Source organism: Arhodomonas aquaeolei DSM 8974, assembly GCF_000374645.1.
Classification (GTDB): domain Bacteria; phylum Pseudomonadota; class Gammaproteobacteria; order Nitrococcales; family Nitrococcaceae; genus Arhodomonas; species Arhodomonas aquaeolei.
On sequence record NZ_KB894800.1, the window covers coordinates 1 to 44,013 of the forward strand.

Below are 44,013 nucleotides of genomic sequence, written 5' to 3' on the forward strand. Positions count from 1 at the left end.
CGGGAGCACCTGTGCGGGAGCGCTTCGTCGCGGCCTAACCTTGTCTGTGCAGGCTCTGAGTGCCTCAGGCCTTGGATACCGTTCGGGCTGTATGCGACAAAGATAAAATGGGGAGCAGGGGGCGAATCTACGTCGCAGGCTCTGTCCTGCAGGCCGAAGGTTGGCTACAGCCTCCCTGCTCCCCTCTCTCCCAGGCGTCCCCGGGACCGACACTAAGGGCTACAAACCCTTACCGTCGAAAACACAAGGTTGGCTGCTCCTGGCAGCCAACATCCCGTCCTGCGGCGCTGGCAGCGCCGACTGCCTTGATAGATCAGGGAGGCGCGGGGCGCCCGCCCGATGCGATTCCCCACCGGGACAACGACCCCACCGGCGCATGCCGGGTTACCATCTGTTAAATGGTCAACGGAGCACATCCGAAGGTCTACGCCTTGCGTCTGTCAGACGATACAGCTGCCCTGATTCGCAGGGTCGTCCGGGAAGAAGCCGAACCCAATGCCCGTGTGTTCCTGTTTGGATCACGATTGCGGGACGATCGTCGCGGTGGGGACATCGATCTGCTCGTGGAAAGCGACACCCCGGTCGAGAACCCGGCTTGGCTCGCGGCCGGGATTTCCGGCCGGCTAACCCGGCTCACCGGAGGGCGCGAGGTCGACGTCGTGTTCAGCGCCCCCAATCTGCAGCGCAGCACCATTCATGCCCGGGCGTCGAAGGAAGGGCGACAGCTATGACGACCCGGCCGGACAATATCGAACGCGTTCAATTCCTCGCCAGGGTCGTCCAGCGGGAAAGCCACCACCTTGCAACGACTGACCGCCGCGTGTTCGACAGACCCTTCTCCACGGAGCGGGCACGCGATCTCGACAACGACATCGACGAGGCCTAACGCGTGGAGGCGTTCGTCAGCCGTTTTGCGCACCTGCAGGACACGCTCGGCGACAAACTGCTCCCCGCCTATCTCGCCGCCCTGGGGGAGCGCAAAGGGGCACTCCTGGATAACCTCGACCGCGCCGAGCGACTTGAGCTGGTCCCATCGGCGGACGAATAGTTCCGCCTTCGCAAGCTCCGCAACCAGATGGTGGACGAATACATCGAGGACACCGCCGTACTCGCCAGCGTCCTCCAGACCGGCCACGAATTCGTCTCCACGCTGACGAACACCGCTACCCGCCTGCTCCAGGCACTGGCCGACCGCGGCTGGCTCAGCGATGGGCCTCCTTGACGCTGGGCACGGCGCTGTTGAACCGGATCCCCATGCCCGAGGCACGGACATAGCAGACCACCGCCGGAATCCGGCGGGGCATGGGCCGCTCCGCGACGGCGGAGTAGAGCTGCACCTCCACCTTCAGCCCGGGCCAGAGCATGATCCGCCCGGGGCGCAGGCCGATGCCGGCACGATTCACGTCCCGCGTGCGGTACTCGCCCAGCCGCCTCCCGCGCAGATAGACCGCGACCCGCAGATCGGCCTCCACCCGCCCCAATCGCCGCCGATGCCGCCCCTTCTCACGGGCCATCCGCCCATCCTCCCGATTCGCGCCACCACCCTCTCGCGTTCAGTCAGAAGATAACGAGTAACACGTTATAGGAGGTGGTCCGACCGGCGGTCAGCCGCCGAACGGTGCCAGCGGGGGCACGGGAGGTCACCGGCCTTGCGGGGCATCTTCTGTCGGCTGCCAGGAGCAGCCGACCTACTGGAGATGCCGTGCGGACAGGGGGGCAGCGGCCATAGTAACGGTAGGTCGTGCACGGCCGCCGGCCGTGTGCGACATCGCCGCCGATCCACAACGAGACGTGACATCACAAACGGGCATCTCGGCCGTTGAGGAGGAGACCACCCAGGACGACTGATTACCAATCCCAACGCGGCGGGACGCCGTCACCCGCCGCCGGCGCGCAAGCGCACGCCCCGCAAGCGGTTGAGGGCCGCCATGACCTCGGCGGTGCGGGGGCGGGCGAGGTCGCCGTCGGGGCGTGCCGTGAGCCCGGTCCAGTCCGATTCCAGCAGGCGTGCTACGGCATCCGCCGGTGCGGACAGCCATACCTCATCGGATTCAGCCAGACGGGCCAGGACCCGTGCGACCCCGCGGACCTGGCTCGGATCGACGAGCTGCTCCACCGCGCGCAGGTCGACCTCGTCCTCGCCATAAACGAGCGTATCCACGCCGCGGACCTTGACCCGGGGCTTGCCCTTGCCGGTACGCGGGTCGAGGGAGCGGGGCTGGAGCACCCGCGGGCGCGGCGCGGCGAGGTCGCGCTCGCCCTCCTCCCGGCGCTGCCCGGCGTGCGCCTCGGCGATGCGGTGGGCCTCGGCAGTGACGTCCCGCGGGAGGTAGTCATGCATCTGGATAACGGCATCGGCGTGGGCGAAGTAGTCGCCGGAGCCGCCCATTACCAGCACGGTGGCGACACCGAGGCGGTCGCGCAGCTCCCGGATGCGGTCCACGAAGGGCGTGATCGGCTCGTCGCGCTTGGCCACCAACGCCTGCATGCGCTCGTCGCGGATCATGAAGTTGGTCGCCGACGTATCCTCGTCGACGAGCAGGCTGCCGGCCCCCAGCTCCAGCGCCTCCTGCAGTGCCGCCGCCTGGCTCGTGGAGCCGGAGGCAAGCGCCGTGTCGAAGGCCTCGGTGGACTTGCCGTAGGGGAGATGGTTGATGAACGGCGAGAGGTCCAGCGCATGGACCGCACGTCCGTCCTCGGCACGGATCTTCACCGCCGAGGGCTCGGTAACCACCCGCTCGCGACCATCCCCGGGGACGTGATCGTAGACCCCGAGCTCCAGCGCCCGGAGCAGCGTGGACTTGCCGTGGAAGCCACCACCGACGATCAGGGTGATGCCGGAAGCGATAGCCAGCCCACGCACCGGCCCGGCGTGCGGGGCCTCGAGCGTGACCGCCAGCGCGTCCGGCGCCTCGAAGGCGATCGCCTCCTGCAGCGGACGATCATCCACGCCGGAGCGCCGCGGCAGCACCGCTCCATCGGCGACGAAGGCCACCAGCCCGCGCTCCGCGAGCTGCGAGCGCAGGACCACCTGATCCTCCACGGTGTCGCAGTGCCGGGCCAGCGCCTCATCGTCCCGCTGCCCCGGGCGCAGGGCCTCCACGGCCTCCGGCAGGCGCCGGCAGAGCAGCGTGGCCGCCTGGCGCCCGAGGATCGTCCGTCCCCGCGCCGGCAGGCCCAGGGTGAAGCGCACCTCCACCCCGGTGTCGGTGAACAGCACCGCGGTGCGGTCCAGCACCGTCTGTGCCCCGGCATCGATGGCCATGGCGCACTCGTCGCGGACCGCGCGGCGGAAACAGCGCGCGAGGTAATCCCGCGCGGCCCGCGCCCGCTCGCCGGTCACGCAGTCCCCGGGCAGGCCGGCCAGGTCGTAAGGCAGGATCACGCGCAGCCGCGACGGCGCGGCATACGGATCCGCCTGGACGTGATCGACGACGAGAGTGAAGGCATCGAAGGCATACTCGCCCTCGATATCGCGGTACGCCTTGTAGCCCTTGCCGTCGATGCGCTGGAGCGCGGCCTGGAGCTTCTGCATGAGGATACCTCTTCGCCGAATCTGCAAACGCCGCCCAGCTTGCCACAGCGCCGGCGACTCCAGCAGCCGAGCCAAGGGCACAAGCAGGCCCGCCTCGCTCGGCCACTCCAGGCAACCGATAGGTTGGGTAATGCCCCAGGGTGCAACCGCGTAGGTCGTGCGCCGAAGGCGTGCGACATTCCCCGTTCACCGGCGGGGACGTCGCACACGGCCACCGGCCGTGCACGACCTACCCGCGGTGGCGCCCGTAGGTCGGCCGCTCAAGGCAGCCGACATCTCTGTTCATGCAGTCGCACCGCACCGTGATTCGACCACGCCCACAACCCCTCCACATCACCCCATAATGGCGCCATGACCGCCCCGAACCGAACCATCATGCACGTCGACATGGACGCCTTCTTCGCGTCCGTAGCACTGCGCGGGCGCGGCGTGATAGATCATTCTCGGCCGGGGGGTCACACACGGCTTGGCAGCTGTGCACGCTCTACCTCGTTAAGCGGCTCGGGACCGGCCGAGTTCGGCCGTAGGTAGGCAGCTCCATGCGACCAGCATGGACATTTACGCCGTTGTAATAACAATCAGGTGCTATTGAACCGGTCCGTCTCATGCTTCATCGCCGCTTCCGCGGCTCGTGCCAGAAAACCACTTCGCGTGAGATGGTGAGCGCGGGCGTAGGCGTCAATTCGCTGGACGAGTCCGCCCGGCAGGGAGACATTCAAGCGGACCGGCTGGGTGTTCAGGCGGGAGACGTCCACATCGATGAGCATCCACACACCATCGTGGTATCGCTCATCACCCGCCAACTTCTCCAACGGCGTCGGGGCAGGCAAGGGCATATCCTCGCCCTCACAGTAGACCTCGATGGCCTCCTGGATCGCCTTCGGCAGTTCCTCCCACGTATCGGCCGCGGAGAAACAGCCAGGAAAGTCCGGAATAGTGACCCCGTGAGCCGTGCTGTCGTCCCCGGGGTGCACATAGACAGGATAGAGCATGGTCGGTTACCTCCAGTCCCAGCCGGCCTGCCGATAGATATTCCTCAGCGTACCGGCAGGCAAATCTTTACGCGGATGCGGCACCACCACGTGTCCAGAACGACAAGGATGCTTGAACTTCTGGTGATCTCCCTTACCACCAACCCGCCTCCAACCTTCCTGTTCCAGTCGCGCGATGACATCCTTGCTCTTAATTTGTGTATCTTTACACACTTTAGCTCAACGGATCCACGAAACCACTGCCCACGCCGTTCAACAGCTCCCCGCAGCCGACATGCGCGGTACAGTAGAGAAGAGTGCCGCGAAGGGTGTCGGGCAGGCGCGGCGCGCCTCCCCGACCTACGACAGAAGGCCCCCGCGACAGTAGGTCGGCTGCTCCTGGCAGCCGAGATCCCCGTTCACGCAGTCGCACCGCACCGTGATTCGACCACGCCCACACCCCCTCCACATGACCCCATAATGGCGCCATGACTGCCCCGAACCGAACCATCATGCACGTCGACATGGACGCCTTCTTCGCGTCCGTGGAGCTGCTGCGCCGCCCGGAGCTCGCCGGGCAGCCGGTGGTGGTCGGCGGCCGGGGCGACCCGAACCGCCGCGGGGTCGTCTCCACCGCGACCTACGAGGCCCGGCAGTACGGCATCCACTCCGCGATGCCGCTGCGCCGGGCGCTGGAGCTCTGCCCCCATGCCGTGTTCCTGCCGGTGGACCTCGCCGCCTACCGTACCGCCTCCACGGAGGTCTTCGCCCTGCTGCGCGAGCTCTCCGAGCACATCGAGCCCGTGGGGCTGGACGAGGCCTACCTGGACGTCAGCCACCGTCCGGAACCGCCGCGCGACCTCGGCGCCGAGCTCAAGGCCCGCATCCATTCGCGCACCCGGCTCACCGGCTCCGTCGGCCTTGCCCCGAACCGCCTCCTCGCAAAGATCGCCTCGGATCTGGAGAAACCCGACGGCCTCACCGAGCTGACCCTGGACGACGTCCCCGACCGAGTCTGGCCCCTGCCCGTGCGCACGCTTCACGGCGTCGGCCCGCGCACCGGCGAGAGGCTGGCCGACCTCGGCATAGAGACCATCGGGGACCTCGCCGCCACGCCCGTGGAACGCCTAGCAACCGCCTTCCCCGCCAACCACGCACAGGCCCTATCGGAACGCGCCCACGGCCATGACGAGCGCCCCGTCGCCCCGCGCCGTCAACGCAAGTCGATAGGCCGCGAAACCACCTTCCAGAAGGACTGCCGCTCCAGCGCCCGACTCGCCTGGCTGGCCGAGGAGATGCTTACCGGGCTCGTCCCGCGGCTGACCGAGCGCGGCCTGCGCGCACGGACAGTGACGGTGAAGATCCGCTACCGCGACTTCGTCACCCAGACCCGCTCCCTGTCACTGAACGAGGCCAGCGCCGACCCCGATACCCTCGCCGCCGCCGTGCAGGAATGCCTGCGCCAGCACACCCTCCATCGCGCGGTACGGCTGCTCGGCGTCTCCCTCTCCCAGCTCACCGACACCCCCGAGGGCCCCCAACAGCTCTCCATCATCCAGTGAGCCCGAGCCTCCTCCTCCCGCAAGCCTCCTCCGTACAGCCCCTCTCCCTTCACGGGAGAGGGGTTTGGGGAGAAGGTTTTGGGAATTCGGGGAGAGGGTCTTGCCGAGAGGACCCGTACCGCGAACCGCCCCCGCCCAAAGCCCCCACACCCGACAAACCACCCCGAACCCCCGACAATGTGCCGCTCCACGTCACACCCCGATTGCCAAACATGACAAAATGCGGCAATTGCACACGGATGTGCAGCCTGCCCATACTGCGGCCGTGTCCAAGGCATCGCGCCCGCACGCGCGGCTCTTAGGAACGGACTCAGAACCGTCGGGCGCGCACCGGAGAGGTGGCACGGAACCTGCTAAGTCATTGAGTGACTGGAGGGCAGGACCAGGGCGTGGACCGGGGCAACCCGGTTGGGCACACACGGCCACCCGGACAACTTCAGTACTGTTGAACGCAAATGGAGTTCACCCATGAAGAAGACACAGCAGGGCTTCACGCTCATCGAGCTGATGATCGTGGTCGCGATCATCGGCATCCTCGCCGCCATCGCCATCCCGGCGTATCAGGACTACACCCGGCGCGCTCAGGCCAGTGAGCTGATCTCGGTCGCTGCGCCCGTCAAGACCGCAGTTTCCGAGTTTGCCGTGGTCAACGGCTACCTTCCGAACGCGGGTAGCGTTAACTTTTCTAGCGTAAGCACAGACCTTGTGAGTGGCGTAACCTGGAACGGCGGTTCTATTTCCGTTACAGGCTCCGGTCAGCTGTCAAACCTCACTATCAGCATGGATCCCGCTCTGAATTCCGGCTCCGTGACGTGGGAGTGCAACTCCTCCGGATCGGTCGAGTACGCCCCGAGCAGCTGTCAGTAAACGACGACGCTCAACCGAAGGGTGATATGATGGGGCCAATCGAATTGGCCCCATCTTCTTTTCCGGAAAGGCAATGTCCACCACTCATCCCCGCACGCCGCAACCCATATCTGAATTTCTTTTCGCGTTAGCACTACCCGCTTCTCTTATATTTTCTTTTTATATATTAAAAGCGGGCCTATCCGGAAGCTTCCTGTTTGACGACTTCTCCAATCTGGAACCTTTAGGTAGAGCCCATGGGCTGGTGGACTCGTACCATGAGATAATGTCTTTCCTAACGGGCAACATTTCCGGCCCTACTGGCCGCCCTGTATCCCTACTTACGTTTCTGATTAATCAGTACGGTTGGCCCGGTGACGCCACCTCCTTCCTTTGGACCAACCTGATGCTCCACCTTCTCACTGGAGTTGCTGTCTTTCAATTTACACGTCTCTGCATAAAAAGCGTACGACAAAAAGCCGCCCAAGACAATGAACTCCAAAACAACCTTCTCCCCCTACTGGCGTGCTCTCTTTGGTTGGTTTTACCGCTACAAATATCGACCGTCTTTTATGTCATCCAGCGTATGACGCAACTTTCCGCTCTTTTTACACTCGCGTCGCTTTCGCTCTATATTTCCGGCCGTCACGCTATTGAAAACGACCGCCCAAAGAGAGGCATTGCCTTTCTGGTCGCCTGCCCACTTGCTGCACTCATCGGGTTTTATGCGAAAGAAAATGCGGCCATTGCGCCCATACTCATCGTTATCCTAGAAGCCACGGTTCTTTCATCAAGCGACACATCCACGAAAAACCCCTTAATTAGGCGCCTAGTCGTTTTTTCGTACGGCATCGCGCCAATGGCCATCATACTTTTTTACTTGGCCATAAGCACCGTAAAACATGGCTCCACATGGACGGCAGGATTCGGACGAGTCCTTCTTCAAGGAGAGGTCCTTCTTAACTACATGTACAAAATCATCATACCCCAAAATTCAACCTCTGGATTATTTTACGACAGCTTTATATCAACACCCCCCAGCGCCGAAAACATCATAATTTCCGCAATCGGCTGGGCCACAATTGCAGCTTTAGTCATTATCGCGCTTTGCGCACGCAAACGATTCCCACTGATAGCATTTGGTTTTCTGTTTTTCTTTGCGGGTCATCTTATAGAATCTTCCGGCCTCTCCCTGGACCTCTACTATGAGCACCGAAATTACCTACCTTCTACAGGTCTTATCATCGCCGGCCTTAGAGGCATAAACATTCTATACAACCACAAGAAAAAACTCGCGTTTGCCTTATTTGCCACCCTTTTCGCCACCAACGCGGCACAGGCACACTTACGCGCAAGTTTGTGGGGCAAGCCGCAACTTGCAGCAACCGTTTGGACTATTGAAGCGCCAAAGTCGTCATCTGCTTGGCTTCGCTTATCATTTGTTGCAAACCGCTACAACAATGTCATGACACTTCGATACGCCTTGACACAGTGGCAAAAAAACGCCCCTTCCCTTCTGGCGCCTAGGCTACTTACCCTTCGCCTTAACTGCCCAAGGTCACCGCTTGACCCAGACCGTGTAAAAGCATTAATAACAATGGCCAAACATACCCCGGAGTTCAACGGTCTCAACCAATACCTTGAACCACTTATTCGGCAGGCGGCAAGCGGTGAGTGCGAGGGATTAAGTGTCGAACAGAGTTACTACATAATTAGAGCGCTACTCGACAATCCCAAATTCGGGATATGGCAGAAAAAATATTTATGGACGCTGGCAGGTTACATTCTTGCTAGCAAAGGGATCGGCCACGAGGCCTACAATGCTTTCAAGCAAGCGAACAAGCTAGTCTATGACCCCCGAATGAGGGAAAAACAGGAGTCTGGTCTCCGCATGGCGGGATTCCCTGAATTGGCAAAAGCCCTCGCGTCGGAGAGGTTCAAAAACGACCGCCCCACCCGATTTGGGGAACTACATATTCGCACTCTCATGTCGCATATATTAGACTGGGATACAGCTAGACAATCTGGGTTCCCGGTGCCGCCCGACGATTCACATACTAAACTACAGAACCGCACAGAAAAAACCAAAGAAATACTTCTGCCGGCTGGGCCAGCCAAATGACAAAGAAATCCCAAATCAACTTATAGGACGACCAGGGCAGGCACAATGACCAAGACACCCGCCCCCCAGAACCGCGTTTCGGTTATATTGCCAGCAAAGAACGAAGCAGATTCGGTCGCTTCAGTAATAAATGCCATCCGGACACATCTTTCCGCACATGAAATCCTGGTGGTGGACGACGGCTCAAGTGACGAAACCGGTTCCATAGCAGCAAATGCTGGAGCTCGCGTACTATCACGTCCATACAGCATGGGCAACGGCGCCGCGGTAAAGCTAGGCGCACGTCATGCCGAGGGAGAAATATTCGTTTTTATGGATGCTGACGGTCAGCACGACCCCGCAGACATACAAGTTCTTCTCGACATCATGGAACGTGACGGCATGGACATGGTAATAGGAGCAAGGCGGAGTGCATCCCAAGCGAACATAGGCCGCGGCATGGCTAATGCTTTATACAATCGTCTCGCTACCTATATGACAGGTCATGCAATACCCGACCTAACCTCCGGCTTCCGCGCGGTCCGCGCGGCGCCGTTCCGCAAGTTCCTTTACTTATTGCCTAACGGATTTTCATATCCTACAACAATTACCATGGCGTTTTTCAGGGCCGGCTATACGGTAGAGTATGTTCCGATAACCGCTCGGCCACGGAGCGGCCGCAGCCACATCCGCCCCCTCCGAGACGGTTTGCGTTTCCTTCTCATCATCTTCAAAGTCGCAACGCTTTATTCACCCTTAAAGATATTCGCCCCCACAAGCGGCGGAATTTTCCTGCTAGGCATTGCGTATTATGCATATACGTATATCACTCAGGGGCGCTTTACCAACATGTCGGCACTACTTCTGACCACGGCAATCCTCGCTTTTCTCCTCGGGTTGATATCCGAGCAGATCACGCAACTGATGTACAAGGACACCAACCAAAACAGCATCAATGCTGTGGACGATGGTCACTAAGATCGGCCCAAATCGACCGATCCTCTTGATCACTCAGCCCGGCTGACCGGGAAGGTGACGTGGCTACCGCCAACGGAAAGACCACCGACCTTTTCAGGATATACAAATAAACTAAGGCGACTCAATAGCTTACAAAAATATAACTTTAACGCCCTCGACTCTGGCCAGTCATAATCTGCACAGGATCACTATGACGCTCCCTTCTAGAAAACGCCGGCAGCAAATAAAGAACCTGCTTTCGGTGGGCCGATATAAAATGGAGAAGGCCTTTCGGTACCCCGATCTAGGAGGCGAGAAAATATTCTGCATAGGACGTAACAAGACTGGCACCACTACCATGGCAAAAGCGTTACGGGAACTGGGCTATCGGCTAGCACCGCAACGTTATGCCGAGCTGCTCTCTGATGATTTCTATCTCAAGGGCGAGTTCGGCCCGATTGTCGAATTTTGCAAATACTACAATGCTTTCCAAGATGTGCCGTTCAGTTGGCCAGACACCTACCGCGTACTGGACGAGGCTTTTCCAAATGCCCGTTTTATATTGACGGTGCGTGACTCGGCAGAGCAGTGGTACTGGTCTTTGATTCGTTTCCAGAGCAAACGGTTCGGCAAGCAGGGGAGTGTGCCCACCGAGGCAGATTTGCGGGCCGCTGAATATGTCCGCCCGGGCTTTGTTTATCGAGCCAAGAGCGTTTGGGGCAATCAGGGGGAGAAGCTTTATGATCGCGACTGGCTCATAGAGACCTACCTGGCATTCAATGCCGAGGTAGAGCATCATTTCGCCGGGCGGGAGGGTAAGTTGCTCATCGTCAACGTGAGCGATTCCCAAGATTATCGACGCCTGTGCGACTTCCTTGGCCGTGAGCCGGTTCGGAGTGATTTCCCCTGGGAGAACCGGACGTGACCGAGTCACTTCGCAAGACCTGCGTGCTCCGTTTTGACGTGGACACGGATCTTTGTCTGCGGGAAGGGGGGGAGCCGCTGTGTGCGGTCGCGGAACGGCACGGTGTCGCACTGACGTTCTTCGTCAATCCGGGAAGAGCGATTGATCGTGGGCTATTGGTGCACGAGGCGATCTCACGCAGAGCAGCACATGGCGACATCGAGCGCGCACCGGCATTCGGTTCCGTGAAGAAGCTGGGACTTGGTGAAACCTTGCGTCTATTGGTGATGAATCCCCGTAACCTGCCAGCGCAGGCGGCAATGATACGCCGGATCATCGATGGCGGCCACGAGGTGGGACTGCACGGGGGGCACAATCATGCCACTTGGCAACGCAACGCCGGCGAGTGGAGCCGGGAGCGGATTGCCGCGGAAGTGGCGTGGGGCAAGGCGCGCCTGGAGGCGGCGGCGGGGCGTGCGGTCACTTCGTTCGCCTCGCCGGGGTGGGCATCACCCCCCGCCCTGGCCGATGTCCTCGTCTCGCAGGGGTTTGACGTGATGGCGGATGTCCGCGATAAGGGAGGGGCTCCAGAAAGGCTGTGGACGCCTTCCGGAGAGATTGCCTCCGTGCCCAATACCCTGGCCGGAGAGCCGGGCGGGGTGGGATATCTGGAGAGTCGCAAGGCTGCGGGTCTGACGAACGACACCATACTGGCCGAATTCGATGAACGGCTCTTGGATCGGCGGCCCTACCTGTGTCTGTACGACCATCCATTCTATGCCGGGCGCCACGCTGTCGGGCTGTTCGAGCGAATGGTCGAGCTTATCCTCGAACGAGGCCACGAGGTGGTGACCTGTGCTGAGGCCGGTCGGCGCGCCCTCGCCGGTGCGGAGTCGTCCGATCAGTCGTAGCCCAGTCGCCGGGCGGTGTCCCGGATCGAGGGCAGGATCTCTTCGACGGTGGTGGCGAGTTTCCCGGGCGGCTGGTGCTTGCCCTCGGCATTGACGACCGGCACTCGTCCGGCGAACGTTTCCAGATAGTCCGACCAGGGCAGTTGCAGGAACGCCGCGATCTGCTCGATCGTCTCCCTTGGGCGCGCATTGAGGTTTTCCAGGCGAACGCGCAGGAAGCGCTCGGTTGGCGTGCGGGATTCGAGTCCGAGAATGCCTTCCTGCATTGCGCGCCACTGGAACGCCACGACCTCGGCCAGGGGACGGTCGCGCACTTCCTGCCAGCCTGGCGGCAGCGGGAAGTTCCAGCGGGTGAACGGGTAGTCGGGGATGGCAAGCCCCTGCGGGGGCTCCCAGGTGAAGAACCGGTCGGGGTTGAGCCAGCCGCTCACCATGGAACGCATCGTGTCGGCGGGGTCGCGCACGATATGGATATAGCGGGCATCCGGGAACGCGGTTTCCAGCAGTTCCGGCCAGAGCCCGCTATGGACGCACTTGTCCACCAGCCAGGAGTGCAGGGTGGAGCGCCAGCGCAACGCGCGCGCCATCACCAGAGCACGGTAGCCGGGGCGCAGCACCCAGCGGGAGAGTATCGGGTTCTGCTGTTTCGCGACGACATCGCGGGCGTCCGCCCGTCTCCAGACATCGGCGGGCAGAGCGAGCCTGGCCAGCTGGCGGTGGATCCCGTCGATGTCGCCGGACTGGAGATCTCCTGGCGCCTGCTCGCCGGCCCAGTCGTGTCTCGATGGTTCGGTCAGCGGCTCCCACACGGGCTGTGATTCACGAGCGGTCGACACGAAACCCGGATGTCCGCGCAGGATACGATGCAGCAGGGACGTGCCCGATCGCGGCGCGCCCAGGATCATCACGGGGGCATGAAAGCGGAGATCGTCGGTCATCGGTTGCCGTCCGTCAGTCCTTGAGTCGGCGCAGCGCGTGAAAGGCTTGGCGGCCGGCCGCAAACGCCACCCGGCTTCGCCTCATCGCCGCCAAGGCCGCCTGCAGGCCACCATGCCCCCGCAAGCGAATGTCGCGACTTGCGCGTATGAAACGCTCACGATCCCCGGCGCTCAGAAACTGCAGGGCGTAGTTCAGCCGCACATAGGAAAGACGCTGATCCAGGGCGGCCTCCGGAATCCCTTCCATGTCGCGCAATTTCTCCACGAAGTACAACATTCGTTGCAGCCGTTTCTCGAGTGTCTCGCCCGAGACACGCCGAAACGAGTTTGTGTAGGAGCCCGGCACGTCTCTCCGGTAGACCGACATGGTGTCCGGCAGGTAGAGCACGCCCTTGCGTCCCAAGATCGCTTCGATGAAAAAGTCGCCGACAGGCAGGCCGGGCTCGTTGAAGAACCAGTCTGGCAGATCCTGCGCGGCGTTGGCCCGCATGAGCATTGAAGCGGTCGGCGCAAACTGGTTGTGGCGAGCGATGATGGCTTCCGGCGAAACGACGTGTTCTTCAGGGCCGTGATCGAAGCCTTTCTTCTGCTTGCCCGTGCGCATGGACAGGCGCATGGCTGGATGGACGCACAAGTCCAAACCTCGATTACGTCGCATTGCATGCACTTGTCTTTGTAGTTTTTCAGATGATATCCAGAAATCATCCCCTTCACAGAACGCGATGTACTCACCTCTCGCTATGCTCATGGGGTACTTGCCAACGTTTATTCCTTGTGAGTACTTGTTGATTTTGTGAGAGATCAGCGTTACGCCCGTTGATGGCATCGGGACGTCTCGGATAACTGATGTGGTTCCATCAGATGAGGCATCGTCATTTATTATTGTCTCGAAAGGAAAGTCCGTGACTTGCGAGAATATGTTTTCTAGCGTCTGCTGGATATAAGGAGCATGGTTGTGACACAGGACTACAACGCTGACCAGCGGGTGGCTCACATTGGGACGAATAATGATGGTCTCCGGGTCTGGGTTCATGTTGATCGTCTGTGGTGTCGCTCTTATTTTTCAAATTGCCGATCTGGCAGGCCAGAAAATATTTGTGGTGCATGAGAATATGCGCCGGAAAAGCATCCCGGATTCGTTATGATATCCATGCTTGGTGTGAAGGCGTTATTTATCTATTTCTCACGGAGACCCACGTTTTTTTCAAGCCTGCTTGATGGGTCGCCTCGAGGAAAATCATGCCGTCGAGCGCATGTCGGGATCCGAATACGAAAGGAGTTGATGCCTTGAGACCTTCCTTGTGCCGTTGTATGTCTTCCGCGAGGTCCGAGTAAAGATTCGCGAATGCCTCGATGAAGCCTGATGGATGGCCGGACTTGAAACGGTTGTATCTAGGTTCGGAAGCAACCGCACAGTCTCCGGCGGAACGATCAAGGATCAGGATTCTCCCGTCGCTGTCGCTAATTCGTAATGTCTCCGGGTCCGTTTGCACCCACTCCGCGCCGGCCTGGCTTCCAAATACACGGATGCGTAGACCGTTCCGATAACCCAGCGCTGTTTTCCCCCACCAAGCCTGCATTCGCATTTCGTTTTGATAGCGCGCAAGGCAATAAACATTGTCGATCAAGTCAGGGAATTTTCCATAGCTGGATTGATCCCCAGTCAATTCGATCGGGCGAGTTCCTGATGTAACGAAATCCATCAGATGATGGACATGTACCCCGAGGTCGAGGGAGACCGTGGGAATAACATGATCCTGCCGACGCCAATCTTGAGGATTGACTCCCCTACGAAGGTAGGCCTCTTGGGGCATCTCGATGTGGACCTGCTGAATGTCCCCCAAGCGTCCCTCGCGGATCATGTGTCGTAACTCGCGAACCATCGGGTAGCCGGAGTAATTGAATGTGACAGCAAGGTACCCTTCACTGCGGTCCACTGCGGCCTGGATGCTCCTGCATTCCTCGCTAGTTAGACACAGGGCCTTTTCGCAGATCACGGCATAACCCATTTCCAGCGCCGCGATGACGATTTCGGCATGGATCGGTGTCGGGGTGAGGACCGCGATCGCGTCCACTCGATCCCGCTCCTCGCAAAGCAGTTGCTTCCAGTTCCTGTAGGTTCGGTCAGCGGGGACTCCATATGTAATGGCTGATTGCCGGTTGAGAGCGTCCTTCCGGCTGAAGCAGCCAGCGACAAGATGATAAGTGCCGTCCAGCCGGCTGGCGGTGAAATGTGTGTACCCCACGGCGGAAGTCGTCGCTCCTCCGATGAAGGCGAGACGAAGCGGTGTGGTAGCTGTTTTAGATATGTCTGACATCGTTCAGCTTGTCTGGTCACTGAAATACATCACTGTTTCCGACCAACCTTGTGTGTAGTGGCGCAAACGCACCTGATAGGAAGGGTTCAGTGAGCGGATAAACGCATAAATTTCCCTGAAATCGCTCGCGCGGTGGTATGTAGCAATACTGAGTTGGGGAGAATGTTCGTGGATCAGTCGCTTTGCACCTCGCAACGCTTTGATCTCCCATCCTTCCAGATCCATCTTGATCCAGGTGACCGGTTCCTGAATCGCTTGATCGAGTGTGGTGACGGCGATGCTTGCCCCCCCCTCGTCGCAGACCGAAGAAGCCGGGCCGGCCTCAACGTTGAATCGTAGCGAGCCGACTTCATCAGAAATCGCCGCTTCGACAAAATGAATATTCCGCTCGTTTTTCAACCTTTCCCGGGCTGCAGCCATGTTCGTCGGCGAGGGCTCGAACAGGAAGACCTTGTGATAGTCAGGATGGCGTGCGCAGAACTCCTGTGTCGTGTCACCGTCAAATCCCCCGGCGTCGACAAACACTTGTTCCGCCGTGTCGAGGAATGGTTCGAAATACTGCTCGATGAGCCTGACCGTGTAGGCCTCCATGTATCTGGGGTCGGCTGTCAGCCGATATTGCACGATGTCAAGAAGCGTTTGCCTGGACTCTCCATCTGCCAGGGACTGGAACAGTTCTTCCCATTCGTCGCCGTGCCGCTCCATGTCCTCTCGTTGCTGTTTTATGAACCAAGGCAATGGGAGAGAGCCAGCGGAGTCGACCTTTAAAAGGTCACCAAACGACACTATGTGTCTGATCCCGGCATCGTGCAGGTTCCGACTAACATTGACCGGGCTGATGGAGGTAGAGCAGTTCGCGACCAAGGCATGCTCCGGCACGTATCGTGACGAGACAACCGGAATGCCATGCCAGTACTCTTCCCCTTGGCGGAAATCATCGATCAGACCGTGAATTGTGCATTTCCTGATGAGGTCGAGAGACTGCTCGTTCCGACCGACAACGTAACGTTCGGTCACGTGGGAAGGATTCAGGAACTTCAACGCGATCTCCGGATCGGCGGCCCTATCTGCAAGGGCTTGAGCAGCCAGTTCCATCATACATTGCATTTCAGGTTCCTTTTTTGCCCGCCTCAGTCATTGAAGCGGTAAAGTTTTCGGTCAAGCGTCAGGGAAAACAGGTGATCGAGTTCGTTTGATTCACTCGTTTTGGCAAAGAGGATGCCCATTCGACCAAATGGAGAAGGCGCCACCTTGTCGCCAGCCTCTGCAAGAGGCACGAATCTCTCGGCCTGGAATGGCACATTGAACTGCAACGCATTGAAGACCAGGGGCTCAGTGCTGGACACGGTGTGTCGCATGACATTACTGGGTTCGCCAGGATTAGCTTCAAAGCGATAAGGCAAGCCAAGGAATGGACGAACGTAATTTTCCACGTAATTAAGGCCGGTGGAAGACTCCACCAGCACGCTGTAGAGGTCGCCGGGGCAACGGCGTGTCACTTCGACAATCCATATGCCCCCATCCGACAGGATGAATTGCGTGTGAATGAGCCCATCCTTGAGTTTCAAATGCCCTGCGATCCTGGTTACCACTTCGCGGATTTCATCCAGAGAGGATGGTGGGAATTCCGGCGAGACTCGGCTGGTGTCAACCACGAAGGGATTTGCCGAACCGTGCTCTTCGACCACGGTGTCGTGAGCAATTTCCTGCGCTCGCAGGAAGGCACTGTGACTGTGAAGTTGCCCTTCAATGTATTCTTCGATCAGATAGCTGTTCGATGGGGAGAATTTCTTGGCCAGTTCCTTTGCTTCCAGGAGTTGACTTTCGTCTCCATCGCGCAAAATGGTGATTCCCCGTCCACTGTAGGCGTCGGTGGGCTTGACCATGACTGGTTCGAGCAGGCCATCTTTTTTTTCGATGACTTTTGGTGATGGCAGCCCAGTGGCTGCTGCAAAATCACGGAAAATAGCTTTGTTGGTCAGTGTCTCGGTGGTTTCAGGATCGTCGATTCCCGGATGCCCCTCATCCTCGTTCAAGGCAGCGCAAACCCGGTATGACTGATCATTGCAGCCGGGGACCACGTGCTCGATACCGATATCCCGAATCAGTGAGCGCGTCACTTCTATTTGTGAATAATCCTGACGGATATAATGTTCGACATTCTTGGCCAAGGCATCATCGGGATTGTTTCCCATTACATAAACTTCGTGACCGCGATCCACCAAGTAGTTGTAGATCGGTGTCGAGGAGAAGTTGGTGTCGAGGAGGAGGACCTTGCTCATATCTCGTCTGGATTGAACGCCTGAACCACGGTGTCTTGGTCTTCTTGTCCCAACTCAGAGTACATTGGCAAACAGATCACCCGCTCCGCGGCCTCGTGGGCATTCGGCCACTCGTTCCGATCATTGCCCGGCAGGTTGCGGTACATGGGGAACTCGGGAATCAGCGGGTAGAAGTATCGCCGTCCCCGGATGCCGTGTTCGCGCAACCGAAAATAGAGCTCGTCGCGACTCAAGGGAAAATCGTCCTCGACGAAGATCGGGAAGTAGGCGTGGTTGTGCCGGCGGGCCGTCGATGGGGTATGGCAGCGAATGCCGGGGATGGCTGCCAGCTGCTCGCGGTAGCGAGCATCGATGCGGGCCCGGGCGTGGATGGCGGCGTCGATGTGCTTGAGCTGGGCGAGGCCCACGGCGGCCTGGAACTCGTTCATCTTGGCGTTGATGCCGGCGGCGACGACCGTGGTCTCGTTGGCGAAGCCGAAGTTCTTGAGGTAGTCGATCCGCTGCTTGGCCCTGGCGTCCGGACTGACGATGGCGCCGCCCTCGAAGGTGTTGAACACCTTGGTCGCGTGGAAGCTCAGGATGGAGAGATCACCGTGGCGCAGGATGCTGCCGCCCTCGTCTTCCACGCCGAAGCAGTGGGCGGCATCGTAGATCAGGCGCAGGCCGTAGAGGTCGGCGACATCCTGCAGGCCGTCGACGTCCGCCGGATGGCCGTAGACGTGTACCGGCAGGATGGCACTGGTCTTGGGCGTGATGGCGGCCTCGACCTGCTCGGGGTCGAGATTCAGGGTGACCGGGTCGACATCGACGAACACCGGGGTCAGGTCGTTCCACAGCAGGGCGTTGGCCGTGGCGACGAAGCTGTACGGCGTGGTGATCACCTCCCCGGTCAGCCGCAATGCCTGCATGGCGGTGACCAGGGCCAGCGTGCCGTTGGCGAACAGGGAGATGTGCTCCACGCCCAGGTAGTCGCACAACGCCGCCTCCAGCTGCTCGTGGAAGGGCCCCTTGTTGGTCAGCTGATGCGTGCGCCAGATTTCCTCGAGGTAGGGCATGACCTCCTCGAGCGGAGGCAGTTGCGGGCGCGTGACGAACAGCGGTTCGTCCTGTGCTGGCGCTTTTCGATCCATGTTCGCTGGCCTTACGTTGTCTGCCATCGATTCTACTCCGGCTCGGCTAGTGTAGTGCGTCCCAATTGCTGGCACTTTCAGAGCTCGCCACAAGCGTCAGATCAAGGCGCAGCGCGCCGGCAATGGTCGGTGCCCTTGTCAAGCGCTGCAACGCCGAGTTGGTGCTTGTGGTGGGCTCCCTCCGGGCGAGCCGCTGGCCGGCCATCTGCGGCGTTGCGGTCTCTTGAAAGGGAACCACCCTTCCGGCGAGACCGCGCCTTGCAGCTGGCCGGCCAGCTGCTCGCTGAACGTACCAGCAATTGGGACGCACTACACGAGACTCTGCAGGTAGTCGGCGTACTCGGTGCCACGTACCGTGTGGGCCGCGGCGAGGATGGCCTCCTCGTCCAGCCAGCCGTTGCGCCAGGCGATCTCTTCCAGGCAGGCGATCTTGAAGCCCTGGCGGCGCTCGATGGTTTCCACGAACTGCGCCGCCTCAAGCAGGCTGGCGTGCGTGCCGGTGTCCAGCCAGGCAAAGCCGCGCCCGAGACGCTCGATGTGCAGTTCGCCTTTTTCCAGGTATTGCCGGTTGATGTCGGTGATCTCCAGCTCTCCGCGCGCGGAGGGGCGGATGTCCCGTGCCATGTCGACCACCCGGTTGTCGTAGAAGTACAGCCCGGTGATCGCGTACTGCGAGCGGGGGTGGGCGGGCTTTTCCTCGATGGCTACCACTTTCCCGTTTCTATCGAACTCCGCCACGCCGAAGCGCTCGGGGTCCTTGACCTGGTAGCCGAACAGGGTGGCGCCGTGAGCGCGGCTGTCGGCCTCGGTCAGGCGCGGACTGAACTGCGCGCCGTAGAAGATGTTGTCGCCCAGCACCAGGCACGCCGGGTGGCCGTCGAGGAAGTCGGCACCGATGGTGAATGCCTCGGCCAGACCGTTGGGCTGGGGTTGCGTGGCGTACTCAAGGTGGATGCCGAAGGCGTGGCCGTCGCCCAGCAGTTGCCGATAGGCCGGGGCGTCTTCGGGTGTGGTGATGATCAGTATCTCGCGGATGCCGGCGAGCATGAGCACCGACAGCGGGTAGTAGATCATCGGCTTGTCGTAGATCGGCAGCAGCTGCTTGGAAACCGCCCGCGTGATCGGGGTCAGTCGCGTGCCTCTGCCGCCGGCCATGATGATGCCCTTGCGTTGGGTTGCCGAGTCGTTCATGCGGTGTCCTGTTGGCGGTGCAGCCATTCGGGGTGATCGAGATACCACTGCACGGTGGCCTGGAGCCCGTCTTCCAGTGCATGGGCCGGCTCCCAGCCCAGTTCGCCCTGAATGCGGCGGTTGTCGATGGCATAGCGCCGGTCGTGACCCGGGCGGTCGGTGACGAACCGGATCAGGCGGTCGTACGGACCTTCGGGAGTGGGAGCCATCTCGTCGAGCAGGCCGCACAGCGTTCGGGCAAGATCGATGTTTCGGACCTCGTTGTTTCCCCCGATGTTGTAGCGTCGCCCGGGACGTCCGGCCTGCCACACGCGTTCAATCGCCTTGGCGTGATCCTCCACGAACAGCCAGTCGCGGACGTTCTCTCCCTTGCCGTAGACGGGGATGTCCTTCCCGGCCAGGGCGGTGGCCAGCAGGCGGGGAATGAACTTCTCGGGGAACTGGTACGGGCCGTAGTTGTTCGAGCAATGGGTGACGATGACCGGCAAGCCGTAGGTCCGGTGCCAGGCCAGTGCCAGGTGATCGGAGGCGGCCTTGCTGGCCGAGTAGGGCGAACTCGGGGCATAGGGCGTGGTTTCCGTGAAGGGCGGGTCGTCCGGCCCCAGGTCGCCGAAGACCTCGTCGGTGGAGACGTGAATGAAACGGAACGATGCCCGGTCTTCACGGGAGAGGCCCTCGAAATACCCCCGTGCCGCCTCCAGCAGGCGAAAGGTGCCGTCGACGTTGGTCCGGATGAAGGCCTCCGGGCCGGCGATGGACCGGTCGACGTGCGATTCGGCGGCCAGGTGGATCACGGCCTCGGGGCGATGGGTGGCCAGCAGCTCCTCGATGGATTCCTGGTCGTTGATGTCCAGCTGGAAGAACTGATGGCGAGGGTCGTCCTGCCAGCTTCCCAGGGTGCGTAAGTCGCCGGAATAGGTGAGCTTGTCGACGTTCAGGATATGCCGGTCCGTGGTGTCCAGCAGATGCCGAATCAGGGCCGAGCCGATGAAGCCGGCCCCTCCGGTCACCATGATGCAGGGGGAGAGTTTGCCGGCAGGTGTCATCGTCGGCCTCCCGCCGTTTCGTCGGTCGCGGCCGGAGAGAGCCGTTTCATCAGGTCGTCGACGATGATGCTGGCCGGGTGATGCGGCGGCAACGTGGCGGTCTGCCGGGGTGTGGTGGTATCGACGCCTTCGACCGCCCTGGTGATGCGTTCGGGATCAAAGCGGCTCAAGATCACGTTGTCATCCAGCCCCTCCTGCCGTTCGGTGGCCATGCGCAGCAGGAGGGTGGGAATGCCGAGGTAGGAGAGTTCCTCCTGGTTGCTGCCGCCGTCGCTGATCACCAGTCGCGAGCGGGCGATCAGCTGCATGAAGGGGACGTAGGTCATCCGCGGGCGCAATTCGATGTTCCGGTTCTGCTGGAGCTCCTCGAGCCTGCCCAGTTCGGTGAGGCGCTTCTCGGTGGTGGGGTGGAGGACGAGGATCACCCGCAACCGTTCGGCCAGCCGCCGGATGGTGTCCAGGATGACCCCCATGCGTTCCCGGGAGTAGAGGTTCTCGAACCGGTGCACGGAGATCACGGCGTAGGGAGTGTCATTGTTGTTCCCGGGGGCGGCCGGCTTCTCCAGCGCGGTACGCAGCGCATCGAGGATGGTGTTGGCCCGGGTATCCACGATGGCCGTCCGCCGTTTGTCGAGGTTGCCGCAGGCCCAGCTGCCCGGGCAGTAGGCGATCCTGGCGACTCGTGAGACGAGGATGCGCGTGATTTCCTCGGGGAACGGGTGTCGCCAGTCGAAGGAACGCAACCCGGCCTCGACGTGGGCGACGGTGGTACCGGACAAACGACCGACGAAGGCGGCCAGCAGCGTGGTGAAGGTGTCGCCGTGCGCCAGCACGATGGTATGTCTTCTGGGTTTCGGCGCCCAATTGGCACGCCGGCGCCAAAGTCGCCAGGCGGTCCGCAGCATCCACAGGCCGGCCTGTGCCATGCCTTTGATCTCCGGACCTTCGTAAAGCCGTTCCCGGGGCGTGGAGATGCCGAATTCGTCCAGCAGGTCGTCGACGGTCGCCTGGTGCTGCCCGGTCATCAGCAGCCGGTAGGGAAGGTGGCGACGTTCGAGCTCGGCCAGGAGCGGCGCCATCTTGATGACCTGGGCACGTGTGCCGAGGATGGCGATAAGGCGTGGTTTTTCCGTTGGATGGACTGGCATCGATCCCTGCACTCCGGCCCGCGGTGAAGGGCCTTGTTCCGGGCGATAGCGTACCATGGCGCCAGAGTCCCGGCCGCCGTGGGTCGGGCCGTTGAGAGGGAGGCGAAGGCAGCGTGTCGGGCAACAAGGAACATGGCGACACAAGGCGGTCCATTCCATGGCGTGGTGATGGCTTGGCGGCGCAACTGCTTCGGGGCGGTGCCGGGGGGCTGCTGGCACGGGTGTCGGAAGTGCTGCTGGGCCTTCTGGTGGTCGTACTGCTTGCCCGCCTGTTGGGACCGGCGGGCTATGGGGTTTATGCGTTTGTCTTCGCGTTGACCGCTGTTGTCTCCGTGCCGGTGCGGTTGGGTCTTCCTCCATTGGTGGTGCGCGAGACGGCTCGGGGCCAGCGGGACGGTGACTGGGGGGCGGTACAGGGGATCTGGCGCTGGTCCAGTGGCGCGGTGCTGGTGCTGTCCCTGCTTGTCGCATGCATCGGGCTGTTCGGGCTTTGGGCGGGCTGGGCCCGGGGGGAGTCACTGCGAGAAACATTGCCATGGGGGCTCGCGCTGATACCGGTAATGGCGCTCGGTGCCATTCGGTCAGCCAGCCTGCGAGGTTTGCGCCACGTGGTAGCGGGCGTATTTCCGGAGCAGGTTCTGCGCCCCGCGCTTATGGCGGGGTTGTTGTTGGTGGTGGTGATACTGCCGGATGTGGGACTTTCACCCGCTGGGGCGATGGCGCTCATGTGCGGCGCGTCCCTGGTGGCGTTCCTCGTCGGAGCCATGTTGTTGAGGCGGTATCGTCCGCCGCCATTGCGACAGGCCAAACCGGTCTATCGCCAGCGAGAGTGGTTCAAATCGTCCTGGCCGATGGCCTTTACTCAGGGTACCGAGCAGTTCATGCGACATGCCGATGTGCTCATGCTGGGGATGCTTGCGGCCACGGTGGATGTCGGGGTCTACCGTGTCGCGGCACAAGGCGCTTTGATCGTTCCGCTCGCATTGTTTGCACTCAACATGACCGCGGCTCCATTTGTTGCCCGGCTCCACTCGGAGGGCGAGCAGGCGAAGTTACAGAAGCTCATGAATCGTCTGGCTCAGGCAGCGTTGGCCTTCGCGCTGGCCGTGACGCTCGTGTTTATCGTGTTCGGTGACTGGTTGCTGCACACGTTTTTCGGTACGGAATACCTCTCTGCCTGGCTGCCATTGCTGATTCTTGCGCTGGGGCAAGTGGCCAGTGCCGGATTTGGCGCCACTAGCATGCTGCTCAACATGGCCGGCCATGAGCGCGAAGTAACTCGGGTCTTGGCGGTAGCTGCCGGGCTTAACGTGGTGCTCAATCTCCTGTTGATCCCATCGTTCAGCGTGATCGGCGCGGCCATCGCTACCAGCGGGAGCCTGGTTTTCTGGAATGTCTGGCTGTGGCTGATAGTGAAATCACGCCTCAGCATTCGAAGCTCGGCGATCTAACTATCAAACGCTGACGCAAAACGGCCCTCTCTACCCCTGCCCCTGACGCAGACGGGCAATCAGCGCGCCAAGAATTTCCAGCGTCACAGCTGGAAATACGGCCCATAAGCCAGTTAGAGCCCCCATCCGCCGGCATTTCAGAGGCTGGCACCATTCGTGCTTATTCGGAGGCTGCGACCGTACCGAAAAATACGATATCAGAACGCTCAGGGGTAATTATGCGACGAGTACAGGATGGGTTCACCCTCATCGAACTCATGATCGTAGTAGCGATCATCGGCATCCTGGCTGCAATCGCGGTTGGCGGTTACATCGACTATACAGGCCGGGCGCAGGTGGCGGATACGCTCACCGTCACTGATGGCTTACGTAAGTCGTTGACCGAGTACTACAGCAACAAGGGTTCCTTCGCCAACGTTGCGAGTGACACGGGAATCACGAACTCGGCCGACCAGTTGAGCGGCACCTATTTCGGGACGAACAGCGTGACCGTGACCAGTAGCGGCACGATGGAGGTCGCTATCGACAGCGGGGTACACCAGGGGCAGACCTTCACCATGGTGCCCAAAACGGCTTCGGACGGCCGGCTGGTCGGATGGCGCTGCGGCGGGCTGGGCGCTCAGTACCTGCCGTCGTCCTGTCGCTAGGGGTCCCAGGCCGGCAGATTCAGACAGCGGAGCGCATCGCCACGGTATCCCGGCCCGCCTCTTTGGCGGCGTAGACGGCACGGTCCGCGACATCGATGAGACGATGAATATCACCGGCGGACTCGGCCTCTGCCGCGGTCAGTCCCAGGCTCAGCGTCACGGGGATGGCGGGCCCTTCCGACTGCCGCGCCATGATAGGACTCGCTGCGGTGGTCCGCCGCAGCCGCTCGGCAATCTCGGCAGCGGACTGCTCATCGGTATCGGGCAGCAGTGCCGCGAACTCCTCGCCACCGAAGCGGCAGAGCAGGTCCGTCTCGCGCAGGCCGCCGGCGATGCGCCGGGCCAGGTGGCGCAGCACCAGGTCGCCCACGATATGCCCGTGGGTGTCGTTGATCTGCTTGAAGTGGTCGACGTCGACAAACAGCAGGGCGACGTCACTTCCGCGCCGACGCGAACGACTCAGCACATCCTCGCCCGCCTCGATTAACGCCCGCCGGTTGGGGAGTCCTGTCAGCTCGTCGGTTCGCGCGAGCCGATGGAGGGCGAGCTCGGCCTCGTCGAGGCGCTCGATCAGGGCGAACTGCATGCCGGTGATAGGCGGGGTGAGCACCACCGGGACGATAATGGCGATGATGTAGCCGAGGAACGGGTCCTCGATGCCATCGAGTGTCATGGCGACCGCCGTTATGGCGAGTGACACCACGGTGGATACAAGCGTGAAGAGCGCGACCGCGCGCACGGAACCGAGCCGGCGGACGATCCGGCGCTGCCACTCATAGGATGCCCGGCCCCCCTTCTCCATCGAACCACTATAACCGAGTGGGCTGCCGACCTCAGCCGGTAACGAGCATGGCAAGGCCGCCGGCCAGGGGGGCGAGCATCACGCTCACGAGCCAACGGCGCCACACGAACGCCCAGCCCATCATCGGCAGCTCGAAGGTGAGGACGCGGTGCAGCGCGAGCACGGACCAGGCGGTGAGCATGGCCACCATCTGCGGCACGCCCACCCCGGCATGGGAGAGCACGAGCACCAGCGGGAACGACACGGACGGTCCACCGGGCAGCGCACCGCCGAGCACGGAGGCCAGGAGCACCCCCGGCAGCCCGGAGGAGGAGCCGAGCATTCGGGCGAACCATTCGGGCGGGATCAGCTCGGCGACAAAGCTCGCCGCCACGATGGCGACGGGCAGGCGAAGCAGCAACGGCCGGAGCTGGTGGAACCCGAGTCGCCAGACGGCGCGGTGCTCAACCCCGGGGTGACGGTGCGCGGCGACGGCCGTGGCCGCGAGCAGGACGGCGACGGTGAGGTAGGCGACGCCCACGTACTCAGTCCCCTCGCGTCGGGCGCGTCAGCGCCATGACGGCGGCACCGGCGATCAGCGGCAGGGGCAGCGAGACCAGCAGCCGCACCGCCGCAAAGTCGGCGCCGAAGAACGGGATCTCCCAGACCAGCACCCGCTGCAATCCGAGCACGGACCAGGCGGTTAGGTAGGCCACGCACACGGGCAGTGACGCCCCGACCCCGCGCAGCCCCACGACCAGCGGAAACGCCGAAAAGGGCCCGCCGGGGGTCACCGCGCCAGCGAGCGTCGCGAGCAGCAGGCCGCGGACGCCGCTCCCCGCCCCCAGCCAGCGTTCGGCCAGGCCCATCGGCAGCATCTGCTGGATATAGGCGGCCAGCATCACCGCGAACAGCACCAGAGGCAGAACCATCAGCAGCAGGCCCGCGGCGTGCCCGAATGCGGCGCGGACGGCCGCGTCGCCCCTGGTCCACCACACCGCCGTGCCGGCGCTGACAGCGAGGACACTGAAGAACAGGGTGACTCGGTCCACGAGCAGGCCGTGGCCACGGGATCGTGCCATTCGCAGGCTCATCGTTCAGAGGTGAACCGAAAAGGATGCGGTATCGCCGCATGTCTGGCAACCAGTGAGGATGTCGCACACGGCCGGTGGCCGTGCACGACCTACCGTTCCGGGCCCCTCGCCCTTCACGGGAGAGGGGTTGGGGAGAGGGTGTGGCCTGGCACGTGGATACGCCGTCGCGGACCCGCCGCGCAGGTCGTGCGCCGCAGGCGCGTGACGTGGCGGATAGGCCGGGGATGTCGCACACGTCCCCTGGCCGTGCGCGGCCTACGCGCCCTTCGGGATGCCGTTGTTATCCAGGCTTGTCAGATACTCGCAAGGCGTCAGGGCCGGTACAGGAGAGGACTCAAAATCCCTGACGTTGCGCGTGACAATTGTCGTGCACTCGGCGGCCTCAGCCACCGCCGCCACCATCGCGTCCTCGAAATCCGGCCAGTCCAGAGCCCGGGCCCTTATCGCTACTGCATGCGTGATAGGGGCAACCGTCATGTAACGCAACATCCAGTCCACGGCATTATTGGCCTTCGCCGAATTCTGATAGCGGGCGACGATATAGTGCACAGTCGTCAGCGCGTGGGCAGGAAGGCAGGCCCGGTCATACCCACGAATGACCCGCTCGAGGACCGCCGCCGATGGACGGTAGTGGGGCTCACGCTGCTGGACGACATCGAGGATGACGTTGAGATCCAGGAGGATCACCGGCTGTGTTTTTCCCGAAGATGGGCTTGGTATTCCGCCTCGACATCCACGTCGGCCGGGACCAGCCCCGTAATCTCGTCGAGCTCGGGAACCGGCATACGTTCTTCCAGCGCACGCATACGGCGTAGGTACCGGTCGATAACCTCGGTGACCGTTAGCCCATGGGCCGACGCATAGGCCTTCGCAAACTCGACGTCGCGTGTGGGCAACCGGATGGTCAGCTTAGTCGTTTCTGCGGCCATGGCTGGCCCTCGTGTACGGCTTTTTCACTCTGAGTGTACGGCTACCGTCGTGTACGGACAATCACGGAAGGGCCTTACGCACATTATTCGGCCACCCTCCCGGTCGGCCAACGCGCTCCGAACAACCGGACGGGCGGGTCGTGCACCGAAGGCGTGCGACAACACGGGACATGTCGCCCACAGCCCATGGCCGTGGGCGACCTACCGTGGCGTTCAGAGGAGACCCTGTGGCCTGGCCATTCGGGCCGTGCCGTCGGACACGGGTTTCCCGCACCGCCATGACGCTGGTGGCCTCCCGGCCGTTCCGGCAATAGCCAGGCAACGGCAGAAACGGCAGGGTGTATTCACGACGAGGGATGCCCTCGGACCGAGCGGTCCGTGACGGTGACTCGCCAAAGGCAAACGCCGCAGCCCGGAGGCTGCGGCGTTATCAAGGGGGGGAGTCAGATTATGGCCCGGACGCCGTTACCAGCGCCCGGTACTGTCGGTGTCGCGTGACGCCTGGTCGGGGACGGACATCGCCAGCGACAACCGCACCGGCTCAGCCGGAGACGCTATCGCCCACCGGGCTGACCTTGCCGTAGAACACAGGACGATGGCTCGTCACAGCGTGGACCGGCTCGGTCGCCGGGCCCGAAGTCACGGGGCTCAGGTCCTGCTCCATCAGCTCACCACCCAGCAGACGCGGGTCGATGTTCGGGTTGGCCGGCCCGGCGAAGTGCGCCGCGAACCCGGCGGTCCCCTGCACGCCAGCCTGGGTGAGGTCCTGCGGGGAAACCCGGCCACCGAGGGTCCCGTGGCCCACGGGAGCGGCGCCGGCGGCGGCGGAACCGAGGCCCAGGGTGATGGCTGCGGCGAGTGCGGCGATCGTTGTCTTGGTCATGGTAATGCCTCCTGTGATTTCTCATTCCCAAAGAACGATAGCATCCTATCATAATCGTCCGCATATGGACTATATGCCAACTATTAAAAGTGTCGATCGTGACGATTGAGCGCCCATAAATCGCACCTCACCCAGCCGGAGCCCCCGAAATGAGGTTCACCGCGTCCCGGTTCAATCCCCGGAGCGATCCGTTCACGCGTCACGGCCGGACGTGGGTAGACGCAAGGGAGACGCACTGGCATAGCCCGCCCATCCAGCCGGCACCGGTGACACGGACTGCCAAGCTCATGGGGACCAGTAAACGGGAGCAAGACGAGGGATACGCGCACCACCATCCAGGGGCACGGATACATCTGTACGGTGAGGGGAGAATACGGGAGGGGGAAATGGTGGCTACGGGTGGATTCGAACCACCGACTCCCACATTATGAGTGTGGTGCTCTAACCAACTGAGCTACGTAGCCACGGTATCGCGTTCAGCGAGCGCGTATTTTTGCCTCGGTGACCCGCGCTGTCAAGCGCGGGCCAGCATACGTCCCTGCGGTGAACGGTCTACAGGGGGCGGGCCACACCCTCTCCCCAACCCCTCTCCCGTGAAGGGAGAGGGGCCCGGAGTGCAGGCGGGCAAGGTCAAAAGCCGTGTGCGACCCCGTCACCGACGTGGGGTCGTGGGGCGTTATACCGTCTTCGGTGCACGATCTCCCCGATCGTCGCGCCGGCGGATGTCGGCTGCCAGGAGCAGCTGACCTACCGCAGAGACCCAGCGGTGACCGTTCACGCAGGTTGGCTGCCAGAAGCAGCCGACCCACGGCAGAGGCCCAGCGGTGACCGTTCACGTAGGTTGGCTGCTCCTGGCAGCCAACATCCCGCCTCATTGCACCGGCTGGCTCGCAACGGCATAGCCACGCCCCGGGCCACACCCTCTCCCGTGAAGGGAGAGGGGCCCGGAGTACGGGCGGGCACGGTGGCAGGCCACGTGCGACGTTTCCCCCGTACGGCCCTGGGAACCTGCGATCAGGAGGTCGCCACCCTTGGCGTCTTGGCCCGCTCGAACAGGGCCCGGACCTGTTGGTACCGGGCCGCGGCGTGCTCGGAGAGCTCGCCGCTGGCGGCAAGGACGTGATCCAGGTGCTGGAGGTGGGCGTCGATGGCGCTCCCGCTCTCACCACGGAGGAGCTCGGGGATCGCCTCCAGCGCCGCGTCACGGTCCAGGCGGAGGATGAAGAACTGGTCCCGCACCAGGCGTTTGTAGGACGCCAGGTCGGTGGCCGGCTCCAGCTCCGCACGGGAGGCCCGCAGGCGCTTGAAGTTGCGCTCGTCGGTGCCCGGCGCCCCACCCAGGATGTAGATCACCGAACGCATCAGCGCCTCGTGGGCACCGCCCTCGGCAATGTGGTGGCGCAGCTCGGCCTTGCGCCGCTCGATAAAGCGCCGGTGCTCCGGCTCCGCCCCCGGACGCCGGCGATGCACGTGCGCGTCGCCGTGCAGCCCCACCAGCGCCTGCAGCAACGGCTGGCCGTAGAGGTCGATGAACAACCACTCCATGGCCCGGTCGCGCAGATCGCGGAAGGTATTGAGGCCGAAGACGATCTCGTTGGAGACCAGCCCCTCGATCACACGGAAGGGGTTGTCCTCCGACACCGGGTGGCGATCCTCGCGCACGCCCTCGGCGAGCGCCGGCAGCCCGTACATGAACGGGTTGCGGTCGCAGAACACCTTGTAGCGCAGGCGGCTGGGGTGCAGACGGCGGATCCAGGTCGCGAGGTCCGGCGTGACCGTGGCCCGCACCCACGGCTGGACGAACAGCCGGTAGAGCCCGAGGTTGATCTCCGAGACCCGCGCCACGGTGGCGAAGCGGGTATCGTCCTCGGGCCGGTGCTGGATCTCCTCGTCCAGCTCCTCCACCGAGCGCTGCTGGAACTCCAGCAGGTAGTCGCGCTCCGGCGAGGCCCCGGCAGTCAGCTCGTCGGCGGGGGTGACGGTGGTCTCGTAGAGCCCCGGCGGCAGGACGTCGATGTAGTCCATGTTCGCCGTGAACTCGGTATGCTCCTTGCGCGAGACGCTGCCCGAGACGAAGATCCCCAGGTGTCCGGTGGTGTCGTGCACGCAGTACACGATCGTCTGGACGTTGGCGATGATGTCGTCCACGCCCTCGTAGAGGTCGCGGATCCAGCCCAGCGCCTGGGGCGGGGGCGTGATGTTGTCGCCGCGGGAGCAGAACACCACCACCGGCGAGCGCACGTTGCGCAGGTCGACCCGCCGGCCGTCGCGGGTGACGAGCTGGGCGGTGGACAGCCGGTTGCCGACGAACAGGTTGTCCACGATGTACTGGATCTCCTCGGCGCCGAGGAAGACGTGCCCGCCCCACCAGCGCTCGAACTCCAGGTAGCGCTGCGCCTCCGTGTCGATATTGGCGTAGAGGTTGTACTGCTTGGCCCAGTAGGTGTTCGCCGGATTGAGGCGCTCGAAGTTCTGCACCAGCCAGGCGCCGTCGAACAGCCCGTCGCCGAGATCGCTCAGCAGCGCGGTGGTCCAGCTGCCACCGGTCATGCCGCCGGTATAGCGCATCGGCGCCCCGCCCCGCTCGCCGGCCCAGTACGACAGCGGCGCACCGGCGATGAGGATCGGGCCGAACAGGTCCGGCTCCAGCGCCGCCGCCATCATGATCTGCCAGCCGGCCTGGCAGTTGCCCACCACCATGGGCCGCTCGGAGACGTCGGCGTGGCGCTCGCCGACATGGCGCAGGAAGGCGATCTCCGCCTCGACCACGTCCTCGACGCTCTGGCCCGGCTCCGGATACGGCAGGAAGCCGATGAAGTAGCAGGGGTGGCCGGCGCGCAGCGCCACGCCGACCTCGCTGTCCGGCTTGAAGCCGCCGATGCCCGGACCGTGCCCCGCCCGCGGGTCGACCACCACGAACGGGCGCTTGAGCGGGTCCGTCTCGACGCCTTCCGGCGGCTCGATGCGCAGCAGCTCGTAGTTGACCGGATGGGGCAGATCCCGGCCGTTGACCAGCACCTCCGCCTCGAAGCCGAGCACGTTGGGCTTGGTCTTCTCCATGTGCTCGAGGTACTGATTACCGCGCTGGCGCATGACGTCCATGTACAGGACGCTGCGCTCCAGCGCATCGCGCCAGTACTCGTTGGCGGCACGGACCACGCCGAACGGATCGAACATCGGCATCGGGTCAACCGGCAGGGGCGGCATCATCATGGCGCTATCCACTTTCCATCAGGGGATTGGCGTGACTGCGGGCGGACCGGCCCACAACGCCCCCTCGCCCTCCCGGTCGAACCGGATGCCGGGGCAGACGACGCCGACAGGGAGGAACGGACGATGCCACGGGGGAGCTGGCCGCCGACCATAGCGCCCGGGGGCGCGACGTTCCGCGGAGTGATCGGCCTGTTACAGTCACGCCTGCATTCTTGCCACTGCAACGATCCACAGTCAAACGGAATCCGACGGGCATCAGGTGCTTGCCGGTCCATCCAGGGATGGACGGATTCTGAACCGCCCGGGGGGCATGCGGAAGGCGGTGCCGGTGAAGATCGGGGGGCATTCGGCGGGAACAGCCGGGGCAGGCCCTCAGGACCTGCCCGGCCCGCCCCGCAAGGCGGGGCCGAACGGGGCGGCGACCGTGCCGGCCGCCCCGCGGGGCGTCACCGGTTCAGCCGGTGAAGAACTCGTTGATGCGCGCACCGATCTCCGCGGGGGAGCGCACGGTGGCGACACCGGCCTTCTCCAGGGCGCCGAACTTGTCGTCCGCGGTGCCCTTGCCGCCGCTGATGATCGCGCCGGCATGGCCCATGCGCTTGCCGGGGGGCGCGGTGACGCCCGCGATGTAGGCGACGACCGGCTTGCGCACGTTGCTCTGGATGTACTCCGCGGCCTCTTCCTCGGCGGTGCCGCCGATCTCGCCGACCATGACGATGCCCTTGGTCTGGCGGTCGGCCTCGAAGCGCTCGAGCACGTCGATGAAGCTCATGCCCTGGATCGGGTCGCCGCCGATGCCCACGCAGGTGCTCTGGCCCAGGCCCACGTCGGTGGTCTGCTTGACCGCCTCGTAGGTCAGCGTGCCGGAGCGGCTGACGATGCCGATGGAGCCGGCCTTGTGGATCTGACCGGGCATGATGCCGATCTTGCACTCGCCGGGGGTGATGACGCCGGGGCAGTTCGGCCCGATCAGGGTGGCGTCGTAGTCCGCCAGCGCCGCCTTGACCTTGAGCATGTCCTGCACCGGGATGCCCTCGGTGATGCAGGCGATGACCTTGATGCCCGCATCCGCGGCCTCGAGGATCGCGTCCGCGGCGAAGGCCGCCGGCACGTAGATCATGCTCGCCTGGGCGCCGGTCTCCGCGACCGCGTCACCCACGGTGTTGAACACCGGGCGGTCCAGGTGGGTCTCGCCGCCGCGGCCCGGGGTGATGCCCCCGACGATGTTGGTGCCGTAGGCGATGCACTGCTCGGCGTGGAAGGTGCCCTGCTTGCCGGTGAAGCCCTGCACGATCACCTTCGTGTTCTTGTCGACAAGAATACTCATCTCGCTTGAACCTCGTTGCTGATCCGAATGTCGCGTCAGGCGCCCACCGCGGCGACGACCTTCTTGGCGCCGTCGGTGAGGTCGTCAGCGGCGATGATGTCCAGGCCGCTGTTGGCAAGGATCTCCTTGCCCTTGTCGACATTCGTGCCCTCGAGGCGCGCGACCACCGGCACCTTCACGCCGACTTCCTTGACCGCCTCGATGATGCCCTCGGCGATCATGTCGCAACGCACGATGCCGCCGAAGATGTTCACCAGGATACCCTGCACGTCCGGGCTCGCGGAGATGATCTTGAACGCCTCGGTGACGCGCTCCTTGTTGGTGCCACCGCCGACGTCGAGGAAGTTGGCCGGCTCGCCGCCGTGGAGCTTGATCACGTCCATGGTGGCCATCGCCAGGCCGGCGCCGTTGACCATGCAGCCGATATTGCCGTCGAGGGTGATGTAGTTCAGGCCGTGCTCGGCGGCCTGCACCTCGGTCTCGTCCTCCTGGCTGACATCGCGCATGTCCGCGATCTCGGGCTGACGGCCGATCTCGATGGCGTTGTCGTCGACGTTGACCTTCGCGTCCAGCGCGAGCAGGTCGCCCTCGGCGGTGAGGATCAGCGGGTTGATCTCGATCAGCGAGAGGTCACGGTCGGTGAACGCGTTGTAGAGCCCGCTCATGATCCGGGTGAGCTGCTTGATCTGCTCCTTGCCCAGCCCCATGCCGAAGCCGAGCTCGCGGCACTGGTACGGCTGTAGGCCGGCCGCCGGGCTGACCTTGACCGTGAGGATCTTCTCGGGGGTGCTCGCCGCCACCTCCTCGATGTCCATGCCGCCCGCCTCGGAGGCCATGAAGGTGATGCGCTTGGAGGCGCGATCGACCACGGCACCGAGATAGAGCTCGCGCTCGATGTTCAGCCCCTGCTCGATCATCACCGCGTTGATGGGCAGGCCCTTGTCGTCGGTCTGGTGCGTGACCAGCCGCTCGCCCAGCATGGACTCGGTGTACTGGACGACCTCGTCGAGGCTCTTGGCAAGCTTCACGCCGCCGGCCTTGCCGCGGCCGCCGGCGTGCACCTGGGCCTTGACCACCCAGACGCTGCCGCCGAGCTTCTCGGCCGCCGAGCGCGCCTCGTCACCGCTACGGGCGACGTATCCCTTCGGGATTGCGATGCCGTATTGCGTGAATAGATGTTTTGCCTGAAATTCGTGGAGATTCATTGATGCGCCCTACCTCCGTGAAAAAGCCCGGGTATTCTCCACCAATCCCCGGGGCAGATCAAAAGCGAACGGGGCGTCATGTTGACTAGTCAGTCAGTTTTATGCTGACGCCGGGCATCGCCAACGACCTGACGGACGGCCATATGACAGCGACACCGCCGCAGAACGCCAACGGCCACGCGGCCCTGACCTGGCGCCCCCTGCTGATCTTCTCCGGCTACCGCGTGGTGGTGGCCGTGCTGCTGCTCGCCGGCATCGCCCTGGGCGGCAACACCGGCGTGTTCAGCGCGCTCCAGCCCGGGCGATTCACCGCCGTCGCGCTGCTCTACGTTGCCGCCAGCACACTGTTCCTGTTCGCGGCCTGGCGACGGGTGGAGCCCTTCGTGGTCCAGGTGGTGGCCGGGGTGCTTGCCGACGTCGTCGCCATCGCCCTGCTGATCAGTGCGCTCGGCAGCAGCGAGACCGCGCTCGGCGTGCTGCTCATCACCGCGGTGGCCGGCGGCAGTCTGCTCACCGGCCTGCGCCTCGGTGCCTTCTTCGCCGCAGCGGCCACCATCGCCCTGCTGGCGGTACAGACGCTCGCCCGGATCGCCGGTCACGCGAAGACCGACGGCTACACCCAGGTGGCCCTGCTCGGCATCGCCATCTTCGTGACCTCCACCGCCGCCGCCCTGCTCGCCCGCCGCGCCCGGGAGAGCGAGGCCCTGGCCGCCGAACGCGGCCTGGACGTGGCGAACCTGGAGGCGCTCAACGCACACATCGTCCAGCGACTGGACACCGGCGTGATCGCGCTGGACCGCGACGGCCACATCCGGCTCGCCAACCGTCTGGCCACCGGCATCATCGGCCGCCTGGACGGGGAGACACCGACCCTCGCCGAACGCGCCCCCGCCCTGCAGCGGGCATTCGAGGCCGACGACGGCGCCGAGCGCACGCCGATCACCGTCAGCGGTATCGACTACCTGCCCCGGTTCGTCCCGGTGGGCGACAGCCAGCGCGGCGGCACGCTGCTCTTCCTGGAAGACCTCACGGCGGTACGCGCCCAGATCCAGCAGGCGAAGCTCGCCTCCATGGGCCGGCTGACCGCGAGCATCGCCCACGAGATCCGCAACCCGCTGTCGGCGATCATGCAGGCCACCCAGCTCCTCGGCGAGGCGGACTACCTGCAGGACGGCGACCGCCGGCTGGTGGGGATCATCACCAAGCAGAGCCGGCGGCTCAACGAGACGGTGGAGAACGTCCTCCAGCTCTCCCGCCGCTCCCCCGCGCAGCTCGAAACGGTGGACCTCGCCGAGTGGGCCCCCCGCGTGGTATCGGAGTGGCAGGCCGCGTTCAGCGGCGGCGAGGTGGACGTCCAGGCCACCGCGATCACCGCCCTGTTCGACCGCTCGCACATGCGCCAGGTCCTGGAGAACCTGCTGCGCAACGCCATGGACCACGCCGGCGAGCACCCGGCGGTGACCGTGGTCACCGGCCGCGACGAACGCGGCGCGCCGTACCTGGAGGTGCGGGACAACGGCCCGGGCATCGACGCCGAGATCCGGGACCACCTCTTCGAGCCCTTCGCCACCAGCCGCCGCGGCGGCACCGGCCTCGGCCTCTACCTCTCCCGCGAGCTCTGCGAGGCCAACAGCGCCCGCATCGAGCTGCGCCCGGAGAAGACAGGGGCGTGCTTTCGGGTTACCTTCGCGGCGCCGGACGGAGCACAGCAGGGAGGGCAGGCATGAACAGACCGCAGGCGCTGATCGTCGACGACGAGGCGGACATCCGCGACCTCGCCGAGCTCACGCTCGGGCGCATGGACATCCAGGCGCGCAGCGCCGCCAACCTCGCCGAGGCCCGGCGGCTGCTCGAGCGCGAGGCGTTCGGCCTGTGCCTGACGGACATGCGCCTGCCGGACGGGGACGGCCTCGACCTGGTGCGCCACATCACCTCGAACTACCCGCACATGCCGGTGGCCATGATCACGGCCTACGGCAGCATCGACACCGCCATCCAGGCACTCAAGGCCGGCGCCTTCGACTTCGTCACCAAGCCCGTGGATCTCTCGGTGCTCCGCCAGCTCGTCGAGCACGCCCTGCGCCTGAGCGAGTCCCCGGCGGATCGCCGCTCCCGGGACATCCTCCTCGGGGAGTCGTCGCCCATGCGGTCGATACGCTCGACCGTGGTAAAGGTGGCGCGCAGCCAGGCCCCGGTGTACATCTGTGGCGAATCCGGCACCGGCAAGGAGCTCATCGCCCGGCTGATCCACGACAAGGGCCCGCGCCGCGGCGAGCCGTTCGTGCCGGTGAACTGCGGGGCCATCCCCGCGGAACTCATGGAGAGCGAGTTCTTCGGCCATCGCAAGGGCAGCTTCACCGGTGCGTCAAGTGACCGCGAGGGCCTGTTCCAGGCCGCGCACGGGGGGACACTGTTCCTCGACGAGGTCGCGGACCTGCCGCCGCACATGCAGGTGAAGCTGCTGCGCGCCATCCAGGAGAAGGCGGTGCGCCCGGTAGGCAGCTCCAGCGAGGTGCCCGTCGACGTGCGCATCCTCTCCGCCTCCCACCGCGACCTGGACGCCCTGGTCGCCGCCGGCGAGTTCCGCCAGGACCTTTTCTACCGCATCCACGTGATCCAGGTGCGCGCCCCCTCGCTGCGCGAGCACCCGGAGGACATCCCGCTGCTGGTCGACCACATGCTCCGGGCGATCACCGGCGAGACGGATCACGGCTTCACCCTGAGCGACGACGCCCTGCGCACACTCCAGTGCTACCGCTTCCCCGGCAACGTCCGCGAGCTGGAGAACGTCCTCGAGCGTGTGGTCGCACTCAGCGACGGCAGCACGGTCACGGCCACCGACCTCAACCTGCCCGAGGACGGCATGATGGCAAGCCCCGCCGTCCCCCTGACCCCGGAGCCCGGTGACGGCTTCGAGCTGGAATCGTACCTGGAGGACATCGAGCGCGGCCTGATCTCCCGGGCGCTGGAGAAGAGCGGCAACAACAAGACCGCCGCCGCCCAGCTTCTCGGCATCAGCTTCCGCGCCCTGCGCTACCGGCTCAAGAAGCTGGACATGGAGTAGCCCGGACACCGCACCACCTGCCACCGTACCCAACCTCCACTCCGGGTTCCTCTCCCTTCACGGGGGCGGGGCTACGGCCTGTGACCTTGCCGACCCACACTCCGTGCCCCTTTCCCTTCACGGGAGAGGGGCTACGACCTGTGACCTTGCCGACCCACGCTCCGGGCCCCTCTCCCTTCACGGGAGAGGGAATGGGGAGAGGGTCTGACCCGGCACCCGGATACGCCACTGCGAGTCGGTCGGTGCCGTAAGGCGGGGTGTTGGCTGCCGTGAGCAGCAAGCCTGCGGGGCCCCCGGCATGGCGGTCCCGCAAGAGCCCCGGCCTTGGGAGACCCCCTCTCCCCCAACCCCTCTCCCGCAAGGGGAGAGGGGCACTGCGCGGCCGCACACCGGTTGCTCCTGGCAGCCGACGCCCTCCGGCGAGGCGGTCGCGCAGGTCATGCACCGAAGTCACACAACGCCACGGCCTCATGCCGACAACGGATACCGCGCACGACCTGTGGCCCTGCCGACCCACACTCCGTGCCCCTTTCCCTTCACGGGTGAGGGGCTACGACCTGTGACCTTGCCGACCCACGCTCCGGACCCCTTTCCCTTCACGGGTGAGGGGCTACGGCCTGTGACCTTGCCGGCCCACGCTCCGGGCCCCTTTCCCTTCACGGGTGAGGGGCTACGGCCTGTGACCTTGCCGGCCCACGCTCCGGGCCCCTCTCCCTTCACGGGAGAGGGGCTACGGCCTGTGACCTTGCCGGCCCACGCTCCGGGCCCCTTTCCCTTCACGGGTGAGGGGCTACGGCCTGTGACCTTGCCGGCCCACGCTCCGGGCCCCTCTCCCTTCACGGGAGAGGGGCTGGGGAGAGGGTGTTCACGATCACCGGCCCTAGTCGAAGATCACCACCTGACGGATCGCCTCGCCAGCGGCGAGCCGCTCGAAACCCTCGTTGAGCTCATCCAGGCCCAGGCGATGGGTCATCAGCCGCTCGATGGGCAGCTGCCCCTGAAGCATCATCCGGGCAAACCGGGGGATGTCGCGCACCGGCACGCAGGAGCCGACATAGGACCCTTTGAGGGTGTGCTCATTCGCGGTCAGCGACACCGCGGGGATCGTCAGCTCCGCCTTGGGATTCGGCAGCCCCGCGGTGACGGTGGTGCCGCCCCGGCGGGTGACGTCGTAGGCGAACCTGAGCGCCGGCGCGGCACCGGCGACCTCCACGGCCAGATCCACACCGCCCCCGCTCAGCTCGCGGAGCTCCGCGACCGCATCCGGCGCGTTCGGGTCGACGGCATGGGTCGCCCCCAGTTCCAGGGCGAAGCCCCGCTTGTCCGCCGCCAGGTCCACGGCGATGATCTGGCTCGCGCCGGCGGCGATGGCGCCGAGCAGCGCTGTCAGGCCGACACCACCGAGGCCGACCACGGCACAGCTCTGCCCCGCCTGGAGGTCGCCGGAGTTGAGCACCGCGCCCGCCCCCGTGAGGACCGCGCAGCCCAGCAGTGCCGCCTTGTCCAGCGGGATCGACTTGTCGATCTTCACGCAGGATGCCTCGGAGACCACCGCGTGCCGCGAGAAGGCGGACACCCCGACGTGATGGTTGATGGTCTCGCCGTTACGGGAGATGCGCTTCCCGCCACCGATCAGCGCCCCCCTGCCGGCGGCGGCCGCGGCCGGCTCACACAGCGCGGGACGCCCCTCGGCGCAGGGCACGCAATGACCGCAGGAGGGGGCGAAGATCAGCACCACGTGGTCCCCGGGCTGGAATCGGGTGACGTTGGGGCCGACGGACTCGACCACCGCCGAGGCCTCGTGCCCGAGGGCAACGGGCATGTCACGGGGGCGGTCGCCGTTGATGACCGAGAGGTCCGAGTGACACAGCCCGGCGGCCGCCATCCGCACCACCATTTCGCCGGATCCCGGCTCGTCGAGTTCCGCCTCGACGATCTCCAGCGGCCGGGAATCGGTGTACGGCCGGCGTGCCCCCATCTCACGCAGCAGCGCAATTTCGGTCTTCATCGGACGGCTCTCCTCTATCGATTGTTATCGCGTCGACCATCCCGCACCGGTCGACAGGGTGTCACGTTGTCCTGTTGATCCGTTCGCCATGCGTACACGACGTCATCTGTGCCGGAGCATACACCGCCCGGCCTGCCGGATGGGAAACCCCTGGTGCCGTTGGCCCTCCCCCCCGGAGACGCCGGCGGTGGACAGCACGGCGAAAAAAGCGCATCGCGCCTTATCGGGAAGAGATCACGGACGATGCGCAGGAGGCAGGCGCAGTCGCGGCCACCGTCGGCGACGGGGTTGTCCACGTCCGCGGGTACGCCGGCATCAGGGCCGTGTACAACATCCACTCGCAAATCCACCGAAACGCTGCACGCCTGCGGCGCACAACCGACGCGGGGCCGTTCCGGCCCGTGGGAGGGGCAGTGTCGGGCGTTCGCGTGGACCTGGCACCGCAGGCGAGCGACGGACATCCCGCCGGGCGGCGGACATACCAACCACGACCGCCGCTGTCGGTTGCCTTCGAGCAACCGACCTACCCGTGCTCACGGCGATTCGACCTCTGCCGTAGTCCGGCCGCGCCAGGCAGCCGATATCCCCATCAAACCCGACGTCGACCCGCTGCCCGAAGGCAACCAACAGTCGCCGGGGGACATGACGGTTGCGGGGCGTCACCGGCCGGCGGGTGGTCCAGGATCAACCTCTGCCGTAGGTCGGCCGCTCCTGGCAGCCGACATCCATCAAACCGGAAGTCGACCCGTTGCCCCTCGGCAACCGACCACCGCCAGGAGAAAATGACGGTTGCCTGGAGCGACCGCCCTACCCGGACTCATGGCTGTGCAGCGACGTCCACCTGCCCGGGGCTGACCCACAACGGCGTCTCTCCGGGCCGGTGGCTGGCGGCAATGACCGACGCTGCCCGCCGCTTTGCGATGAACCAAAAAAAACCCCGATCCGGAGACCGGGGTTGTTGCTAGCCGGGGAATGCATCGCAACAGACAGAAGGGTTGTATCAACCATGACTGCGGGTCACTGAAGACGGGGAGCCTGTCACGACCCGCAGTGGCCAGAGGCCGTAATCGACGTTACGCTTAGCACACTATCGGTGCAACGCATTCCACTTATAAGTGATATTCATTCAATGAATTTCAGGGGAATGGATCTCAACCTCCTGGTCGTCTTCGACGCCGTGCTCCATGAGGGCAGCATCACCCGTGCGGCAGCACGCCTGGAGATGAGCCAGCCCGCGACCAGCAACGCACTCAACCGCCTGCGCGAGCTCTTCCATGACCCGCTGTTCGTACGCCAGGCCCGGGGCATGACCCCTACGCCGCGCGCGCGTCAGCTCGCCGGCCCCATCCGCGAGGCGCTCACGCTGGTCCGCCATACGCTCTCCGAGCAGTGGCTGTTCGACTACGCCCACTCCCAGCACCGTTTCCGCCTGGCCATGAGCGACTACGGCGACTCGGTGATCCTCCCCCGGCTGCTGGATCACCTCGCGCGCGCCGCCCCCGGGGTCGAGCTGGACGTGGTCGCCAGCGAGCACCCGGCCGTGGCGCAGGACCTGCGCGGCGGCGAGATCGACCTCGCCATCGGCAACCGCGAGGACCTGGAACGGGAGTTCCGCAACGAGGGGCTGCTGCTGGAACAGTTCGTGTGCGTGGTCCGCTCCGATCATTCGGAGATCCGCGACCGCCTGACGATGCCGCTGTTCGCTTCGCTTCGCCACCTGGACGTGAGCCACACGCGCTACCTTTCGCGCCGCATCGATGACGCCCTCGCCGCCGACGGCCTCTCCCGCACGGTCGCCGCGGTGGTCCCGAGCTTCCTGTCCGTGGCCCCCATCGTGGCCGCCACCGACCTCGTCGCCACGATACCCTGGCGCGCCGCGCAGGCGTTTGCCGGAATGGGCGGACTGCGGCTGGTGCCACCGCCGCTGTCCCTCAAGGAGGCGCCGGTCAGCCAGTACTGGCACGCCAACACCGAAACCGACCAGGCGAGCCAGTGGCTGCGGCGCACCGTGCGCACCATCTGCCAGCAACTCTAGGATCCACCCGTCAGTCATGAGCGACGCCTACAGCACCCGCGGCCTCGTCACGGCCTATACCGGACTCGTCCTCACCGCCGCCTTCTGGGCGGGCAACGCCGTGGTCGCCCGCGGCGTGGTGGACACCATCCCGCCCCTGGCGCTGGCGTTCTGGCGCTGGGTGCTGGCTCTGGTGATCGTCCTGCCCTTCGGCCTGCGCCCGCTGCGCCGGGAGTGGCCGGTGGTGCGCGCACACTGGCGCGCCATGCTGCCCATCGCCGCGCTCAGCGTGGGGGCGTTCAACACCCTGCTCTACCTCGCCGCGACCACCACCACGGCGGTGAACATCGCGCTGCTCAACTCCACGCTGCCCATCATCGTGGCCCTGCTCGCCTGGGTACTCCTTGGCGCGCGCATGCGCGGGGGCCAGGCGGCCGGCATCGCCGCCGCGCTGTGCGGCATCCTGATCGTGATCACCCAGGGCAATCCGGCAAGGCTGCTCGACCTGGACTTCCAGCCCGGCGACCTGCTCATGGTCGCGGCGGTCTCCTGCTGGGGGCTGTTCTCCGTGCTCATGCGCCGCCACCCCGTGCCGGTCTCGGCGCGCACCTTCCTCACCGCGCAGATCCTCTTCGGCGTGCCCGTGATCCTGCCGTTCTACCTGCTGGAGCTCGCCCTCGGCGGCGGCTTTGCCATGCGCCCGGCACTGGCACTGCCGTTCCTCTACGTCGCGATCTTTCCGGGGCTCATCGCGTTCTCGTGCTGGAACCTGGGCGTACGCCGCGTCGGCCCGTCGAACTCGGCGATGTTCCTCTACCTCATTCCGGTATTCGCGGCCGGGCTTTCCTGGCTGTTCCTCGGCGAGGGGCTAGCGGCATTCCACGGTGTCGGCGGCGCGTTCATCCTCGTCGGCCTCTACCTCGCCACACGTACGCCCACCGAAGACTGAACTGACTCCGGGCACCGGCACCGCCGGCCACGACATACCGGTGTGAACCTCGCCCCGGCCGACGAGACGGGCTGGCGCGCTGAAGAGCGACAGTGCCGCCGGGCCGGCGCGTAGTATGCTTCAGGGATGAGGCGCGACGCCCGGCGGCGGCGCTGTGGACGGGCACCGGCCCGTGGCGGGGACGGAGGGCGAAGAACGCATGTACGAGGCCGCCTACGGACTTCACGGCCGCGCGTTCGCGCTGCCTCCCGATCCGGGCTTCCTCTTCCTGGGCCGGGCCCACCGCGAGGCCCTCGCGCACCTGGTCTACGGCGTGCGCGAACGCACCGGTTTCGTGCTGCTCACCGGCGAGGTCGGCACCGGCAAGACCCTGCTCGCCCGCGCCCTGCTGGAGCGGTTGCCGGGGGACGTGGACACCGCCTGGCTGTACCGCCCGGCGGAGTCGACCGAGGGCTTCGTCGCCGCGGTGCTGCGCGAACTCGGTGAAACGCCTGAGCCAGACGCGGACGCGACCGCACTGGTTGCCCAGCTCAACCGCCGGCTGCTCGACGCCCACGCCCGGGGGCGCACCACTGTACTGCTGGTTGACGAGGCACAGACGCTGCCGGCAGCAGTGCTGGAGCAACTGCGGCTTCTCACCAACCTGGAAACCCGCCACGAGAAGCTCCTGCAGATCCTGCTCGTGGGGCAGCCCGAGCTGGCCGCGACCCTCGCGCGAACGGACATGCGCCAGGTCGCGCAGCGCATCACCGCACGCTACCACCTCCGCCCCTTCGAGCGCGGCGAGACCCGCGCCTACGTCCGCCACCGCCTCAGCGCCGCCGGCGGCGATCCCGGCCTGTTCACGGAGGGCGCCGTGCGCGCCCTGCACGAGGCGAGCGGGGGCATTCCCCGGCTGATCAACGTGATCGCCGACCGTGCCCTGCTCGGCGGCTATGCCCGGGGGCGGCGGCGCATCGGCCGGGGGCTCGTGCGCCAGGCCGCCCTGGAGCTCGGCCACGAGCACGACAGTGCCTGGCAGTGGCCCGCCGTGGCCATCGCCACCGTACTCGCGTCGGTCGCCGTGGTGTGGCCGTTCCTCGCCCATGACCGGGAACACGCCCCGCCCCGCCTGGAGGACCCGGCGAAGGTTGTCGCCACAGCGGCCTACACCCGTGCCGATGACGCGGTGAACGCGTTACTCGCGCGCATGGGCATCGCCGCGGACCGGGGCGACGGCGGCGGCCCGGCGGGATGCGCCCGGGCCCGGCTGGCCGGCTACGCCTGCCTGCACTTCGCCGCGGACTGGCCGGCGCTCGCCCGGCTCCGCCGTCCGGCCCTGCTGGAGCTGCACGAGGACGGCCGCGCCGGCAGCGTCCTCGCCGAGGGCGTCACCTCCGCCGGCGCGACACTCCGCCGGGGCAACACCACGCACCCCGCCTCACGCACGGCACTGCTGCCGCTGTGGACCGGTGACGCCCTGGTGGTCTGGCGCCCGCCCGGGCTTACCCCGCTGCCGGCGGGCCCCGGCGACGACGGCGAGTCCGTACGCTGGCTGCGCGGACGGCTGCACACCCCGGCACTGCCGGACCTGGCCACGCGCTTCGATCCGGCACTGGCGGCGCAGCTGCGTGACTACCAGCACCAGCTCGGGCTGCCCGTCACCGGGCGGCTGGATGCGGTGACCCTGTTCTACCTGCGCGAAACCGAGAGCGGGGAGGGCTGAATGTCCTATATCCTGGATGCCCTTCGGCGCTCCGAGTCCGAACGGCACGGCGACGGGCCGGGGGGCCACACACCGCCGCCACCCGTGCGCCCCCGCCGGCCGGCTGTAACGCCCGTGCTGGCCGCCACCGCGGCGGGGATCGTCGCGTTGGCCATCGCGGCCTATCTGGCAACCCGCCCCACCCCGGCACCGGTCCCACCGGTGACCGGCCCGGTCGGCGAGTCGCTGCTGGCGGATGCGGCCGTGGACGGGCGGGTCGCCGGCGACAGCGCGGCGGATGCCGCGGCCACGCCCGCCCCTGTTCCCAGGACGGTTGCGGCCGGCAAACGCGTGGAGAGGCGCGCCGGCAAGGACCCGGATACCGGCACCGGGACGGACAACCATGGTGGTCCTGCGGAGACCACGGACGCCGTAGCGACGCCACCGGCCGTGGACGGCGGCAGCGGCCCGGTCACGCCCTGGGGCCAGCTGCCGCTGACCTACCGCGCCCAGGTACCGACCTTCGCGATCAACGTTCACGTCTACGCCCCGGAGCCGGCCCGCCGTTTCGTGATGGTGGACATGAAGCGCTACCGCGAGGGTGACACCCTCCCCGTCGGCCCGCGGGTCGAGTCGATCACCAGTGACGGGTTGGTGCTGGCCTGGCGAGGGCGCCGCTTCCTCTGGCCGGTGGATGGCCCGCCGCGCTAGCGCCTCGCCCGGGCCCACGGCCGACAGGGAGATGCCGCCACCCGCTCGCCGCTCAACAACAGCTCGACTGCTGTCGACAGCCGACATTCCCGCATGACATCGGAGAACGTCGGGCGCCGGCCCCTGGACAACGGCCGGGCTCGGCCGTACGCGTGGACCAGGCGCCGCAGGCGTTAAGACACCACCGGAGATGTCGGCTGCCAGGAGCAGCCG

The 44,013-nt window shown here is 64.7% G+C and carries 41 protein-coding genes and 1 tRNA gene; 18 read left to right on the top strand and 24 right to left on the bottom strand.

The features are described 5' to 3' along the window. Positions 1-398: 398 nt before the first annotated feature. From C516_RS18005 to C516_RS21475, 4 genes are read left to right on the top strand one after another with little or no spacing between them, the layout of a single operon-like run. On the top strand, positions 399-731 hold the full coding sequence (locus C516_RS18005; protein ID WP_084594004.1) for a nucleotidyltransferase domain-containing protein: 333 nt from the start codon (positions 399-401) through the stop codon (positions 729-731). Then, positions 728-886 carry a hypothetical protein gene (locus C516_RS21465; protein ID WP_018716288.1) on the top strand — a complete coding sequence of 53 codons (159 nt, stop codon included), beginning with the start codon at positions 728-730 and terminating at the stop codon, positions 884-886. Before C516_RS18005 ends, C516_RS21465 begins: the two co-directional genes overlap by 4 nt. 3 nt (positions 887-889) lie before the next feature. After that, positions 890-1,048: a hypothetical protein gene (locus C516_RS21470; protein ID WP_018716289.1), complete on the top strand. Its 159-nt coding sequence runs from the start codon at positions 890-892 to the stop codon at positions 1,046-1,048. Between the two features lie 27 nt (positions 1,049-1,075). Next, positions 1,076-1,222 (top strand): hypothetical protein, encoded by a 147-nt coding sequence (locus C516_RS21475; RefSeq protein WP_018716290.1) that lies wholly within the window; start codon positions 1,076-1,078, stop codon positions 1,220-1,222. Here C516_RS21475 and C516_RS0100020 read toward each other — a convergent pair. The 4 genes from C516_RS0100020 to C516_RS20700 form a co-directional block, all read right to left on the bottom strand. Continuing rightward, on the bottom strand, positions 1,203-1,514 hold the full coding sequence (locus tag C516_RS0100020) for a hypothetical protein (protein WP_018716291.1): 312 nt from the start codon (positions 1,512-1,514) through the stop codon (positions 1,203-1,205). The two genes, C516_RS21475 and C516_RS0100020, sit on opposite strands and share 20 nt — an antisense overlap. 362 nt (positions 1,515-1,876) lie before the next feature. Then, a complete protein-coding gene (locus C516_RS0100025; protein WP_018716292.1) occupies positions 1,877-3,535 on the bottom strand; it encodes an ABC-ATPase domain-containing protein in 1,659 nt (552 codons plus the stop codon). A 578-nt stretch (positions 3,536-4,113) separates the two neighbouring features. Further along, positions 4,114-4,527: a type II toxin-antitoxin system HicB family antitoxin gene (locus C516_RS0100030; RefSeq protein WP_018716293.1), complete on the bottom strand. Its 414-nt coding sequence runs from the start codon at positions 4,525-4,527 to the stop codon at positions 4,114-4,116. Positions 4,528-4,533: 6 nt separating this feature from the next. Further along, entirely contained in the window at positions 4,534-4,740 is a 207-nt protein-coding gene (locus C516_RS20700; RefSeq protein ID WP_018716294.1) for a type II toxin-antitoxin system HicA family toxin, read from the bottom strand. Between the two features lie 254 nt (positions 4,741-4,994). On the opposite strand from C516_RS20700, the gene dinB reads away from it, so the two are divergent. The 6 genes from dinB (at position 4,995) to C516_RS0100055 (ending at position 11,787) form a co-directional block, all read left to right on the top strand. Continuing rightward, a complete protein-coding gene (dinB, locus tag C516_RS18015) occupies positions 4,995-6,068 on the top strand; it encodes a DNA polymerase IV (RefSeq protein WP_040409072.1) in 1,074 nt (357 codons plus the stop codon). Positions 6,069-6,536: 468 nt separating this feature from the next. Next, positions 6,537-6,935, top strand: coding sequence for a pilin (locus C516_RS21600; protein WP_018716296.1), 399 nt, complete (start codon positions 6,537-6,539; stop codon positions 6,933-6,935). A gap of 73 nt (positions 6,936-7,008) precedes the next feature. Next, on the top strand, positions 7,009-9,036 hold the full coding sequence (locus C516_RS20950; RefSeq protein ID WP_156831076.1) for a hypothetical protein: 2,028 nt from the start codon (positions 7,009-7,011) through the stop codon (positions 9,034-9,036). Between the two features lie 45 nt (positions 9,037-9,081). Next, on the top strand, positions 9,082-9,993 hold the full coding sequence (locus C516_RS18020; RefSeq protein ID WP_084594005.1) for a glycosyltransferase family 2 protein: 912 nt from the start codon (positions 9,082-9,084) through the stop codon (positions 9,991-9,993). A gap of 256 nt (positions 9,994-10,249) precedes the next feature. Beyond that, entirely contained in the window at positions 10,250-10,897 is a 648-nt protein-coding gene (locus C516_RS20955) for a sulfotransferase (RefSeq protein WP_156831077.1), read from the top strand. Then, positions 10,894-11,787, top strand: coding sequence for a polysaccharide deacetylase family protein (locus C516_RS0100055; protein ID WP_169509114.1), 894 nt, complete (start codon positions 10,894-10,896; stop codon positions 11,785-11,787). The genes C516_RS20955 and C516_RS0100055 overlap by 4 nt, the downstream gene beginning before the upstream one ends. On the opposite strand, the gene C516_RS0100060 is transcribed toward C516_RS0100055, so the two are convergent. From C516_RS0100060 to C516_RS0100100, 9 genes are all read right to left on the bottom strand, one after another. Then, on the bottom strand, positions 11,778-12,725 hold the full coding sequence (locus C516_RS0100060; protein ID WP_018716299.1) for a sulfotransferase family protein: 948 nt from the start codon (positions 12,723-12,725) through the stop codon (positions 11,778-11,780). The genes C516_RS0100055 and C516_RS0100060 overlap by 10 nt on opposite strands. A gap of 13 nt (positions 12,726-12,738) precedes the next feature. Next, positions 12,739-13,758, bottom strand: coding sequence for a glycosyltransferase family 2 protein (locus C516_RS20705; RefSeq protein WP_084594006.1), 1,020 nt, complete (start codon positions 13,756-13,758; stop codon positions 12,739-12,741). Between the two features lie 139 nt (positions 13,759-13,897). Then, positions 13,898-15,043: a Gfo/Idh/MocA family protein gene (locus tag C516_RS20710; RefSeq protein ID WP_084594007.1), complete on the bottom strand. Its 1,146-nt coding sequence runs from the start codon at positions 15,041-15,043 to the stop codon at positions 13,898-13,900. Between the two features lie 3 nt (positions 15,044-15,046). After that, on the bottom strand, positions 15,047-16,141 hold the full coding sequence (locus tag C516_RS0100075) for an FkbM family methyltransferase (RefSeq protein WP_211210547.1): 1,095 nt from the start codon (positions 16,139-16,141) through the stop codon (positions 15,047-15,049). A gap of 32 nt (positions 16,142-16,173) precedes the next feature. Next, on the bottom strand, positions 16,174-17,325 hold the full coding sequence (locus tag C516_RS20715) for an ATP-grasp domain-containing protein (RefSeq protein WP_084594008.1): 1,152 nt from the start codon (positions 17,323-17,325) through the stop codon (positions 16,174-16,176). Next, positions 17,322-18,455, bottom strand: coding sequence for a DegT/DnrJ/EryC1/StrS family aminotransferase (locus C516_RS0100085; protein ID WP_026320826.1), 1,134 nt, complete (start codon positions 18,453-18,455; stop codon positions 17,322-17,324). Before C516_RS0100085 ends, C516_RS20715 begins: the two co-directional genes overlap by 4 nt. 309 nt (positions 18,456-18,764) lie before the next feature. After that, on the bottom strand, positions 18,765-19,646 hold the full coding sequence (gene rfbA / locus C516_RS0100090) for a glucose-1-phosphate thymidylyltransferase RfbA (RefSeq protein WP_018716305.1): 882 nt from the start codon (positions 19,644-19,646) through the stop codon (positions 18,765-18,767). Further along, the gene (gene rfbB / locus C516_RS0100095) at positions 19,643-20,692 is read right to left on the bottom strand and encodes a dTDP-glucose 4,6-dehydratase (RefSeq protein ID WP_018716306.1); all 1,050 of its coding nucleotides are present in this window, start codon (positions 20,690-20,692) and stop codon (positions 19,643-19,645) included. The genes rfbA and rfbB overlap by 4 nt, the downstream gene beginning before the upstream one ends. After that, a complete protein-coding gene (locus tag C516_RS0100100) occupies positions 20,689-21,897 on the bottom strand; it encodes a UDP-N-acetylglucosamine 2-epimerase (protein ID WP_245558711.1) in 1,209 nt (402 codons plus the stop codon). The genes rfbB and C516_RS0100100 overlap by 4 nt, the downstream gene beginning before the upstream one ends. Before the next feature lie 56 nt (positions 21,898-21,953). Here C516_RS0100100 and C516_RS0100105 point away from each other — a divergent pair, with 56 nt between their 5' ends. Next, entirely contained in the window at positions 21,954-23,291 is a 1,338-nt protein-coding gene (locus C516_RS0100105) for a flippase (protein ID WP_245558713.1), read from the top strand. 218 nt (positions 23,292-23,509) lie between these two features. Continuing rightward, positions 23,510-23,938: a pilin gene (locus C516_RS21350; protein WP_018716309.1), complete on the top strand. Its 429-nt coding sequence runs from the start codon at positions 23,510-23,512 to the stop codon at positions 23,936-23,938. A gap of 19 nt (positions 23,939-23,957) precedes the next feature. On the opposite strand, the gene C516_RS18025 is transcribed toward C516_RS21350, so the two are convergent. The 10 genes from C516_RS18025 to sucC all read right to left on the bottom strand — a co-directional run bounded on the left by C516_RS18025 (position 23,958) and on the right by sucC (position 33,370). Next, on the bottom strand, positions 23,958-24,740 hold the full coding sequence (locus C516_RS18025) for a GGDEF domain-containing protein (RefSeq protein ID WP_018716310.1): 783 nt from the start codon (positions 24,738-24,740) through the stop codon (positions 23,958-23,960). Between the two features lie 31 nt (positions 24,741-24,771). Then, entirely contained in the window at positions 24,772-25,260 is a 489-nt protein-coding gene (locus tag C516_RS0100120) for a hypothetical protein (RefSeq protein WP_018716311.1), read from the bottom strand. Positions 25,261-25,264: 4 nt separating this feature from the next. Further along, the gene (locus C516_RS0100125) at positions 25,265-25,801 is read right to left on the bottom strand and encodes a hypothetical protein (RefSeq protein ID WP_018716312.1); all 537 of its coding nucleotides are present in this window, start codon (positions 25,799-25,801) and stop codon (positions 25,265-25,267) included. 267 nt (positions 25,802-26,068) lie between these two features. Next, positions 26,069-26,500: a type II toxin-antitoxin system VapC family toxin gene (locus C516_RS0100130; protein ID WP_018716313.1), complete on the bottom strand. Its 432-nt coding sequence runs from the start codon at positions 26,498-26,500 to the stop codon at positions 26,069-26,071. Next, on the bottom strand, positions 26,497-26,742 hold the full coding sequence (locus C516_RS0100135) for a DUF6364 family protein (RefSeq protein ID WP_018716314.1): 246 nt from the start codon (positions 26,740-26,742) through the stop codon (positions 26,497-26,499). The genes C516_RS0100130 and C516_RS0100135 overlap by 4 nt, the downstream gene beginning before the upstream one ends. 541 nt (positions 26,743-27,283) lie before the next feature. Next, the gene (locus C516_RS0100140) at positions 27,284-27,625 is read right to left on the bottom strand and encodes a hypothetical protein (RefSeq protein ID WP_018716315.1); all 342 of its coding nucleotides are present in this window, start codon (positions 27,623-27,625) and stop codon (positions 27,284-27,286) included. A 387-nt stretch (positions 27,626-28,012) separates the two neighbouring features. Continuing rightward, positions 28,013-28,089: transfer RNA gene (locus C516_RS0100145), tRNA-Met, on the bottom strand. A gap of 550 nt (positions 28,090-28,639) precedes the next feature. Continuing rightward, positions 28,640-30,838: a DUF3141 domain-containing protein gene (locus C516_RS0100150; RefSeq protein ID WP_018716316.1), complete on the bottom strand. Its 2,199-nt coding sequence runs from the start codon at positions 30,836-30,838 to the stop codon at positions 28,640-28,642. 454 nt (positions 30,839-31,292) lie between these two features. Next, positions 31,293-32,165: a succinate--CoA ligase subunit alpha gene (gene sucD / locus C516_RS0100155; protein ID WP_018716317.1), complete on the bottom strand. Its 873-nt coding sequence runs from the start codon at positions 32,163-32,165 to the stop codon at positions 31,293-31,295. Between the two features lie 35 nt (positions 32,166-32,200). Then, positions 32,201-33,370: an ADP-forming succinate--CoA ligase subunit beta gene (sucC, locus tag C516_RS0100160; protein ID WP_018716318.1), complete on the bottom strand. Its 1,170-nt coding sequence runs from the start codon at positions 33,368-33,370 to the stop codon at positions 32,201-32,203. A 143-nt stretch (positions 33,371-33,513) separates the two neighbouring features. On the opposite strand from sucC, the gene C516_RS0100165 reads away from it, so the two are divergent. Together C516_RS0100165 and C516_RS0100170 are read left to right on the top strand one after the other, a co-directional pair. After that, complete coding sequence (locus C516_RS0100165) at positions 33,514-35,097, top strand: sensor histidine kinase (RefSeq protein ID WP_156831080.1); 1,584 nt, start codon at positions 33,514-33,516, stop codon at positions 35,095-35,097. Next, complete coding sequence (locus tag C516_RS0100170; RefSeq protein ID WP_018716320.1) at positions 35,094-36,434, top strand: sigma-54-dependent transcriptional regulator; 1,341 nt, start codon at positions 35,094-35,096, stop codon at positions 36,432-36,434. The genes C516_RS0100165 and C516_RS0100170 overlap by 4 nt, the downstream gene beginning before the upstream one ends. Before the next feature lie 880 nt (positions 36,435-37,314). On the opposite strand, the gene C516_RS0100175 is transcribed toward C516_RS0100170, so the two are convergent. Beyond that, on the bottom strand, positions 37,315-38,442 hold the full coding sequence (locus C516_RS0100175; protein ID WP_018716321.1) for a zinc-dependent alcohol dehydrogenase family protein: 1,128 nt from the start codon (positions 38,440-38,442) through the stop codon (positions 37,315-37,317). A gap of 1,144 nt (positions 38,443-39,586) precedes the next feature. Here C516_RS0100175 and C516_RS0100180 point away from each other — a divergent pair. The 4 genes from C516_RS0100180 to C516_RS0100195 all read left to right on the top strand — a co-directional run bounded on the left by C516_RS0100180 (position 39,587) and on the right by C516_RS0100195 (position 43,800). After that, positions 39,587-40,477: a LysR family transcriptional regulator gene (locus tag C516_RS0100180; protein ID WP_018716322.1), complete on the top strand. Its 891-nt coding sequence runs from the start codon at positions 39,587-39,589 to the stop codon at positions 40,475-40,477. Between the two features lie 16 nt (positions 40,478-40,493). Continuing rightward, positions 40,494-41,405, top strand: a complete 912-nt coding sequence (locus C516_RS0100185) for a DMT family transporter (protein ID WP_018716323.1) — start codon at positions 40,494-40,496, stop codon at positions 41,403-41,405. Between the two features lie 199 nt (positions 41,406-41,604). Then, the gene (locus C516_RS18030) at positions 41,605-43,110 is read left to right on the top strand and encodes an ExeA family protein (RefSeq protein WP_018716324.1); all 1,506 of its coding nucleotides are present in this window, start codon (positions 41,605-41,607) and stop codon (positions 43,108-43,110) included. Continuing rightward, positions 43,111-43,800, top strand: a complete 690-nt coding sequence (locus C516_RS0100195; protein WP_018716325.1) for a general secretion pathway protein GspB — start codon at positions 43,111-43,113, stop codon at positions 43,798-43,800. The last annotated feature ends 213 nt before the right edge of the window (positions 43,801-44,013 follow it).

Coding starts and splice junctions, on each gene's coding strand:
- C516_RS18005 (WP_084594004.1), top strand. CDS start 399: ATGGTCAACGGAGCACATCCGAAGGTCTACGCCTTGCGTCTGTCAGAC.
- C516_RS21465 (WP_018716288.1), top strand. CDS start 728: ATGACGACCCGGCCGGACAATATCGAACGCGTTCAATTCCTCGCCAGG.
- C516_RS21475 (WP_018716290.1), top strand. CDS start 1,076: ATGGTGGACGAATACATCGAGGACACCGCCGTACTCGCCAGCGTCCTC.
- C516_RS0100020 (WP_018716291.1), bottom strand. CDS start 1,514: ATGGCCCGTGAGAAGGGGCGGCATCGGCGGCGATTGGGGCGGGTGGAG.
- C516_RS0100025 (WP_018716292.1), bottom strand. CDS start 3,535: ATGCAGAAGCTCCAGGCCGCGCTCCAGCGCATCGACGGCAAGGGCTAC.
- C516_RS0100030 (WP_018716293.1), bottom strand. CDS start 4,527: ATGCTCTATCCTGTCTATGTGCACCCCGGGGACGACAGCACGGCTCAC.
- dinB (WP_040409072.1), top strand. CDS start 4,995: ATGACTGCCCCGAACCGAACCATCATGCACGTCGACATGGACGCCTTC.
- C516_RS21600 (WP_018716296.1), top strand. CDS start 6,537: ATGAAGAAGACACAGCAGGGCTTCACGCTCATCGAGCTGATGATCGTG.
- C516_RS20950 (WP_156831076.1), top strand. CDS start 7,009: ATGTCCACCACTCATCCCCGCACGCCGCAACCCATATCTGAATTTCTT.
- C516_RS18020 (WP_084594005.1), top strand. CDS start 9,082: ATGACCAAGACACCCGCCCCCCAGAACCGCGTTTCGGTTATATTGCCA.
- C516_RS20955 (WP_156831077.1), top strand. CDS start 10,250: ATGGAGAAGGCCTTTCGGTACCCCGATCTAGGAGGCGAGAAAATATTC.
- C516_RS0100060 (WP_018716299.1), bottom strand. CDS start 12,725: ATGACCGACGATCTCCGCTTTCATGCCCCCGTGATGATCCTGGGCGCG.
- C516_RS20705 (WP_084594006.1), bottom strand. CDS start 13,758: ATGAACCCAGACCCGGAGACCATCATTATTCGTCCCAATGTGAGCCAC.
- C516_RS20710 (WP_084594007.1), bottom strand. CDS start 15,043: ATGTCAGACATATCTAAAACAGCTACCACACCGCTTCGTCTCGCCTTC.
- C516_RS0100075 (WP_211210547.1), bottom strand. CDS start 16,141: ATGATGGAACTGGCTGCTCAAGCCCTTGCAGATAGGGCCGCCGATCCG.
- C516_RS20715 (WP_084594008.1), bottom strand. CDS start 17,325: ATGAGCAAGGTCCTCCTCCTCGACACCAACTTCTCCTCGACACCGATC.
- C516_RS0100085 (WP_026320826.1), bottom strand. CDS start 18,455: ATGGATCGAAAAGCGCCAGCACAGGACGAACCGCTGTTCGTCACGCGC.
- rfbA (WP_018716305.1), bottom strand. CDS start 19,646: ATGAACGACTCGGCAACCCAACGCAAGGGCATCATCATGGCCGGCGGC.
- rfbB (WP_018716306.1), bottom strand. CDS start 20,692: ATGACACCTGCCGGCAAACTCTCCCCCTGCATCATGGTGACCGGAGGG.
- C516_RS0100100 (WP_245558711.1), bottom strand. CDS start 21,897: ATGGTACGCTATCGCCCGGAACAAGGCCCTTCACCGCGGGCCGGAGTG.
- C516_RS21350 (WP_018716309.1), top strand. CDS start 23,510: ATGCGACGAGTACAGGATGGGTTCACCCTCATCGAACTCATGATCGTA.
- C516_RS18025 (WP_018716310.1), bottom strand. CDS start 24,740: ATGGAGAAGGGGGGCCGGGCATCCTATGAGTGGCAGCGCCGGATCGTC.
- C516_RS0100125 (WP_018716312.1), bottom strand. CDS start 25,801: ATGGCACGATCCCGTGGCCACGGCCTGCTCGTGGACCGAGTCACCCTG.
- C516_RS0100135 (WP_018716314.1), bottom strand. CDS start 26,742: ATGGCCGCAGAAACGACTAAGCTGACCATCCGGTTGCCCACACGCGAC.
- C516_RS0100140 (WP_018716315.1), bottom strand. CDS start 27,625: ATGACCAAGACAACGATCGCCGCACTCGCCGCAGCCATCACCCTGGGC.
- C516_RS0100150 (WP_018716316.1), bottom strand. CDS start 30,838: ATGATGATGCCGCCCCTGCCGGTTGACCCGATGCCGATGTTCGATCCG.
- sucD (WP_018716317.1), bottom strand. CDS start 32,165: ATGAGTATTCTTGTCGACAAGAACACGAAGGTGATCGTGCAGGGCTTC.
- sucC (WP_018716318.1), bottom strand. CDS start 33,370: ATGAATCTCCACGAATTTCAGGCAAAACATCTATTCACGCAATACGGC.
- C516_RS0100165 (WP_156831080.1), top strand. CDS start 33,514: ATGACAGCGACACCGCCGCAGAACGCCAACGGCCACGCGGCCCTGACC.
- C516_RS0100170 (WP_018716320.1), top strand. CDS start 35,094: ATGAACAGACCGCAGGCGCTGATCGTCGACGACGAGGCGGACATCCGC.
- C516_RS0100175 (WP_018716321.1), bottom strand. CDS start 38,442: ATGAAGACCGAAATTGCGCTGCTGCGTGAGATGGGGGCACGCCGGCCG.
- C516_RS0100180 (WP_018716322.1), top strand. CDS start 39,587: ATGGATCTCAACCTCCTGGTCGTCTTCGACGCCGTGCTCCATGAGGGC.
- C516_RS0100185 (WP_018716323.1), top strand. CDS start 40,494: ATGAGCGACGCCTACAGCACCCGCGGCCTCGTCACGGCCTATACCGGA.
- C516_RS18030 (WP_018716324.1), top strand. CDS start 41,605: ATGTACGAGGCCGCCTACGGACTTCACGGCCGCGCGTTCGCGCTGCCT.
- C516_RS0100195 (WP_018716325.1), top strand. CDS start 43,111: ATGTCCTATATCCTGGATGCCCTTCGGCGCTCCGAGTCCGAACGGCAC.